Consider the following 46,637-nt stretch of genomic DNA (forward strand, 5'->3'; position numbering starts at 1 on the left):
CCGCGCTCTGCCTTGACCTGGTCGAGCACCCGCGTGACGTACAGCGCCGGGATCGAGGTGTCGACTGCGATCTGCACGGCCTCTTTGCTGCAGTCGTCCACGACCGTCAGCGTCTTCACGCGTCGGCCGCCGGCCAGTTCATCGAACACGAAGTCCATGCTCCACACCTCGTTGGGTTGCATCGGACGCACGAGCGGCTGGCGCTCGGGCACCGGCAGCTTCTTGCGTCGGCGCTTGCGCACCATCAGGCCTTCCTCACGGTAGACCCGGTACGTGCGCTTGACGTTGATCATCCAGCCGTCGATACGCAGCCGGCTGTGCAGCATTCGGTAGCCGTGGCGGCGATGCTGGCCCGCGAGCTCGTTCAGGCGCTCTCGCAGGCCGGCGTTGCCGTCGCCGCAAGGGCGGTAGCGCAGGGTGCTGGGGCTCATGCCCATCAGCTTCAGTGCCTGGCGCTCGCTCAGGCCCAACCCCTGCAACTGCCGCACGACCTCGCGTCGTGCCGCCACGGCCACTATTTTCCCTTCAGCACCTCGCGCATCGCGTCGACTTCGAGCATCGAGTTGGCCAGCAGGCGTTTGAGCTTGCCGTTCTCAGCCTCGAGCGCCTTCAGTCGCTGTGCGTCCGAGACGTTCATGCCGCCGAACTTGGCCTTCCAGCCGTAGTAGCTCGCCTCGCTGAAGCCATGCTTCCTGCAAAGCTCCTTGATGGGCAATCCCGCGTCCGCCTCGCGAAGGAAGCCAATGATCTGTTCCTCGGTGTATCGCTTCTTCATCGGTCCGATCTCCGTTTCGGGTTGATCGAACTCTAAATCGCGGTGCTACGGTTCTCCGGGGGCAGCGCAGCCTTATCGCCTGGCTTTGCGTTCTTGATCGCGGAGTCGTTGAGCAGCATGTTTCCCTTTGCTTGAATGGTCAGAAAACCATTTTGGGGGCAACACAAAGGGGGGGGGCAATTTTTTGCCCCCGAAGTTGCCCCCAAATACGCTGGATGCTGTCGGATGACGTTGGACAACGTCAGGCAAAGAAAAAGCCCTTAAGCGTTGATTCTTAAGGGCTTTTTCGTTGTTGCCAAACTACGTTGGCATAAAAAATGGGTGTGAAACCGATCTAAAGACGATCTGCAGGCCGCATGAATATTAGCTTCTGCCAGTTCGGAAAAACTTCCGTACCCCCTTTTGTACCCCCTCTTCCGACCTCTTCTAATGTGTTGCCTTTCCGCCTCATTGTTGGGGATTGGCGATCAGGTTGCCCAAATTTGCTCCTGGAAGCGGATCGGGAACTAGGGCATGGCTCGACGTATGGTGGCGTACTTTGACGGCGTCCGCTACAACCCTCCGCACGCAATCTCGAATCTTCTCACGGCAGGCCGCAGTGATCCATTGGTCGTGCTGACCGAGCCAAGGAAAAGGACCAACCGCTTCTCGGACGGTCAACAGATGAACGTGGCTACTCGGGCTGAAAGGTCACGAAGGTGACGTCACCCACGGTCCACTTCGCTCTGCCTTCAGGTTGATGCTCGTAGGTCGATTGAAGCTGCGGGATCTCCCGCAATCTATCAATTAGAGTACTGAGTCCGCAGCACGTCGGCTCTCGTGAAGCCATCTCAGCTGCGAGAAAAAGTTGAGGCCAACTCGCGTAGAGCGCATCTTGACGTGAAGCCAGATCCTTCAATTGATGGGCAAAGTGCCTGGCAATCACTGCCCGGTGAACTTGAAGCGGAGGAAATTCATTGGGAAGGCGTAGTGCGTTTCGCAGTCCATGGGTGCCAATCTGCTCGATCCACTCATCCACGGCCATCAGCCACTCCTGCGCCTGCCTTACCAAGCGTCCCCCACGAATGTGCTCTGCATGAAGGTTGAATCCATAGAGCTCTTGGTGCTTCAACTGGCAGAGCAGCACGACACCTGTCGCCTTCTCGACTACGACCAGATCGACATCAGTCAACATCTTTCCCGCAGCCTTGGCCTTCAGATTCTCGTAAAACTCGAGATCTTTGAATGCATTGCCGAGGATCCGCTTGGCGGCTCGCTGAAACGCGCTTTCCCTGCAGGCTTGGTTTCGGTCATATTCCTGCGGGAAGTGATACCGGAGCGCCTCCAAAAGAAACCGCACCGGCTCGCTTTTTGCCCCCATAAGACAACGAATGAACCCTTGATCCGAGCATTGAATGATCAAAGGTATCGGAGAACCAGGCGCCGACACAAGCTGCAGGCTGTGCCTGCCACAGGAAAGAACGTTGAATACGACCCTTGCACCGTCGACACTAAGCTCCTCAAAATCCTCATACACCGTCCCGAAGTGGTTCACCGCCTCCCTGAGGTCTGCCACGAAGGCATCAACATCCGAAGTTATCGTAAGAACATTCTCCAGTGCGATCGATCTGTCCTTTCTGACAAGTGCCTCTGCAAATCTCTCGTGTCTCATGTAGTTCGACACTAGAAAAGTGAGCCCGAGAACATAGCTCTGATAGCGTACACCTCCGAACTTCAGGCCATAATGAAAGGTATCGAAGCCTTCCTGCAATTGAATCTTTTGATAGGCCAAGCCGAAAAAGTAGTCGTCAAGTAAAGGATCGGCGTCGTATCCAATGAAGTGAGTTGCCCAAGGGCGGACCAAGGCAGACAGCTTTTCCTCTACCTCGTTTCCCAGTTCTTGACCGATTTTTGTCTGCCACGCACTTTGAAAACGATGGCTGGATTCCAGTATGAAGCCATCAAGAACATCTCTCTCGTGGCCCGACTCATTAGTCAGCTTTTCCGGCAACTCCACCTTGAATTCACCTTGCGCACCACGAGAAATCTGCCCCACTCCCATGGCTACAGACTGAGCAACACGACGACCGTGTTGAATCATTCCCAGAGCCGAAGCGGTCTCGAGCACAGCCTTTGACAATTCCGGCCACCTTCGAAACGACACGTATGGGACATCAAACGTTGGGCGTCCGCTGAGTGCGAGGTAGATCAGCCGAGTCACCCCAAGCTGTAGGATGTAATGGTGTTCCTGATGCTCGAAGCTTTGCTCTTCGGCACGCTGAATGTTGTAGCAGATCAAATCGAGCTCGCTCAGCGCGCATCTAAGTTGCAATCCAAGGCGATCTTCCGCCAGTCGAGGAACGAACTTGGCCTCCTCTTCATTCAACGCTTCGAAGAACTCGCGGACGGTACTCATGGGTGCATGATTTGCCGCGAGGCAAGACGCCTCTCTCCGCCTCGCCCGATGGATGAGCTATGCATTTTTCGCTAAGCCTTCCGCACGACCTCTCTCAAGAACTTCGAGAAGAATCGCGCACTGCTTTTCGGTGGGAAGCTTCGCAGGGATCTGCATGGCTATCCTGAGAACTCCGGCCTCCTTTGGCGTTAGAAGCCCCTTTTCGATCAGCACCTGATGAAGACGAGCCCACTCACCCGCAGGAACAGCCAGCACATGCCGCTGAGCTTCGATGCCGTTGTCGACCTTCTGGGTCTGCTTGGCAGATCTGACCTCCGCCGCCTGATCGTCAATCGACAGAAGCTGATCGTAGAACTCGGGCGCGAGCAGCTTCTCGACATCTTCAATACGCGTCTGCATCCGCGTCCAACAGGCTTCCCTCTTGCACCATTCGGAGATATTCGAGATACCAGCCGGCGGCCTGATGATGTCTTCGTTCACGACTCTGGAAACGACCGCAATGGAGCCTTCAAGCATGGCGTTGACGCCCTGTGCATTCCATATATCCGGAAAGTCCACGCACGCCTTCCTTCGCTTCGCAAGTTCGCTGAGCATGGACAGCGTGTAGGCCACTATGTTGGCCCGGTATCCGCCGTTGTACCAAGGCTGTGCAGACACGATCCGCTCGGTGGCGCGGAAGATGAGCCCGCGAGCGACCGCTCGCTTGAAATAGAACTCATTGAAACCGTCGGATGATTTTTCCCACTCGCCGCCGATCCGGGTTGCATATCGCGCAAAGTTCTTCTGGGAACCCAGGTTGACCCACCTGGGATGGTCATCCCAGACATTCTCGAACTTCGCCAGATCGGTCTTCGTGAACATCTGAGGTTTTGGATGTTCCACCTTGAAGCGGCGCTGCTCGCCAAGCGTGAGCTTCGATTGAGCGTCCGCATACTGTCCACGCGCACGTTCGTAGAACCACTTCGTCTCACGCTGCGCCCCCTTCTGCGCTGGCGCCCATATGCGTCTTGAGAACCCTTCCATCCGAACATGGAAGGGATGGTTCGAGAAGAAGTCTGCAGCATTCACCCGATTCTGTGTGTTCGCATATTCGGATATACGCGGAACGACCGTTTCGCTCTGTTGGCTGTCGATGACGGACAGTTTCATCTGAACGAATATCTGTGACAGATCGGCTCGGTCACGCTTTCTCGTATGAAAGAGTGATGCAGTGGTCTGGCCACCGTTTACGATTTGAAGGTCGAGCATTCTTGTGATCGCAAGACCAGCATCTGTCGTCTTGGTTTCGATGCTCTGCGCAGTCGCCGTGACCCCATTGTTGTAGGCAAAGAACATCCCCGGCTCATTCAGGATCGTTGCCCTTATGCCCTGATTTACGTTTCCTCGTGCCTGAAGAAACGTTCGCACATTCTGTTCGAGCAGTCGGGCGCCGAATCTCTCGTACAGGGCCGCCAGCACTTCGGCCGGCATGACCATCAGATATGACTGGTAGGCCTCTGCACCGAGGTGAGCAGGAAGGCAGGAGATGCCCTTGCCGAACATCTGCTCGAAATCCAGGTCGAGCGGCTCCTTGTGACCGCGAGAGCTCCGCTGACGATGGAGGCGTGAAATGTCCCAGATGTGGTGGCTGGCAGGTACTCCCGCCACCTCCGTGTCGGGGACGGCCTGGATCTTTTCGCTCAGAGCGCGCTCGGAGAAGAGCACAAGATTGAGTTGGCGGATCGAGCCTTTCCGATCGGCAATCTGCCGAGCAAGCCCGTAGCCTGGCGACGTGACCTCAAGTTCCCCTGCCAATCCCTTGTTGGTGCTCGCCTCGAAGAAGTTGGTGACACGCTTGAACGTGGCCACCACATCCGTCCGAGTCAGGGATGCGAGCTCGCCGCGGGAATCGAAGTCCGCAATGAAAAGATCCAGGACCCCGTCATCATTGAACCAGTAGCCATCCACGCGCATTCCGCGCGGTGCCTTGAAGTCACAGAGTTCGAAGCCCTCGACGAATCCCGTCTCGATCAACTCATTCGCAACGGTTTCCATGAATTCGGACAGTTGAAAGCTGCCATTCGCTTCCGCACTGGCCAGCAGTTCCTGCCGGAAGTCATGGAAGAATTCCTCGCTGCTCTGCTCCATCAGTCCCCTCCAAAGACGGCTGCACCGTCGCATTCGTACGGTGTGAGGTTCTCCAACCTGATGTCGTAGGCCACCCTGGCGATCCCCGTCGACAGTTGCGACCGCATCAGACGCGGAAACCCATCCTGGACACGATAAGTGGTCACGCTGCCGATCACGAACCTCGGCTCGTCATAGTCAGGCAGCGGCGCGTAGCCATGCGCCACCAGCTTGCGATCGAATGCCTCGACGGCCTCCGCTTCGCCGAGTCGTGCCTGAACGTCAGCGACGGCTGCGTTGAGCGACCGGGCGCCTGCTGCATCCGGCAGATTGCTCAGCCGGTAGATGCGCAGGAACAATGCATCATTGAGAGATTCGAGCTGGTCCTCCGACGAGATGCGAACAGTACTGCGTTCGGCTCCCGAGAGCGACTTGATCTCCACGGCCGTGTTGCCGAAGATGAAGTCCTGATGGGACTTGTCCGGGCCGAGCCAGGCTTCGAGCGCTGCCACGGCTGGAACAGGCCGGTCCAACAGCTCCAGCAGGAAGGTGATCTCGGCAAAGAGGCCTCGGACCTCCTCGGCAGACAGGTGCTGACCTCGCCCGGACAGAAAGGTCTTCCATCGACGGAGATGCGCCAGTGCAACGGCGAGCGAACTCACGGAATCGGTCGCGTGCTCCAGCGCGGAAGCGAGAGTACGGCAGAGCCCCTCGAAGAGATCTCGGTCGACCTCCTTCTCCAGGGCGAGAACCAGGCGCTGCCGACCTGCATCGCCGCCGCGAAGATCCACGTCGATGCCGTTCACAGTCACGGCATTCTTCCGATACTGCCCCGTGTGATCGCCCTGCAACTCGACGATAAAGAGGCAGGCACCGTTTCTGTCCCTTCCCCAGAAGCATGGCACGACCGTCTTGCCCATGACTTGGCGGACATTGAAGTCCGCCCCCGGAACGCCGATGCCATCCCACGGTGACGACTCAGGCATCGTAGTCCTCCTCTTCGTCGGGGTCGTCCGGTACACCCTGCATCCGCTCCAGCCATACCCGGTTTGCGACGACCTCGATCTCGGTCCCGTAGTGGCCGGGCGGGAAGCTGACGCCGAAGGCAGCGACAGGACCCTTGACCTTGTCATCGCCGTGCGGATCAAGGCTGTGAATCATGAGGAGGGGCTTCCTTCGAACCTCGCGGTAGTGGGTATCCGAGGCCGCAACCGGGCTGTCTCCTGACGCAGCTGCGGCCTCGGCCGCCGCTTTCTGTTCCTCGGCAAGGCCCAGCTTCTCGTCTCCGCGCGAGGCCACTCGATCCTTGTTCAGCCGCCAGGCGGAGCCTTGGCGATCGCCGACAACGCGGGACTGGCCGTTCAACGTATGCGGCTTGCCGTTCCCATTGCCCGGCGAGATCAGCAGCACATCGCCGACTGCATGCTGGTCGGCGAGAGTGCGCAGATAGGCGACGATATCCGCCTTGCGATCGGCGAACTGGCTGTGCGCCTGAAAGGCGATCAGGAAGTCCTCGATCCGCTCGGTGTCGACGTCGCGGAAGATCACCCCCTTGCCAGTGTCCATCGGCTCACGGCCGCCGAAGCCTTCACGCCAGGATTGCTCGATCAGGGCAAAGTTCGCCTCATTCACATCGCTGTCGGTGGAAACGATGTAGCTCTCCAGCATGCGGCCGCTGAAGTTCTGTCGGAATTTCACCTTCTCGCCGGCGCGCATCTTGTTGGCGGCAGTGATCAGTAGGCTGTCGGGGTGGGCTAGGACATAGAGCCCGAACTGGCGCGGACTGAGCCCATCGCGACGCATGCGCTTGACCTGCTGAGTCAGTTCTTCGGCCGCCAACGCGATGTGCGAATACCAATTGATGGAATCACGCGAAAGATTGACGCGGCAAAGATCCTCGAAGCCCGGTCGATAGCCAAACCAGCGGCCCATTTGCATGAGCGTGTCGTACATCTTCGTGTTGCGGTACATGTAGCTGACCGTCAACCCCTCGATGGTCAGGCCACGGGACAGACTCAAACCACCGACGGCGATGGCTGTGAGCCCGACTCCCTCCTTTTCATACTTTGTGAAGTCGAGCACCTCGTCGCTCTTGCTGTTGATGACGTAGAGGTGGAGATGTTCGAACACACCGTCGAGCGCGGTCTTGACCTGCTCCCAGGTGAACCCGGCATCGGCATACTCGTCGTCGAATGCCTGTCTCAGGCTCCGCATGTAGACGTTCGCGGAGGATGCGGACTCGGGCATCTTGTAGTTGGCCCGCACGGCCTCTCTTATCTTCTTCTCTCGCAGGCTGAGGAACTCCCGCACCGCCCGCTGCACGGGCACGAAACGCGAAACATTGACCATCATCGAGCAGTGCTTGCTCGCCTGCCCGCGCAGGTTCCGGATTGCGCGCGCCACGATGAATCCGTCCATGGCGCGATACAGGCTCGGAGGTAGTTCGGCGATCGGATGGTCCCTCTTGTGCGCATAGGGAATGAGGTCTTCGCAATCGTCGATCGGTCGCACGATCGACTGGCTGGACTCCTCGTTCAGGAACACCTTCTCTGCGCCAAAATAGGTCGTCGGCGCGTCGAGGCAATAGATGAAGTCGCGCGGAAACAGTTCATCCCGAACGTCATCATCGTAGGAATCGGGGTTGATGAAGATGTTCGCGAAAGGAGTGGCGGTATAGCCGACGTAGCAGGATTTCGCGAAGAGACCAAGAATGCGCCGGATCATGGCATTCGTGCGCGTCGGGTCGAGATCTTCCTTGTTCGTGTTGATGGACGCGTTGTCGGCTTCGTCGTCGATCAGCAACATCGGCACATCGGAGATCCGTCCGTCTCCAGAGGCGTTGAGCTCCTTGAGCCACTTGTGAAGCGCGGTCAGCGTGGTGACGTTCTTCTTGATGACAAGAATGATCGGCTTGCTGAAATCGTTGATCTTCCAGCCGCTCTTGGCGGCCGTGTTCTTGTTGAAGTCCTCGTTGATGTTCGTCAGGGTTGCCGGATGCGGGTAGCCGGGGTCCAACCCGACGCCGATCGTCTTGCGATCCTCAGGGTCGCTCGATCGGCCGATGAAGGCTTCGTCAACCCGCTCCTGCGTCTGCTTGCGCAGGTTGTTGTGAATGCCGGCGGTGACGATGATGAACTTGTAGCCGGCGTCGGCCGCCCTCGCAATCAGTCCGGTGTAGTTGGCGGTCTTGCCTGACTGCACGTGGCCGATGACAAGGCCACGACGATTCCAGTTCGTCCCCTCGCTCTTCGGATCCTGCAGGTGCCCAAGAATCCGACCCGTCACGTCGCTCAGCGATTGCACCATCCGAGGTGGCCATCCTTCCTCGCGCAGGAATTTCCCGTAGGCGTTCGCATAGGTCCAGGTGAGGTCCTCACGCTTGCGAACCCACTGGTCGTCATGCTTCGCGGCGGGATCGACCAGCGACACGCCGGCCCCCATGCGCGTGTCAACCGAGATCATCGCCTCGGTGATGATGTTCCGGAGATCGCCCGTATATCCGAAGAGTTCGGCGATCTGTTCCGCTTTTTTCTCGACCTGCTCGCGCGTCGGCGTCTCCTTCATGTTGGCGAGACCCGAGATGAGCGCATTCGCGATATTCCGTTCTTCGGTGATGACTGGTCCGCTCATGTGAAGGCCTCGTTGATAAATGTCTTGGCCGCCTCGATCTGGCCCTCGAACAGATGGGTGGATCGCACAATCTGAAGAAATGCGTCCGGGTCGCCTGGTCCGTCGCCGTAGAGCACCTGCTTGAGACTTCTCAGGCGGTCAATCGTGAGGTCGTGGTCGACTGCCGCTTGGCTCACCTCCCGGGGATGCGTCGAGTAGTCGGAGTAGATCATCTCGACGGGGAGGGAGGCTGCGATTGAGTCGAGCAGAACCCGCAGTGAATTCGCGTCCTCGGGCTTCAACTTTGTGCTCAACGAGAGGATGAGAGGGTGCTGCGCATTTATCGCAAACCGAATGCCCCCATGGTCCGCGTAACGCTCCCACAGCGGCGCATCGCTCTCCTGGAAGAGCTTCTTGCCGCGGCCGCGATGAACGGTCACGCTGCGGGCAGTGATTCTGGCAATGATCTGGCGCAACCTCTCCCGCACTGCGTGGGGCGGGCGGGCACGCGACTTTTTGATGTCGATGGTCCAGGCTTCGTCCAGACTGTTGGGAAAGTCGATCTGAACCCTGGCCAGCTTCGTAGCTTCCCCCTTCGGCACCAACCGGAACCAGTCACCCCACGCCATCAGACGGCCATTCCGGTAGATGTAGGCACCCTGATTCGAAATGAAGTCGCTGCGGCTCTGATAGAAGTCATACTCGCGCGCGGTCAGCCTGGTGTGATGCGGCAGGACGTACGGCTGCAGACGAACTTCGGCTTCACCGATGCGGACAACCTCCTCCGGAAGCAACTGAGTGGCCGGGTTCTTTCGGCAGAAGGGATCGAAAGCCTCGACCGCATGGCCATTGACCGCGATGGAAATCCTTGGATAGCCCTTGACGTCACCTGCGAGAAATCGATGAAAGACAAGCGATAGATGCCTGCCCAGGGCATCCAGCTTCTCGCTGATGATCTCCCCCCGACGGTCGCCAGCTTCGTCTTCAGAGAATCGATCGAGCTCGCGCCAGACAACAGCGGTACCGTGCCCGCCGATGCGATCGAGGTATGGCAGCGCACTGATATCCGCATCGTCCAGGATGGACAGGATCCATTCGTCGGCGGCATCGATGCGATCGAGGTTCCATTCTGCTCCGCAGAGCACTCCTTCCCTCGCGCTGACGACTGTCAACGACCGGCACTGCGAGAAGGATGCCGTCTTCAGCCCGAGACCAAAACGTCCCAGATCCCGTGGTGACCGCTGCTGCCTTGGGTTTGTCGTCCCGTGGCGCATCGCATCGAGGAGTTCTCGCTCTGTCATTCCTCTCCCGTTGTCCAGAATGGCCACCAAAGGCTGCGCCCCGGACAGGTCGCAAATGATGTCGATGGCAACTGCGCCTGCAGTAATGCTGTTGTCGATCAGATCGGCAATCGCCGTCTCAAGCGAGTACCCCAGATCGCGCATCGACGCTGAAAGGCATGCAGCACTTGGCGGATGATAGTGATCGCGCGCCATCAGTCTCCCCCTCGCGACTTCTCGTGGATTGGGCTCATGGCAGGCTTCCAACTGCAGCACCCGGCGCTGGCTTTTCCAGGAATGAATGTTGCGTTGTAAGCTTGCGATCGCCGCCGCAAACACCCATGCATAACGCACCCAAACCGATGCAGCGCCTTCCGACCACTCCTCAGCGCAGCCGCATGATGTCGAGCATTCGGGGGAAGAACACGTGGCCTGAACGGATGCTTCGCTCCCTTCTGTTCGCCAGGGGATTCCGGTACAGGCTTCATGTACGAAATCTGCCGGGCTCTCCGGATCTGGTGTTCCCGAAACACCGGGCAGTGATATTCGTTCATGGCTGTTTCTGGCACAGGCACGAAGGCTGTCGGTACACCACCACGCCAAAGGCGAACAGCGAATTCTGGAAGCAGAAATTCCAGGGAAATGTCGACCGGGACACGCGCCATGCAGCGGTGCTTCGCGACCTTGGATGGCGTGTGGCTGTCGTCTGGGAATGCTCCCTGAAGCAGTCGATCGATCACACCGCGCAGATCGTTGAGGAATGGCTGCATGGCAATGAGGCCTGCCTGATCGTCGGCTCTAGTTCGCTTCCGCAAGCAGCGGAATCTGAACCTGCCTCGCCGGCAGCTGACACGCGGTAGCCGTCCGACTCTTCCGCGGAGAGTCACCGATTTCTCTCCGCTTCTTTCTGTTCATCTGATTCAGCAGGCCACGCACTACCTTCGCCAATTTGTGGGCCAACAACGGCGGAACTGCATTCCCAACCTGGGTGTACTGCTCGGTGCGATTGCCCGCAAAGAAGTAGTTGTCGGGAAACGTCTGGAGGCGTGCGGCCTCCCTGACCGTCAGGCTTCTGCACTGAGCAGGGTCGTAGTGGATGTAGTAGTGGCCATCCTTGGCAATGTGCGCCACCACGGTGGCAGCCGGCTCATTCCTGCATTGAACCCGGAAGCGATCTTTGAATGGAATGGCCTCGGTTCCTCGTTCAACATGCACATTGATGTGATCGGGAAGCAGCTTGGGTGGAAAAACATCCAGTCGCGGCGAGTAACCCCAGGAATGCGCGAAGCAGGCCGAGAAGAGATATCGGGCAAGATCCGAGTCCATGTGGGATCGAGCCTCATGCTGACAGACCCCTCCAAGACTTCTGTCGTGGAGCCAGTCCTGCAGTTCAGTGGACTTCTTCGGCCGCCGGTAGTCTCGGGCAATGAATGCTCCCCCGGTCGTCGTAGTTGTCGCCGCGGCGGCAAACACTCGCATCGTTTCGATCATGCTGTTCTCGTTATCCGTTCGCCATCCCTTGACGTAGGCTGGTGCTGCCTGAACGGCCTTGCGCCATGCCTCGAGTGAGTCGCCACGGGACAGACGGCTTCGAATGCGCGGAAGGTCATCGATGGTCTGCCTGACCGTGACAGGCCTTGGGACCGGCGTCAGCAACTGGTGCCGAGGCAGTCCGGCGTCCTTCCTGACACCGAGGAGAATCACTCGATGCCTGTTCTGTGGAATCCCGTAGCGCTCCGAGGGGATGACGTAGTCGACGGGCTCCAGGCTCTCGCCGTCGCCGGCCTTGATGAAGGAGCGGATCTCGTACTCGAGCCCTTCGGCAGGCCTCGAGATATCTGCAATGATCCTTTCGAACATCGGATTGCCGGAGTGCTGCGAGGACAACAGTCCCTTCACGTTCTCCATCACGAAGACGGTGGGCCGGTGGACCCTGATGATCCTCAGGTATTCCTGGTAAAGAAAGTGCTTTTCGTCCTTGTGGAAGCTCTTGTCATTGGCACGTCTTGAGCGGCCTGCAAGAGAGTACGCCTGACAGGGTGGCCCGCCGATCAGCACCCAGGTTTCCTGCCCCTGCAACGCCGCTCGGATTTCGTTGTCGATCCCATTTTCGTCGGACTGCCCCAGTTCCAGGCATCTGGCCTCGGTTTCCGCATGCGCAAAGGCAGCGGCGACGGCAGGAACGCTGCGAAAGGCCATCTCGTCGATTTCGCCGCGTATGTAGCTGTAGTAGTGCTTCACATCCTTGGTTCCACGGAGACGCCTGAACACCGCACGCAGAGTCAGCGTTCGATGAGCGACAGGATTCTTCTCGATGGAGAGACCGATCTCGAAAAACGCCTTCCCGCCGTGCCCCTTGAGAGAGGCAAATCCTTCGCCAAGCCCCCCCGGTCCTGCAAAGAGATCAATTATGGGAATCGGCATGCTCTACCTTATTGGTGTTCAATTTGTGCGAGGAGTCGTTCAATGACGTCGCTGGCCTCGCGCTGGCGCAACGCCCTCGCCTCTCGCTGCTCAGGCTCATCGCCTTCGCCCAACTCAAACTTGGCCACCGCGACCGGACCGTCCTTGCGGTAACCCTCGGTCTCTCCAACCTGCGCAAATCGGGCACGCAACAGGTCCAGCGCGTTTTTCACAACATCGCTGTGCTTGCCTTCAAGCGCCTGGCGAAACGCCCGCGCCACCGCGTCGGTACCTTCGGAGGCATGCTCCAGGCAATAGATCAGGTCATGCGCATCCTTGCGCTCGAAACGCTGGTCGAACGCGAACGCCTTCAAGCAGGTGAAGCTGATCAGGTTGGCATGCTTGATCTTTTCGACAGCAATCCCGTCACCGCCCAGCAGCTCTGCCTCGATCTCGGTGACCTCATGCAGGTCGAAAACAATCGACGAGTGCGGGATGTTGATGGCCGAGATCGTCCCGTCGGTCGGCAAGGGTTGCACCCGGCCTCCGGCAATCTCGGGTGCGTCCGCCAGAAACTCGAGCACCATGAGCGCACCATGCTCGGTGCGGGTCTGCCAGCGCCAAGAGAGCTTTTGCTGCCTGTCGTTCTCGGCACGTTCGAAGCCCATCTTCTTCAAGTTCTCTTCGAGCGTGTGATACGCATCCGTGTTGGCCAGTATCTGCAGATCGATCACGATGTCGACATCCATCGTCCCTGCATGCGCCGGTACGACGGGAGGCCGAGCCTTCACCAGATAACGCGGCGTGAGCCCGCCGACCAGATAGACCGATTCCTTCCATGGCCCCAATCCGCGCAGCAGCGTCACGAGGACGCGTTCGCAGTCGAGCGTGTACTGGTCGCTGTAGCCGTCGAGCGTTGCGGGCTTGACCATTCAGAATCCGATCCTTTCCCGGCGCAGGTGCTCGGCCATCTCCTTGGCGCGACCTTCACCCCGCAACAGGTCGAGGTAGACCTGCACTGGGCTCGCCAGCCACACACCATCAACCTGCTCGCGGAACAGCAGCTCCCCCGCAGTCTTCGTCTCGATGATGACAAGGTTCGCCCCCTCGGTGACGACGCGCGCATCCAGTTCTGCCAGCGCGGACTCGCCCCCCGCTCCCGGCAACAGCCGAGTGCGCACCTGCGAGATGCCGGACAGGAACGGTGCATAGCGCTGCGCGGCAGCCTCGTAGCTCACCGCGTAGGCGGCCTGATGCACGTCGAGGACTTGGCCCAGGCGCTGGAGCAAGGCATCGGACTTCAGACCGGGGACGTAATGGCGGCGCAGTACTGGCGCAGGCGAGCCAGCGAGCTGCTGGGTCCAAGCATCCAGCAACTCGCCGGGTTCCCGCAGATGGCGCTCCTTGCCCGGACCCTGCCCACGGGATTCGAGCCAATCGAAGCGATCGAGCTCACTCAGCACATCGGAGGCGGTGGACGGTGCTACTTGCGCCCGCTCTGCCACCTCGGTGACGCCGAACCAGTCCTGATGGTGAATCAGGAGCGCATGCAGCACCTGCGCGCGGCGCCCGGAAAAAAGCGACCGCACCGATTTCTCAAGGGACTTCGGTGGCGGCCTGTCGATGTACACATAGGCCCCCGGAGCCGGCAGGAACAGACTGCCACCGCTGTCGTAGTAACCAACGCACTCCGACTTGAGCAAGTCCTTCGCGCCCGGTGAAAGGGACTCTGCAACCAGCAGATGTTGGACATCGGGCGGGTATGCCTGACGCAGCGCCTTGAATTGCCACAGCACTTGACGCACATCCCGGGGATACGCGGTCTTTTTCGCCTCGACCAATAGGACGATCGGCTTGCCAGCAACGTTAAGATGGATCTCGGCATCGACTCTGTAGGGGCCCTCCGGAGCCGCCTCCCGCACGCCCATCTCGGCGCGCACATCCGGCAGTTCCCGGAGTGCATCCAAGAATCGCTCGATCAGTGCGTGTTCGGCGGTGGTGGTTTCGGTCATGTCACGGGTTATTCTCTGCCCAGCGAATAATACTATTTTTACGAATATTCGGCAATAAGAGCATTTTCGCTGTTCAGCGAAAATGCTGGACCCGATCTGAACACATTGGGCGTTGGCAGCGTGACAGGGGTGAAACTGGACAAGACACAGTTTTCTTAAGCACCGCCTTCAGTTGCGGAGCTCTGCGGCATTCCGGTCCGATCAGGTCGCTGTGCAGCGTTGCCCCTGCTCTGCTTGAACCCCCTGTCCCGCGTCATGAACGCTTCGAGCATGTGCGGCACCAGCGCTGCGGCATCCACCCGCTCGCCGTAGGTCTGCGCATGCAGCGCCGCGTAGCGGTCCAACGTCGCCTTCAGCTCCGCCGACAGGGTGACGGTGAGCTTGACAGGCTCGCTCTTGGGCAGCGGCCCCAGCCGCAGCTTGGCTGTGCTCATTGCAATTAACCCCGCTGGAAAAACAAGGGCTGGTAGGGCCGCAGGATCAAGTCCTTGTTCACCATAACGCGCATCGGAAAGCCAGGCCGGATCGTGAGTGTCGGCTGGACGCTGAGGTTGCGCTTGGTGATCTCCTGCCCGATCTGGTTCACCGTGTCCTGCGCACTTTCACGGCCGGCGATGATCACGCGGTCGCCGGTACCGCCGCTGTTCGTGCGGGTCTCTGGAGCGGCCAGTTCGGCTCCGATACCCAACAGCGTGGACAGCGCGGCGCCCGCGAGGATGCGGTCCCAATGCCAATCGACGCCGTCCTCGAGTCCGGCATAGCCGGCGGGGTCGATGCCCGGTAGCCGATCCAGCGCTACTGATGACGTGTCCGGCAGGATCAGCCGCGTCCAAACCAGCAGCACGCGCCGCTGTCCGAAGGCTACCTGACTGTCGTAGCGGCCGATCAGGCGCGAGCCCTGCGGAATCAGCAGGTGACGGCCGGAGGCGGTGTCGTACACCGCCTCGGTCACAGTGGCGATCACCTGCCCCGGCAGGTCGGAGTTGATGCCCGTGACCAGCGCGGCCGGAATGATGGTGCCGGCCATGACCTGGTACGGCGAGGCCGGCAATTGCAGGCCGCCGGGGTTGCGCGTGGCCACGTCGGCTGCCTTGGCGACGAAAGCCTCCTTTTGGTCCTGACGGTTCTGCACCGCAGTGGGATCTGCCGGCTGCGCCGCTGCCGGCGCCGTGACACCGGTCAGCGCATCGAACGGTTGGGCCGTACGTGCCTCGCCGGAGGGCGCGGCCTGAGCAGGCTTGGCACCTGCGCTGCCACCCGTCGCGCGAAAAAACACCCCCGAGCGCGCTGCCTCTTCGGCCGCCAGCTGCGCCGCATGCGCCGGGTCGACACCGCCGCCCGGCACGCGCGTCTCCATCGGCTGCTGCGACTTCACGATGGCCGGTCCCAGGTCGCCCGGCAGCGGCTCGCCCAGTTGGGGTACGGCAGGCCGTGCCGGTAGCCCGGCGTAGTCCTTCGGCAATTGGTCCAGGCTCTCGGCCTTGGCCACGCGATCGACGTTGTACAGCTCGGCCGCTGCATTGCGCTCGCGCTTGTGCGGCTGCAGCGACCACAGCGTCGCGCCGAGCACCATGGCGGCCAGCGCGCCGGCGATGACCGCCAGCATGCGGCGATTCAGCCGAACCACCGGTCGCGGCGATGCGCGCAACGCCATCGTCTCGGGATCGGCCTTCGGCGGAACAGCGGCAGCTTCGCTCATGATCCGCTGCCCCCACCTGCGCGCACCACGCCGTCGCTGCGCTCGATGCGCACCACCTCGGCCTTGCCGCCCTTGTAGCCGCCCAGGCGCAGCTCAGCCGCGCCGAACAGGCGATCCACCACGTAGTACGGCGCCCGGAAGCGGTAGTTCACGAGTTGGCCATCGCCTTGCGGTCCGATGACGAACAGCGGCGGCAGCTCGCCCTGCGCGATGCCGCCAGGGAACTGGATGTAGACCTTCTGTCCATCGTCGAAGGCTCGCAGCGGCTTCCACGGCGGGCTGTCGCCGCCGATTGCATAGCGGAAGCGAATGTTTTCCAGCGACAGGCCCGCATCGACGGGCGCGGCCGCTTGCGCTTCGCGCGCCTGCTTCTGCAGCGCCAGCATGCGGTCCTTCGGGTAGTCCCAGGAAACCGAGGCCATCCAGGCCTGTGGCGTCGAGGTCAACTCGACCAGATAGGTGCGCCGGTTGGTCGTGATGACCATGTTGGTCTTCAGCCCCGTGCGCGTGGGCTTGACCATCACGTTCACGCGCTGGGCCGACCCGGTGCCGCTGGTCGTGTCGCCCACGATCCAGCGCACGGTGTCGCCGGCCGAGACCGTCACCAGTTCCTCGCCCTCCTGCAGCGCAACAACGGTGACCCGGCCAGGGCTCGTATAGACCTGGTACAGCGCGCCGTCGGTGAAGGGCCAGACCTGGATTGCGTTGACGTAGCCCTCGCGTGAAGGCGCGATGCGGGCTTCGTCGTTGGCCTTGGCCACGCGCAGCTTCTCGTCGACAGGCTCGGGCGCTGCCGGTGGGGCATCTGCAGCCGGCAGCGCCTTCATCTGCGCCGGCAGCGGCAAGGGCTTGGCGACCTCCACCACTTCGACCGGCGCGGGTGGATCGGGCAGACGCTGCGCCTGCACCGGTTCGTCCAGCGTGATCGTGGGCGGCGGCTTGCCCTGCGTCGCGCAGCCGGAGAAACCGGCGATCAGCATTGCCGGCAATACGTAAAGGCGCAAATGGGAGATCGGTTGGTTCATGGCTTCTTTACTCCTTCGTTGGCATCGAGTTCCCGGCTCCACGACAGCCCGTTGACGTAGATGCCCAGGGGGTTCTTGCGCAACCGTTCCTCGGTGCGCGGCGGCTGCAGCACGATGGACAGCACCGCGGTCCAGCGCTCGGTGGTGGCCGGTGCGCCGTTGACGTAGGCCCGCTCGATCCAGCGCACCTGGAACGACGAATCGCTGGCGCGCACGACACTGGTGACTTCCACCGCCACCGAGTTCTGGCCGATTCGCGAGAACGGATCGTTGGTGCGCGCGTAGTCGTTGAGCGTGGCGGCGCCCCGGTCGGTGGCGTAGTCGTAGGCTTCGAGCCAGTTGCGCCGCACGACGATGGAGTCGATGGAGAGGGACCGCACATCGTTGATGAAGCGCGCAAGGTGGTGCGCGATCTGCGCATCGCCCGGCCGGTACGGCGTGGCGGCCTCGCCGACTGTGCGCACCTGACCCGCCTGGTCGACCTCGATCACATAGGGGGTGACGATGGACTGCGCGGAGCGCCAGACGAGGCCGCCGGCCATCAACAGCGCCAGCGTGAGGCAGCCGAAGGCCATCAGGCGCCAGTTCTTCGCCTGCACGCGGGCAGAGCCGATTCGCTCGTCCCACGCCTGCGCGGCGGCCTGGTAGGGGGTGACGGGCGCCGGCGTATCTGCGTAGCGCACCAGGGGTCGTTTGAATCTCATGAAGGGTTCTCCTTGGCTGTCCTTAACCGTCATCCCGCAGACTGGGACTGGCACCGCTGCCACCGCTGTCGCCCGAGCGCAGCGTGTGGGCGGCAGCGGTCGCGCCGTGTGCGATGCGCTGGTGACGTTGGAGCCGCCGCGCCCAGGCGGGCGGCGCCGCGGATGCGGCTGGCGCACCGGCCGCTGCGGCACTGGCCGTGGCAGCGGCAGACGGAGGCGTGGCCGCCTCGGCAACGAAGTTCGCGGCGCGGTCGCGAACGGCCTTGGCGCCCGACGCAACGCGATCACCGACTGCTCCGGCGCCGCTGCGCGCGACGTTGGCCAAGCCCGCGCCGGCAGCGCGCAGGCCGCTGCCTCCCGAAACCGCAGCACCGGCTTCATAAGCCGAGCGAGCGCCACCGGCGAGCGTGCTGGCCGAGCGGCCTGCAGCCGCTGCGCCGCCGATCACGCCGCGCGCCGCCCCGGGCGCCATGCGCGCACCGGCCGCGACCGCCGCGCCTGCGCCCGCAACGGCGGCGCCACCAGCGACCGCCAGCCCTGCTCCGCCGACCAGCGTCCCGGCCGCCGCGCCGGCACTGAGTTGCGGTGCACCGGACACCAGTCCGGTGGCGATACCCGGCCCGAAGATGCCCAAGCCGAACAGCGCGAGCGAGGCGAGCATGATGGTGAGCGCGTGGTCGATGCTCGGCTCGGTGCCCGGCGGCGTCGTGAACTCGCCGAACAGACCCGTGCCGATGCCGACGATCACGGCCAGCACCAGCACCTTGATGCCCGACGAGACCACGTTGCCCAGCACCCGTTCGGCGAGGAACGACGTCTTGTTCCACAGCGCGAAGGGCACCAGGACGAAGCCGGCGAGCGTCGTCAGCTTGAACTCGATCAGCGTCACGAAGAGCTGGACCGAGAGCACGAAGAAACTCACGACGACCACGAGCCAAGCCAGACCCAGCACCGCGATCAGGTCGAGATTGGCGAACACCTCGGGGAAGCCCGTGAGGTCGCCGATCTGCGTCATGATCGGCCGCGCGGCATCGATCCCGACCTGCGCGAGCCGGCCCGGCTGCAGCAGCTGTGCCTGCGTCAGCGCAGAGCCCGAGGCGGTCAGGCCCAGGCTCGCAAACGAGCGGAAGACAATGCCTGCCAGGCTATTGAAGTTGCCGATGATGTAGGCGAAGGCTCCGACGTAGAGCACCTTCTTGATCGGCTTGGCGATCACCTCGTCTCCGCCACCGCCGCCGGTGTGGCTCATCGCCCAGAACAGGCCGGCAAGCGTCATGTCGATCAGCACCAGCGTGGCCGTCAGGAATGCGATCTCGCCGCCGAGCAGGCCGAAGCCCGAATCGATGTAGCGCGAGAAGACGTCCAGGAAGCGGTCGATGACGCCCACGTCGTTCATGACGTCATTCCTTGGGCGCCGACTGTGCGGCCGGAGGCGCTGGCGCCGCCACCGGATCGGCGGCATAGGGGGAGCGGCCGCCGTCAAGAAAGCGCCGCCGCGTGGCCTCGGCCACTGCATTGCACTGCGCATCGCCGACCTTGGCATGGTCCGCCTTGCAGGCCTCGCGTAAATCCCGCAGGCGCTCGGGGTTGACGACCAGGGATTCGACGCTCTCGATGGGCAGAGGCTTCTTCTCGCAGGCCGCCAACGCGACCGCGCACAGGCAGACGATCAGGATTCGTCGCATGGATCTGTTCCTTTCAGTTGCCGTAGAAGTTGACGTTGGTGGACGTGTACGGCGTTCCCTCGCCGTGGAAGCGCCGGCGCACCTCGCGGGCGCGCTCCTGCACCGCGACCTGGCGTGCCTGTTCCAGCGCGGCGGCACGGTCCTGGGTGATCTGCAGTTGCTGCGCCTGCATCGCCTGGCGCGACTGCAACGCGAGCAGCTGGTTCGTCGCCTGTGTTGCCTGCAGCGCGCCCACGGCCGACTGGCTGCGGTTCACGAGATCCGTCAGCGTGCGCTCGTCGGCGGCGAAGTTCTGCACCGCCTGCGACTGCACCCTGGTGGCAGTGCGCAGCGCTTCGAGGGAGTGGGACCACCGCTTGCGCGCATCCAGGGCCATCTGCATGCCCGAGGTCGCGGCGCCGTATGAGTCTGGGTAGAGGCTGCGGAACTCGGTCTCCATCTGCGAGACGTTGAAGGCGAGCCCCTGTGCCTGCTGAATCAGCTGGTTGGTCGCCGAGAGCGTTGCCCGCAGCTCGGACAGAGCGCTGAAGTCCAGGCTGGTCAGATTCTTTGCCTGGTTCATCAGCGACTGCGCCTGGTTCTGCAGCTGCTTGATCTGGTTGTTGATCTGCTCCAGCGTGTTGGCCGCCGTCAGGATGTTCTGCGCGAGGTTGGTCGGGTCGATCACCACCCATTGCGCGTGTGCGCCGGGTGCCAGCCCAGTGAGCAAGGCCGCAGCAGCGGCCAGCAAGATCTTCTTCATGGCTGAATCTCCTGAGGTGAAGGAAACGATGGAATGAGGTCGGCGGCCCAGTCCAGACCGCAGTGGCGAAGCCAATGGACCGCGAACTCCTGTGTGCCATGCGCGGCGAGCACGGCATCGATATCGCGCTGGTGCTCGGGAGTCGAAGCGCCAGCAAAAGCCAGGGCCACCGGCCCGAGGTCCAGGTCGAACACACGATTGCCGAGACGCGACTGGTAGTAGTAATCCTGTTTGGGCTGCGCCTGCGCGACGATCTCGATCTGCCGTGCGTTGAGCCCGAAGCTCTCGTAGATCGTGCGGATCTGCGGCTCCGCGGCCTGCGGGTTAGGCAGGAAGATGCGGCTTGCACAACTCTCTACGATCGCCGGCGCGATGGCCGAGCCCTGGATGTCCGCGAGGCTCTGCGTGGCGAATACGACGCTGACGTTCTTCTTGCGCAGCGTCTTGAGCCACTGGCGGATACGCGCGGCGAACACCGGGTCGTCCAGGAACAGCCAAGCCTCGTCGAGGATCAGCAGCGTGGGCGCGCCATCCAGCCGCTCCTCGAAACGCGCGAACAGGTAGCGCAGCACCGCCAGCGCGGCGGCCTTGCTGTGCATCAGCTCCTCCATCTCGAAGCCCTGCACGTCCGCACTGCCCAGCCGGTCGTGGTCGGCGTCCAGCAAGCTGCCGTGCGCACCCCCCAGCACATAGGGCGCGAGCGCCTGCCGCAGCGCGTTGGACTGCAGCAGCACCGACAGGCCGGTCAAGGTGCGCTGCTCCACCGGTGCGCTGGCCAGGCTACCGAGCGCGGACCAGACCGCTTCGCGTTCGTCCGGCCCGACGGCCATACCCTCCTGGATCAGCCGACCCTCGATCCACTCGGCAGCCCAGGTGCGGTAGCCTTGGCGGTCGATACGGGCCAGAGGCTGGAAGGCGATGGCGTTCTCGCCACTCGACTCGTCGGCCCGGCCCAGGTCGTAGTGCTCACCGCCCAGGCCCAGGACGGTCGCGCGGATCGACCGCCCCCAGTCGAACGCGAAGATGCGAGAATCCGGGTAGCGGCGGAATTGCAGCGCCATCGTCGCCAGCAGCACCGACTTGCCCATGCCGATCGGGCCCACGACCAGCGTGTTGCCCACGTCGCCAATATGCGTCACGAGCCGGAACGGCGTCGCACCATCGGTGCGCGTCACGATCAGCGCCGGACCCTCCAGGTGCGCATTGCGCTCCTGCCCCGCCCAGACGGCGGACACAGGCATCATGTGCGCCAATCCCAACGTGGAGACGATCGGCTGCCGCACGTTTGCATAGGCGTTGCCCGGGATGGAGGACAGCCAGGCCTCGACGGCATTCAGCGTCTCCGGGATGGTCACGAAGCCTCGCCCTTGGATCGCCCGCTCTACTTGCCGCAGCTTCTCATCGGCGGCGGCAGCATCGGCGTCCATCACCACCACCGTGGCGGTGAGATAGCCGAAGGCAACGTGGTCGCTGCCCAGTTCCTGCAGCGCCGCATCCGCATCCGCCGCCTTGTTGCTGGCGTCCGTGTCGACCAGGACGCTCTCCTGCTGGAAGATCGTCTCACGCAGCAGCGCCACGATGTTCTTGCGCTTGGCGAACCACTGACGGCGCAGGCGGATGAGTTCCTTCTCCGCCTCTGCCTTGTCCATGCACAGGAAGCGCGTGGACCAGCGGTAGGCGAAGCCCAGGCGGTTCAGGTCGTCCAGGATGCCCGGCCAGGTCGAGGTTGGGAAGCCACGCACGGTCAGCACGCGCAGGTGCTGATCGCCCAGCATGGGCGCGAGGCCGCCTACGAGCGGCGCATCGGCCAGCAGCGCATCCAGATGGATGGACACTTCCGGCACGGCCACCGGATGGCGGCGGGTGGACACCGTGGCATGGAGGTATGTCAGCGTCTGTGCGTCGTCCAGCCGGGCGATCTCTGGCATCACGCCGTCGAGAAGATCGAGCACCCGGTCGGTCTCGGCGACGAAGGCGGTCAGGCGATCCCGCCAGTCCACCCCTTCGCTCGCCCGGTTCTCATAGAGCATTCCTGCCGCGCGCGCACGGGACTCCTCGGGCGGCAGGTACTGCAGCGTCAGGTGGTAGCGGCTCTCGAAGTGGCTGGAGGATTGTTCGAACGCGGCGCGACGTTCCTCCTCCACCAGCCAGGACAGCGGCTCGGGGAAGTTAGAGCGGGGATAGCCGGCAGCCGGTAGGCGCTCCGCCTCGATGAACAGGGCCCAGCCCGAGCCCAGCCGGCGCAGCGCGTTGTTGAGGCGTGCGGTGATGGACACCAGTTCACCCTGCGTCGCACTGTCCAGGTCGGGGCCCCGGAAGCGCGCCGTGCGCTGGAAAGAGCCGTCCTTGTTCAGCACCACACCCGGCGCGACGAGCGCGGCCCAGGGCAGCCAATCGGCAAGCAGCGCGGGACGCTTTCGGTATTCAGCGAGATTCAGCACGGCATGCCCCCTACACGTCCAGCAGCGATCGCTGCTTCATGTGCCGCGCGAAAACCTGCATGAATTGCGGATCCGCGCGCGCACCCCACACCGCGAGCGAGTGGCCGACGAGCCATAGCAGGAGCCCGGGAATCCAGAGCTGGAGCCCGAGCCCGACGGCGGCTGCAAGAGTGCCGTTGGCGATCGCCACGGTGCGCGGTGCGCCGCCCATCAGGATGGGCTCCGTCAACGAACGGTGCAGCGGCACCTCGAAGCCTGGTGCGTCATTCACGTTCATGCCAGCACCGCCCCGCCGGCGAACGAGAAGAACGACAGGAAGAAACTCGACGCGGCGAACGCGATCGACAGGCCGAAGACGATCTGCACCAGCTTCCGGAAGCCGCCGCTCGTGTCGCCGAAGGCAAGTGTCAAGCCCGTGGCGATGATGATGATCACCGCGACGATGCGCGCCACTGGCCCCTGGATCGACTCGAGGATGGACTGCAGCGGTGCCTCCCAGGGCATGTTCGAGCCGGCCGCCTGGGCGGGCAGCGCGAAGGCCAGCATCAGCGCGGCCAGCAGCACGATTCGCAGCGCCAGACGAAAGCGTCCGGTGTGCAGAGACGGGTTTACGGAAATGCGCGAAGTCGTCATGACGGTTCTCCTGGAAGTGACGGCAGTGAGGGAAGCGAAGGCAATGGCGCGGGCGCCAGTTCGTGGTTGAGCTGGTAGCCGTTCGCGCCGAGGCCGACGACGCGCGCGATGGCCTCCACACGGCGCGTGCGGCCACGCCCGGAGATGAAGACGATGACGTTGATGGTCTCGGCGATCAATGCGCGCGGCACATTCATCGACACCTCCTGCACGAGCTGTTCGAGACGCGTGAGCGCGCCCATCGCGGAGCCCGCATGCAAGGTGGCAATGCCGCCCGGGTGGCCTGTACCCCAGGCCTTGAGCAGGTCCAGCGCCTCGGGACCGCGTACCTCGCCGACGACAATTCGATCAGGGCGCAGGCGCAGCGTGGAGCGCACAAGTTCGGTCATGCTGACCACGCCGGGCCGCGTGCGCAGCGGCACGTGGTCGTCTGCCATGCACTGCAGCTCCACCGTGTCTTCCAGCACGATCACGCGATCGCCGGTGGCAGCCACCTCGTCGAGCAATGCGTTGGCGAGCGTGGTCTTGCCCGTGCTGGTACCACCTGCGATCAGGATGTTCTGGCGGTCGCGCACGGCCGCGCGCAGGAATGACGCTTGATCAGCGGTGAGGATCCCGTCAACCACGTAGTCATCCAGGCGTATCACCGCGACGGCGCGCTTGCGCAGCGCGAACACCGGTCCTGGTGTGACCGGCGGCAGCGCGCCCTCGCAGCGCTCGCCGGTCTCGGGCAGTTCGGCGGTCAGCAGGGGCTTGTCCGCGTGCACCTCAGCGCGCACGTGTGCGGCGATCAACCGGATGATGCGTTCGCCGTCGGCAGGCGACAGCGTGACGCCCATCGGCGCACGGCCGCTGCCGAGGCGATCCAGCCACAATGAGCCATCCGGGTTGAGCAGCACTTCGACCACATCGGGGTCGGCCAGCGCCTGCGCGATCTCCGGTCCCATCGCTGTGCGCAGCATGCGGATGCGACGGTCCAGGGCCAGCGAGGCCGGCGCGGCAGATTTGTTCGGCTCACGCGGCTCGCCGGTCAAGAAGCCCCCTCCTGTTTGCTGTCGGTCGGGGTCGCCGGCCGATCATCTCCGCGGGTCTTCCCCACAGGATCACTCAATCCGAAGAACTGGCTGTCCTCGGGCTGGATCTCCTCGTACACGTCCTTGACCAGGCTGCGCCCGCGCAGCAGGTGGCGCCCAAGCTGTTCGATGAACTGCTCAAAGCGAAGGCGCCCCTGCGCGCGGGCCGCCTCCTGATGCGCCTCGGGCACTGGCGTGCTGACGGTCAGGAAGTAGCGCACGTACAGCGCCACCGTCTCGATCAGGATGTTCTGGTCGCGTTCGAGTTTGTCGTACTGGCGCGAAAGGCGATCCAGCCGCTTGCCGATGGCGGCCTCACGCTGGTCGCCACTGTCGGGGGAGAGGAACGAGGACAGCGCGGCGGCGATGATCGAAGACTTGGACAGGCCCTTCATTGCGGCCAGCTCGTCCAGCCGGCGCGCGTGGTCGGGCTCGAGGAAGATGTTCAGGCGCGCGCGGCTCACAGGGCGATCCCGTCGTCAGGGTCCAGCGCGGCCAGCCGCGCGGCGCGCTGCAGTCGCGGATCGGGCTGTGTCGGCAGGGGCAGCGGAGAATCATCGTCATCGAGCAGGCCAAGGTCGTCAGCGCCGTGCTCGGGCTGCGGGGTAAACGCCACCTCGCCCAGTTCGGGCTGGTGCTGGCGACCACCGTCATCGACGCCGCCAGCCTGCCCCGCCAGCGCCATGTTCAGAATCGGCGCGGCCAGCGGCAAAAGACCACTCCAGTCATCGAGGCGCGGCGCCGGGGTGTCTGCATAGCGGCTGCCGGACGTGACCGGTGGCGCGGGTTTGACGCGCACCGTGAAGTTGCGGTCAAGGTAGTAGCGGATCTTGCGCGCCTTGATCGGCGGATGGCCCGAGACCATCACCACCGCTTCATCGGGCGGCAGTTGCATCACCTCTCCAGGCGTCAGCAGTGGGCGAGCAGTCTCTTGGCGCGAGACCATCAGGTGCCCGAGCCAAGGTGCCAACCGATGGCCGGCGTAGTTCCGCTGTGCACGCAGCTCGGTTGCCGTGCCCAGCGCGTCGGAGATGCGCTTGGCGGTGCGCTCGTCGTTGGTCGCAAACGCGATGCGTACGTGGCAGTTGTCCAGGATCGAATGGTTCTGGCCGTAGGCCTTGTCGATCTGGTTGAGCGACTGCGCAATCAGGAAGGAACGCAGGCCGTAGCCCGCCATGAAGGCCAGCGCCGATTCGAAGAAGTCCAGGCGCCCGAGCGCCGGAAACTCGTCGAGCATCAGCAGCAGCTTGTGCCTGCGCTCGATGCCATCCGATCCGTCGAGCGATTCGGTCAGGCGCCGACCGACCTGGTTGAGGATCAACCGGATCAGCGGCTTGGTCCGGCTGATGTCCGAAGGCGGTACCACGAGGTACAGCGACACCGGATGTTTTGCCGAGATCAGGTCAGCGATGCGCCAGTCGCAGCGCGAGGTGACCTTGGCGACTGTCGGATCGCGATACAGGCCGAGGAAACTCATCGCCGTGGAGAGCACGCCCGAGCGTTCGTTCTCGCTCTTGTTGAGGACTTCGCGTGCGGCTGACGCGACCACGGGATGCGGTGCCCTACCCTCACCGTTCTCCAGATGCTTGGTGGTCATCATGCGATGCAGCGTGACCTCGAAGGGGCAAGCCGGGTCGGACAGAAAGTTGGCGACGCCGCGCAGTGTCTTGTCCTCGCCCGCATAGAGCACGTGCAGGATGGCACCGACCAGCAGCGCGTGGCTGGTCTTCTCCCAGTGGTTGCGCCGTTCCAGCGCACCCTCGGGATCGACGAGGATGTCGGCGATGTTCTGCACATCGCGCACCTCGTGCACGCCGCGTCGCACCTCCAGCAGCGGGTTGTAGGCCGCCGACTTGGCATCGGTCGGATTGAACAGCAGGCAGTGCGAGAAGCGTGAGCGCCAGCCGGCGGTGAGTGCCCAGTTCTCGCCCTTGATGTCGTGGATCACGGCGGAGCCGGGCCACGACAGAAGTGTCGGCACAACCAAGCCCACACCCTTGCCTGAGCGCGTAGGCGCGAAGGCCATCACGTGCTCGGGTCCGTCATGGCGCAGGTAGCTATCGTCCATGCGACCGAGGAAAACACCGGCCCCGCTGGTCAGCTCTGCCTTGCGGACATCCTCCGCCTCGGCCCATCTTGCGGAGCCGTACGTGGTGACGCGACGGGCCAGCCGCGAGCGCCATACCGCCATGCCGATAGCCACACCCGCAGCAAGCAGGCCGCTGGACGCGGCGATGGCGCCCCCGCGCACGAACACGTCCGGCGCATAGACGTCATACCAGTACCACCACTCGAACAGCTTCCAAGGCTCGTACACTCGCAAGCCCGCCACGTCTGCCCACGCCGGTCCCAGCCGTTGCTGATAACCGAGCATATGGGCGGTCCACTGCGTGGCCGCCCACACCCCAGTCAGGGCCACGCTCACAACAACTGCGAGTTGGCCATACAGAATGCCTGTTTGGACGCCTGGCGAGAAGCGCTCCCGCGTTTCGAATCGAAATGCCATCTCTGCCGTTCCCCTGGCGCTCCACTGCGCCCCATACCTGCGCACCCCCGTGGCGCGCAAAGCACTAGTCTGGAATCGATAGGCTGAGAGATAAACCCAATCGGGCGTAGCTCAGCGAAGGCTGGCAGATACGTCGCGAAAGACGTAGTTGGCTGGCGGGATTTCGTCGCCGACACCTAGGAGCAACGAGCGCTCGCGACGGAATGCTCGTCTGCTCTCCAGGCCGAATGTAGTCCGTGCGAGCAAGGACGATATGTATGCACGCGCTACGCGGTGCGACGAAATTGGAGTCTTCGGTGGCAAAGCTTCGTAGGGGGCCGCAGCTCTACTGCTCGCCTTTTCCCCGTCGCCTTTTCCTCCATGGTCCGAGCGGTAGCTTTATTGCGACTCCTTTCCTCTCTCGATTTCTGAGTACAAGTCATTCTTCGAGAGCTTTCCTACGGATGTTTTGGGAAGCTCTCTGCGGAATTCCACTTCAGAAGGTAGTTCATGTTTTCCCAGCTTTCCCTGCAGGAACGATCGCAAGACCTCGATGGTGAACGGCTCTGCCTCCGGCTTAAGCTTGATAAAAGCCTTGGGCGACTGGCCACGATAATTGTCGGCGACGCCGATGACCATGACCTCCTCGACCGCGGGGTGCCGGTAGATTGCCTCTTCTATAACGCGCGGATAAACGTTGAACCCGCCACAGATCAGCATGTCTTTCAGTCGGTCAACCAAGATCAAATCGCCCTCCTTTGACATGTATCCCAAATCGCCCGTGCGCAGGAAGCCGTCTGCACTGAATGCCTCTGCGGTCGCGGCATCAGCATTCCAGTACCCCCTCATCACATTGGGACCGCGAACCCACAGCTCGCCCGGCGCATCGCCAGAGGTCAGGCAACCTGTCTCCGGGTCCACAAACTTCAGTTCCAGCCCCGCCACTGGCCTGCCGGGCGACCCTATAAGACGAGCCCGACGCAGCGGAGACAGCGTGCCGACACCGCAAGTCTCAGTCATGCCCCATCCCTCATGAAGCTCACATCCAGCACGTTGCGTGAATGCTCGATATGTTTGCGCCGCGATTGGAGCGCCTCCGGAGTTGCACAACCGAAGTGATGAGAGCCCAAGGGAAGCCTCATCCCCGAATGTGCTCAAGGCAACGAACATGGTCGGCACGCCCAGGAACACGCTCACATCGCTGTCGCGGATCTCTCGAACAACCTCGGAGGCATCAAATCGCTCGTGGAGGATCAGCTCGGCGCCGATCGAGAGACCTAACAGCATGTTCACCACCATGGAGTAGACGTGGAACAATGGCAGCGCCACCAGGAACCGCTCCTGTCCTTGCCGCAGCAGCCCGCCCTCTACCCAGAGCGCTGCAAGTTGCGATACCGCTGAGGAGCAATTGCCGTGGGATAGCATGGCGGCCTTTGGCCTGCCCGTTGTGCCACCTGTGTACTGCAAGACAGCGAGCTCCTGCGGCGAGGTAGTCTGCGTGCCGGTAATGCAGAAGTCATCATGCGTCATCAGTTCGGCAAGGGGCTTGTACCGTCCTGAGGGGCAAGCGAGGGCAAGAAGGCCTTCGGTCGGCTCAGGCTCGAAATCGCCCGCGCCGCCGACCAGCACGTGCCGCAACGAGCCTTTCTGCGCGATTTCGTCCACGGCCCCTAGCAAATCGGGGGCGTCCGATGTGATGAGCAGTTCGGTTCGGCTATCTACGATCTTTGACAGCAATGCCTCAGAAGCATCTAAAGGCGAGTAGTTCACCACGACTGCACCGGCCTTCATGATGGCGAGAAAGGCCACGACATAGTGCGCCGAGTTCTGCAGGTACAGGCCGACATGTGTTCCGTCCAGCACTCCAATCCGTCTCAGCCCGTTCGCCATGCGATCGCTCAACTGGTCCAGATCGTGATAACTCATGGCAAGGCGGCGAAAGCGCAAGGCGGGGCGCTGCGGCCACCGGGCTACCGCGGCACGGAAGAGTCGAGTCACTTCGTTGCAAGGAAGCTCCCTTGCGGAATAAGTTGAGTTGCTCATAGTCGGAGTTGGTTGAAGTGAATAGCTGGCTCGCAGGCAGCGCCGATAGAATCGAAGCCCGTTTCTCGCAACCAAAGAAGAAAGGATTCTGGATGTACAGGAAGCCGATGCTCACCACCTTGAAGGAGTTGCATCCGCTCGATGAGCCCTTGCTTCTGATGAACTACGCGTTGCGCGGGCTCGTTGTCGAAGCCGATAAATATCTCGCGTCCCACGGACTTTCTAGAGTGCATCACCGCATCCTTTACGTGCTTGCCAGAGCTGATGACATGTCTGTGGGCGATCTGCTGACAATGCTAGGAATCAGCAAACAGGCGCTGCATCAGCCCATGAAGTTCCTTCAAGAAAATGGATACATCACAGCTGTGCGTTCTAAGTCGGAGCACCGTGTCAAATTGCTCAACCTGACGCCCAAGGGTCGACAACTGGAGCTGTCGGCTACTGACTTCGAGCGCAGCGCCATGCAAACTGCATTCGACTTGGTATCAAAGGACGGCTGCAATGCCTGGCTTAAGATCATGGTTTCCCTAGCAAACCGCATCGAGTGAGCCGAGCGGGGCTGGCGCCTTCACCGCGATAGAACCGGGCACTCCGTCGCCACGAGTGAAAACGCAGGTGCCGCGGTCAGGGTGTGTTCAGCGTCAGCGGCCGTAGACCTTGCCGAACAACACCCAGGTCCTGCCGTCGAAGCGCGACAGTTGCTGGCGTTCGATCGGGAAGAAATCGTCCGCTGAGGTTTTGACGTTGACACCGGGTAGCAGCATCGGCAGCGTGATGTCTAGGCTAGCGGCCTGCTTCATAATGTTCTCGCGCGTCAGATTGTCGCCTGCCTGTTTCAGCACCTGCTCCAGCCCCTGCGCAACGGTATAGGCGTAGACGTTGTAGCTGTCGTTGATGTTGGCGCTGGCGTTGTACTTCTTGAACCAGGCCAGGAAGTCGTCCCACTCCTTGCCTTTCTGGAACTGCCGGTCGGTCGGGTCCTTGATGTACTGCGCGGTGATCAGGCCGTTGCTGTTGTCCAGGCCGGCGGGCGTGAGCACTGAACCGACCGAGGCCGACACGTTGTTCAGGTAGTGCGTCGGCTTCCAACCGATCTCGGCCGCCTTCTTGATCGCCTGCGCCGCAAACTTCGGCGTGGTGATGTTGAAGAACACGTCGGCGCCGGAGCCTTTAAGTGTGACCATCTGGCTGTCCACTGTCGGGTCCGTTACCTCGTAGCTCAGCTTGCTGACGATCATCGTCTTGGCCTTGTCGCCCAGGCCGTCTTCGAAGCCCTTCAGGTAGTCCTTGCCGTAGTCGTCGTTTTGGTAGAGCACCGCGATCCTCGCGTTCGGCTTGGTCTCAAGGATGTGCTGCGCAAAGACCCCGGCTTCGGACTGATAGCTGGGCTGCCAGCCTATGGTCCAAGGAAAGTTCTTCGGGTCGGCCCACTTGGTAGCGCCGCTGGAGACGAACAGGTGCGGCACCTTCTTGTCGTTCATGTACTTGTGAATCGCCGTGTTCGCCGGCGTACCCAGCGTGTTGAACAGCAGTAGCACCTCTTCCTGCTCAACCAGCTTGCGGGTCTGCTCCACGGTCTTTGCCGGGTTATAGCCGTCGTCCAGGCTGATGAACCTGATCTTGCGGCCGTGGATGCCGCCTTCGGCATTGACCTTCTCGAAATAGGCGCTGATGGACTTGCCGACCGTTCCGAAGGCCGAAGCGGGCCCGGAATAGGGGCTGATGCCGCCGATTACGAGCTCCTTGTCGCTCGCACCAGGATCATATTTTTTTTGGGCCAGCGCGGAGCCGGTGACGCTTAGCGCGGCCGCTGCGGACGCGATAAAGGCAATGCTCTTCAGGTTCATGTGCAATATCTCCTTTGAGTGGTGAGGAACGGAGCCAGGGCTTTCAGCTTGCAGACTTGGCGCGTAATTTCGCCCAGAGGCGGTGCACTCCCCCCATCACGCCGGCGGGCATCAGGTACATCAGCCCGATCAACAGCACGCCGTAGATGGCGGCTGGGGCGGACTTCGAGATCTCGTCGGCGATGTTCGGCACGAACTGGATGAAGATGCCACCGAAGATCGCACCCGGGATCGACGCTAGCCCGCCGACGACCACGCCGACCAGTAGGAAGATCGAGAGCGTGACCGTGAAGCTGTCGGGCGACACGAAGGCGACGACGATCGCGCCCAGCGCGCCGGCGAGTCCGGTGAAGCCGGCTGAGGTGCCGAAGGTCAGCGACTTGAACATCGGCAGGTTGATACCCATAGCGGTGGCGGCAATCGGATGGTCGCGAATCGCCACCAGCGCGCGGCCCACACGGCCTCGCAGCAGGTTCCAGGCGAGGAGGAACATCAGCGCCGCGACGGACAGCGTGAAGAAGTACAGCCAGCGGTCGGCCGACAGCGGCTGGCCGAACAGCGTGAACGTGAACGGTGGCTCCGGCTTGTTGAGCACGATCCCCTGTACCCCGCCGGTGAAGTACTCGATCTGCTTGTACTTCAGCAGCTGCGGAACGGCCAGCGCGAGAGCGAAGGTGGCCAATGCCAGAAAGTGACCGGCTAGGCGCAGCGCTGGGAAGCCGACGAGGAAGCCGAAGACAAAACAGAACACGAAGGCGGCCGGCAGCGTGGCCCAATAGGGCACCTGGTACAGCGACATCAGTATTGCGGCGGTGTAGGCGCCCAAGGCGTAGAAAGCGCCGTGCCCGAGCGAGAACTGGCCGTTGAAGCCAGTGAGGATATTCAGACCCAGGATCGCCACCGCATACACCAGCACCAGGTTGAACTGAAACACGCGGTAGTTCTTGAACAGGAAGGGCAGTATCAGCAGCGCGACGGCGGCGACGACGCCGATCCACACCCATTTGTGATCGACTTTGCCGCTCATACGCGCACCACCACATTCTTGCCGAACAGGCCGGCGGGCTTGAGCGTCAACGTGGCTACGATCAGCACCAGCGCCACGGTGAGCTTCAGCTCGGTGCCGATGACGTAGGCGCCGAGCAGGTTCTCGAGTACGCCGACGATGAAGCCGCCGATTACCGCGCCCAGCGGGTTGTCGATGCCGCCAAGTAGTGCCCCGGCAAAGCCGTACAGCAGGATGCCGGTCATCAGGTTCGGGTCGAGGAAGACGACGGGCGCGACCATCATGCCGGCGATGGCCCCGATGCCCGCGGCCAAGCCCCAGCCCAGGCCCAGCATCCACGAAACGCGGATGCCCACCAGCCGCGCCGAGTCGGGGTTCTGCGCCGCGGCGCGCATCGCCAGCCCGATGGGCGTGAATTTGAAGAAGGCGAACAGCCCGAGCAGCACCAGCAGCAGCACGCCGGCCGAACCGACCTGGTGCGCCGAGAAGTACTTGGTGGTCAGGAACGAATCCTTGGAGAAGGGGCTGTCGAAGGACTTGATGGTGTGGTCAAAGAACCAGCCCGAGAGGGCATTGAAGATCAGCAGCAGGCCGATGAAGACGATGACGTTGGTCAGCACCGGCGCCTTCTCAATCGGCCGCACGATGATGCGCTGCACCAGCAGCCCGCCGGCAAAGGACACGCCCACGGTGAAGAAGAACGCGCCCCAGTAGGGCCAGCCGCTCTGGATCAGCCACCAGGCGATGAAGGTGCTGAAGGTGGCCATCTCCCCCTGGGCGAAGTTGATGTGGTGCGTGGCCTGGTAGATCATCACCAGGGCCAGCGCCATCGATCCGTAGATGATGCCGTTGGCCAGGCCCGAGAAAATTTGGTGCAACAGGGCTTCCATGAGTGCTTGGTCTTCAGTAGCCGAGGTAGGCGCGGCGCACCGACTCGTCGTTTTTGATGGTCTCGCTCGGGCCGGACAGCGCGACGCGGCCGGTTTCCAGCAGGTAGGCATGGTCCGCCACGTCCAGCGCCAGGCTAGCGTTCTGCTCGACCAGCAGCATGCTCACGCCGTCTTCCTTGTTGATGTTGCGCATGATGCGGAAGATCTCCGCGACGATCAGCGGCGCCAGGCCAAAGGACGGTTCGTCCAGCAGCAGAAGCTTGGGCCGCAGCATCAGCGCGCGGCTGATGGCTAGCATCTGCTGCTCGCCTCCGGATAGCGTGCCGGCCTGCTGGTGGCGCCTTGTTTTGAGGATCGGGAATCGCGTGAACATGCGCTCCATGTCCTCGGACATTTCGGCCTTGTTGCCTCGCATGTAGGCGCCCAGTCGCAAGTTCTCCTCGACCGACAGGCCGGTGAAAGTGCCGCGGCCGTCGGGCACGTGGGCTACGCCCATGCGCACTACCGCTTCGGTGGATTTGCCCACCAGCTGTTCGCCATCGAACTGGATGCTGCCGCTGGTCGTAGCCACTTGGCACAGTGCGCGCAGGGTGGTCGTCTTGCCGGCGCCATTGGCGCCGAGGATGGCAGTGATGTGGCCGGCCCCGAGCGTGAAGCCCACGTCGTACAGCACCTGGGTCGCGCCGTAGAACGCGCACAGCTTGTTGACTTCCAGGAGCTTAGACATGCGCGGGCGCTCCCAGGTAAGCCTTGATCACGTCCGGCTGCTTCTGGATGTACTCCGGGTTGCCTTCGGCGATCTTGCGGCCGAAGTTCAGCGCGACGATGTGGTCCGACACGCTCATCACCAGACTCATGTGGTGTTCGACCAGCAGCACGGTGATGCCCAAGCGGTCGCGTGCATCGCGGATCAGCTGCGCCAGCTCCGACAGCTCTTCGTGGTTCAGGCCCGCAGCCGGCTCGTCCAGCAGCAGTAGCTTGGGCTCTGCGGCCAGCGCGCGCGCGAATTCCACGCGCTTCTGGATGCCGAAAGGCAGGTCGCCCACCGCGCGGTGCTGGAACGGCGTGAGCGCCAGGTCTCGGATAATCCTGCCGGCCCGCTCGCGCACGCTGGCTTCTTCGGCCGACACGCGCGGCAGGCGCAGCGCGTTGGACAGGAAGCCGGACGACGAGCGGCAGTGCGCGCCAACCATTACGTTGTCGAGTACCGGCATGGTGCGGAACATCGCTAGGTTCTGGAATGTACGGCCTATGCCTAGCCCGGCGATCTGGTGCGTGGGCGTGTTGGTGATCGACTTCCCCTCGAACAGGATGTCGCCGACCTGGTACTGGTACAGCCGGCTCAGGCAGTTGAACAAGGTGGTCTTGCCGGCGCCGTTGGGGCCGATAAGACCGCAGATGTCGCCGCGCTTGACATCGAAGCTGACGCCGTCCAGTGCGACGATGCCGCCAAAGCGTATCGACATGTCTTGAACGCGCAGCAACGGGAGGGCCGAAGTTCGCTCAAGCGCATGCGAGCCCAAGGGCAGCGCCTTGGCGCCGAGAGGGCCGCCGGTCGGCGGGGCCGCGGCGACGTAGGGTACGGAAATCATCCGGCGGTTCGCTGTAATGGGTCGAATCGGGAGTGGGGTGCCCTCAGGCGGTCGGCAACTGGATCGACTTGTATTCGAAGAACTCGTCCAGGCCGTAGCGCCCGAGTTCGCGGCCGAGGCCGGAGCGCTTGACACCGCCAAAGGGCGCCATTGGATTGAACGGGGCGCCATTGATGTCTACTTGCCCTGTGCGGATGCGTTGGGCGACAGCGCGTGCGTGCGCGACATCGCCCGACCAGACGCCGCCTCCAAGGCCATAGTCGCTGTCATTGGCCATTTCAATGGCGTCCTCTTCGTCGCGGTACGTCATGATGGACAAGACTGGCCCGAAAATTTCTTCGCGACCGATCCGCATCAGATTCGTGACGTTGGCGAAAACCGTCGGTTTGACGAAGAAGCCCTTGGAGGTATGGGCCGGCGCTTCGGCTCCGCCGGTCACCATCCGGGCGCCTTCGGCGATTCCTTGCTGGATGTAGGCCCGCACCCTTTCCCGCTGCACACTAGTGATCAACGGGCCTAACGCCACCGAAGGATCCAGAGGGTCACCGACCGTCATGTCCTCGCAAAGGGCAACAACACGCTCAATGAGTTCGGCAGAACGTCGCTGCGATACAAGCATTCGGGTCTGCGCAACGCAGGTCTGCCCGTTGTTCATGAAAGTTGAGGCCAGCGCGCCTTTCGCGGCCTGTGAGAAGTCGGCGTCGTCCAGGAGGACCACTGCGGACTTTCCACCCAGTTCGAGGGTCACACGCTTGACATCGCGCGCCGCGAGTTCGGCCACACGGACGCCAGCCCTCGTGGAGCCGGTAAAAGAAACAAGGTCGACCTGTGGGTGACTTACCAGCGCCTCCCCGACCGTTGGGCCAAGACCTGGGACCAGATTGAACACGCCCGCGGGAAACTCGAGCTCGTGCAGGACTTCTGCCAACAAGAAAGCGCTGAGGGGGGCAACTTCCGACGGTTTGAGCACGACTGTGCAGCCAGCCGCCAATGCGTTGGCAACCTTTGAGGCCACCTGGTTGAGTGGAAAATTCCATGGCGTTATGCAAGCGACTACGCCGACCGGTTCGCGGCTGATTTCGGAATTGCCCACGCGTTCTGGTTCCCGATCAAAAGTTCGGGCGAGCTTCGCCGCGTTGGCGAACGTGAGGGCCGGGAGTCCTGCCTGTGCGTAGCGAGAAAATTCAATGGGAGTTCCCACTTCGCGCGTGATGGTTTCGCCGATTTCATCGCATCGCGCCGCCAGTGCATTGGACACACGATCCAGCCATTGGGCTCGCTCCTCCGGCGGTAGACGGGACCAGCGCGGAAATGCGGCCCTTGCGGCTTCGACGGCGCGGGCAACATCCGCAGCCTCCGCCAATGGAATCCGCCCGATTACCTCTTCAGTGGCTGCCTCCGCGACCACGCCTCGCTCGTCTGACGAAGGAGCAGTCCACTGGCCGCCGATGTAGATGTGCTTGAAGTCTTTCACGTTGCTCTCTTTCAAATGGGCATAAGGGTCTATGGCAGATGTGGCTCGTCTCAAGTGACCCGCTCTCGCACCATCACCACTTTTCCAGGGTGGTGATCAAGCGCATCAGGCGCCTCCTCGCACGAGACGATGCGGGTCAACGCAAGGGGATCGCACTGGCCGCCGCGCACCAGGTCGATCACCTTGGGCATGTGGGGCCGCACGCCGCACAGCCCTACCGAGAAAGTGACATCCCGCAGATACATCTGAAACAGAGGAATCTTCGGGTCGTCGAAGATGATGCCGATGCATGAGCAGTGCCCGCCCGGTGCAAGCGCGAGCAAGCCCGTCCGGAAGGTTTCGTGGTCGCGAGTGGCGGCAACCACTACGTCAAACTGCTCGTGCAGATCCTCCGCCTTCCCATCAAAGATGTGAGCCTGCGAGTGCCCCGCGAGCCGTTGCCGAGACTCACTCGTGTCAAAGTAGGTCACGGAGCGCGCTCCGGCAACCTTGGCCATTTGCGTTGCCATCAGACCGAGGCTTTCAGTCCCGCCGACGACCAGCACGTTTGCGTTGGTCCGATGCGCCAGAGGCTTGCTGATAGCTACCCAGGCATCGGTCAGGTTGTCGCTAACCGACGCCACGGATGCCGGATCAACATCCTGGGGCACGGACACAAGCATTGCGTCGGCGAAAGGAACGCTCACGAGCTCAGAGAACAAGCCGCCCCACAAGCCGCCGGCGGGCGTGCCGTAGCCCGCGTACTTTGGGACTGCCGCACAGGCAATCGACCTCCCGAATAAGCAGGGTCCGCATTCGCCGCAGGCGATCTTCCAGGGAATCGCGACCACATCACCGGGCCGGACGGTGCGGACTGCGCTGCCGACTTCCAGCACCTCTGCGACTGCCTCGTGGCCGATCGGAAAGCGCGGCAGGAATGGCGTCCCGCCTTGGCGGATGCGACGGTCGAGGTCACAAAATGCTGAGGCGATAGGTCTGACGATGGCTTCTTTTGGCGACTTCAGCTTGGGGTCTGGCGCTTGCGCCCAATTGAGCCGCCCGGGGCTTTCGTAGACGAGTTCAAGCATCGCGGCACTCCTTGGCCCGCGAGCTGACCATGAAGCTAGCTGACGCGATCGCATAGCACTTTCCGGCGGCGTCAACAATCCGTGCGGTGCACACGCCGAGACGCTTCGTACGCTCGACCAAATGCCCGACAGCCGTGTAGTGCTCGCCTTCCGCCAGCGGCCGGATGTACTTGACTCCCAAATCGATCGTCGCGTAGCTATCGCCCGCCCCGAGACCGGAATAAAGCGCCAAGGCCGCGGCGCTGTCTAGGCAGGTCGCCGCGAATCCACCGTGGATTCCGCGTGCCGGATTGTGGTGGCGTGCATCCGGCGCGACTCTCAGATGAACTTCGCCGACGGCGACGTATGTGATTACCATAGGGATCGTGGAACCCATGCTTGATCCAGGCATGGCGCCGCTACGGACCGCTTCGAGGATACATAGCGGCTCCGTGACGACTGGATCGGGCCCGCTGAGGGACGTGATGCTGGGGCTAATTGGCTTCATTGGAGGCGCAACTCAAGTGGGAGAATTCAATCTACAAGTCAATCACATTGACGTTAAGGGGGCATTTTTCCCTTTGACCGTTCGCTTCAAGCTGGCGATGGCGTTCCTTCGACTAAGTACACGACGTAGTCCGCACCTTGTTGCCGCTTCTTTTTGGCCTCCTGATATGCGGGGCTCCCGTACCAGGCTTTCGCGGCCCTCAACGTCGAAAACTCCAATACGGCGAAGCCTTCCACCTGCGGTCCTTCAAGGGCTTCAGTGTGCTCGTAGAAGACTTTGATGCCCGGTGGGTGATCGCCACGTGCTCGACGAGCGAGCGCGCGATAGGCGTCCAATGCGTCAGCATCGCGTGTTGCTTTGCGGATCATGATCACGTAGGCAGTCATCTTCTTTCCTTCTCGAGTGGATGTTTCAATCGGTCATCTGTCGCGCAAGTGATTGTCACAATGGGTGCATTACGACAAGTTGAGCTGCTGTATCGGGATACTCCCGAAAGTACTGAATCAAGCCATCTTTAAGGCGAAATAGGTGAGCCCAGTTGTTGATGTAAGAAAGCCCAGTCGCACGGGAAGTGCATTTCGCTACGCCAAGGACCACTACGCTTTGGGACCTCTCGTCAACAAGGTATTCATTTGCCTGAAAGGAGTCAAAGACCAAGTGCTGATCCAATTCGCGCCAGAGTTCACTGATGCCATCGTGACCTTGGTGAGAACGCGCCCATGGCATATGCTCAACGATTCCGGGCACTTCGAACGTGCATTCCGGGCTCGACAACCGGGTGATGGCATTGAGGTCCCGTACCGCAAACGCGGCGTAGCACCCTTGCACGGCGGCTTGCAGTGCAGAACGATCAAGATTGGAAGTGGACACGTGCGCCTTTCTAAAAAGGGGGAAAAATTGCAAAAGAAACAGTCCTTCTTAAGTCAACATTATTGACCTTAGAGTTGTTTTGCACGTATTGGTGATTACCCGTACCCATGCAATGGCTGGAATACGGCTGACGCATAGATCAAACGCACGGCGGGCGGGGTAGAGCGTACCCTGCAACCCGATCGTGCCAAGGCAACAGAGAACCCGCGCGGCCGAGAGGAAGCGCGATCCGCTAGGAGCAATTACACAGGCGAACGGATCATTAGGTTCAGCAGGCCGACGTTGGCATGAGCGCGGCGGACTTGTGCCTCCGAGTGATGTCGAGCAAGCCAGCCTCGCCAGATGGGCAGGCACGTTTTGTTTGCATTTGGCATGGACGGGAATCCCGGCAGTCAGAGAAATATCATCCGGGTGATGGCCCATGCTGCGGTCCAACAACCCACGAAATTTCAGCTCTGCGGATCTCTGCGATGAGGTAGTGCCCCAACCGCCGTTCGATCACTGGTTTCCACGGCACGAGGCTGAAGCCCAGTTCGTTTTCGAGCACGGCGAAGCGCCCGCTGGCCAGCAGCACGTTGCAGCGGTAGACGCCGAAAACTCGCTCGCCGTCTTCCCCTGGCCGGTGCGGCAGTCCGGTCTCGTCTGCGATGGTTCGTGCAGCCACATCGAGGTCGTGCTGGCGCAGCGTGCTCAGCAGGTTGCGCGCAAGCACTACCCCCTGCGCACGCCGCTCAGCCAGACCGTGTTCAGCGAGGAAGTCGATGCGCTGGCGCAGCGCATCGCGCAGTTCGCCGCCGAAGCCCTTGTCGGCGACGCCGACCGCGCCGCAGATCAACTGTCGGTCCAGCCATGTCGCGCCAATCGCGCGCGCCTGCCGCTCTATGGGCAGGTGCGAATGCAGCGTCACGCTGCCGCCGGCCAGGCGCTTCGCGTCGTGGTGGCGCGCCCGCTCGGGCAGGTCGGCCGGCACGCGCCAGGCTCCTTCCGCGATGCGTTCGACCAGCCCCGCGCGGCGCAGCGCTTCCAGGCGGCGCACGTGTGCACGAATCGTTTCCTCTGGATCAGCACCGGGCGCGGGACGCGCCAGCAGTACTGAAAGATGTCGATCCGTGCGGTAGAGCCCACCCTCGGCAAGGCCGCCGATAGTCCTGTCGACAGAACGCTCCTTGAGCGCGCTCCGAGCTTCGACCACGGCGCCAGTCGGAAACTGCTTCAGCTCCATGCCGGCCGGCAGCGTGACATAGTGCGCCCGCCCGTCGACGCCGTCGAGCACTAAGTAGCCGCGCTCCTGAAGCTCGTCCGCCATTCCTTTGCCAACGACCCTGCCTACAACTTGTCGGGCTGCGTCACCCGGATCGAATACGGCGAGTTCGCGTTGCGTCGATCCGAGCGCTCTCTGCATTCTGCGCACGATGTCGCCGCGCTCACCCATCGCCTGAAGTGTGGCTTCCATGCCTGAGCGCAGGTGCCAGCGGTTCCCACAAAGCGACTGGGCCAACCCCATTTCGGTCAGCCGATGCAGCCGGCCGATAAGCAATGCGCGCGGCGGACGTCCCGCGTCGTGGCTGGTCGCGAGATCCACAAAACCGTCGCGCGACTGTCGTGCCTGCTGCTGCAAGCTGCGGTCGAGACTGGTCCAGCGTTCCTGTTCCACCTCGCGCAGCAGGTCCTCGCGAATCTCGCGTTCCGTACGCGGCCCGAGCCATTCGGTCGTCAGCTCGCAGGCGCGCTGGCGCATGCCGTTGGCGATGTAATCGCGCGCGATGATGAGGTCTTGGCCAGTTTCGTCGCGGCCGCGCAGCACGATGTGCGTGTGCGGATTGTCGGTGTTCCAGTGATCGACTGCCACCCAGTCGAGCGAGGTGCCCAGGTCGCCCTCCATGCGCGTCATCAGGTGGCGCGTGAAGCCACGCAGGTCTTCGAGTTGCTGTGCGTCCTGGGGCGAGACGATGAAGCGGAACTGATGCCGGTCGCCACGCCCGCGCTCCTCGAAATCGGCCAGATCCGCGTGGTCCGTCGTGGGCCCATAGGCGTGGCCCTTGCCGCCATCGCGATCCACCCCCTCGCGCTCGATGTAGCGCAGGTGCGTTTCCACCGAGCGAGCGCCGGCCTGCTTGAGCACCACGTAGCGGGCCTTGATGACCACGCGGCGCGCGCCGGGGCCGAGCCGTCGGCCGGCGGTTTGCGCCGCGACGTGACCGCGTCCGAGTTTGGCGGAGCTGCGCCCGCCAGTTCGCGCGGTCTGCGAAGGCTTCGCTCCGGACTTGCTCGCCTCGCGCAGCACGCGGCTGACGAAGCGCTGGCCACCGCTTGGCTGGCCCGTTCGTGGTGACTTCGGAGGCCCAGGCCGGACGCTGAAGCGGTCGTCGTCTCGTGGTGTCATCGCACATGCTCCAGCGCAGCGAGGCGCACTGCAGCGCCGACAGCACGCGAGAACGCCAGCATCGGCGCGCACTTGCTGCCGCTTGCGGCACGCGGCCGGCCGAAGGCCGTGCCGCGCCAACCCCCGTGCAGACAAGGCCCGAGGCACCCGCGCGTGCCGTGCCCTTCTATCTTGCCCTCCGCCCGTCTCCCGATTCCTGCCAATCGCTGGTGCGACCGTCCCCGACGGTCGGGTGGCGATCGTCTGCACGAACGAGGCGCGCCGGGTGCGGGCGGCGCGGCAACGCGCGTGCATGCCGCCCGCACGTGGATCGACAGCGCCGATGCACGGATGGCGGCAGTCATGGCGCGCCCCAGGTCCACATCGGCTGCGCGCGGCCGAGCACGGACACCGCGTCGATGGGACCGAAATAGCGGCTGTCGAATGATGCCGGGTTCGTCGTGCTGAGGAGGAACAGCTCGCCGGCGCGCAGCGTGCGGCAGTGCAACCACAGCGGCAGGCCACGGCCCAGGCCATCGGCCTCGCGCGCGAGCGCCACCGGCACGTCATCGACGTAGACGGTGCGCTGCGCGACGCACACCCGCTGGGGCGCCATCGCGCCAATGCGCTTGAGCAGCGGAATGCGCTCGGGCAGGTAGCCGCGCTGCGCCGCGAGCGCGGCTACCTCGCCCGGCAGGCGGACCAGCACGATGTCGTCGACGTGCAGCGCATCGGCCACCGTTCCCGCCGATTCGATGCGATACCAGCCGCGTGGCACGCTGTCGCTGGGGTTGTAGACCCAGCGCGCAGCGGGCGCGTGCAGCGCCGGTGCGGCGAGCGCAGCGATGCCGAGGGCCGCGCACGGCGCGAGCAACAGGCGAGGCGCGCGCGTGCTCACCGCAAGTCCTCCCCGCGCAACCAGGCCGCATGCCGCTCGGTGCCGTAGGCCGGCATCGGTTGGTGTGCCGCGAGGCGGTTGCCGAGCGTGCGCCAATATGCGGGCGCAGCCCGCGCCGGGTCGATGGCGAGCGCTTCGATGGCGTCGATCCTCTGCAGGACGGCCTGCACCGCGGTTTCCCCTTCGGCGCACAGCAGCAGCTGCGCGCCGGGACGAACGCCGGCGATGCGCTGCATGCGCTCGCCCGGGGTGCGAGCCTGCAGCACCATTAGCTGCCAGCGCGTCGTGCCGTAGTCGTTGGATTCCCATCGCACACGGCAGAAGACCGCGCCGGGCGCGAAGCTCGCACAGCGCCGCCAGCGGTCCAGGCGCAGTTCACGCAGCGGCTGGCCGAAGCGCAGGTACAGGTTGATCCGATGTTCGACGTAGGCGAGCGAGACGCGCGTGAGCGGCGGATCGCCCGCGTCAGCGGCCAATGTCACCGACAGGCGCAGCGGCGAGTCCATCGGCGTGTCCACAGACACGTCCGATGGCACGATCGCTGGCGAGGCGTCGGTTGGCCGAATGGTCGATGGCAACGCATTCATGGCCGTTGCTCCGGGAACTCACGCTCCAGCAGCGCGCGCAGCATGTCGGCCACCGTGATGCCGCGAGTGAACGCCGCGACCTTGATGCGCCCGCGCAGCGCAGGCGTAACGTCCAGCGTCAGGCGGGCGGTATAGACCTCGCCTCGCGCGAGTGCGTCGAGATCGTTGGCTTCACCGACAAGCACCCAGGCTTCGGCCTGCGGGTTGGTCGGCGGCCGTGCGCCAATAGGTACGCGCTGCACGCGCTTGCCGTTCTTCATGGCGGACCGCTCCGCAACACTTCGGCGGACAGCGCGGCGATCTCGCGCGCGGCCGGACCGTCGTCGTCCAGCTCGCGCACGAGCCGACCAGCGGTCACGCTGTCGGCGAAGGCGATGCGCTGACGCACCTCAGACGACAGCGCGGGCAGCGGCTGATCGGCGAGCGCGCCGCGCGCTTCACGACCGATCACGGTGGTGCTGACGCGCCGGTTGATGACGAAGGCCGCGCGAAGCGCGGGCCGGAACACCTGCGCTTCGCGTATCAAGGCGACCATCTCCGCGCTGGCCCACACGTCGTAGGGGCTGGGCTGCACCGGGATCAGCACAAGGTCGGCGGCGAGCAGCGCCGAACGCGCAAGGGCCGCAATGCGTGGCGGTCCGTCGATGACGACGTGATCGGTGCGGCGCGCAAGTGCTGGCGCTTCCTGGTGCAGCGTCTCGCGCGCCAGGCCGACGGCGCCGAACAGGCGCGGCAGGCCGCTCTGGCTGCGCCGCTGCGTCCAGTCCAGTGCCGAGCCCTGGGGGTCGGCATCGAGCAGCAGGACGTTCTTGCCAAGCAGGGCCAGCTCGCCGGCCAGATGCGTGGCGAGCGTCGTCTTGCCGACCCCGCCCTTCTGGTTGAGCAGCGCGATGATCACGGCGCGCTCCTCGCAAGCATATTGGCGGGCCTCTCTTGTGCCTTCTCCCTTGCGAGCCTTGCGGCGTCCTTCGCGCGTTGCGTGCCGGCTGCGTGCCGTGCGTCACCGCGGCTTTTCCACAGCGCGCGGCCCTCTCTTATCGTTAGGTTTCTATTGAATACGTTAGATACGTTAGGGGGCGCGCAAGCAGTTGTCGCACAAGGATTTCTGGACCATTGGCACGCTTGATAGCACGAGCGCGCTGCGCCCGATAGCACGAGTGCGCGCACGCCTGATAGCACGAGCCCGTTCACTGGCTGTCCACAGGCCATGCACCGCTGCCGAAGCTGCCGCCGGGGCGCAGCGGTGCCGTGGACGGCACGGGACGGAAGGCCAGCACTTCCGGACCGCGGCGCGAGCGCAGGATGGCGAGCGCGTAGCCGGGCAGCGGCTGGTGCGCGACGATGCGCCGCAGGTCGCAGGCGAAGTCCGCGAAGCGAGCCAGACTGCCGGACTTGCGGTGCAGGTGCATGAAGTCGAAGCGCCAGCCCTCCGGTTGCCAGCCTGCATGCTTGCGCACCAGCCGATACAACCAGCGCTCGATGCCGCCGGACAGACGGAAGTAGTTCGCGTCGATTGTCAGCACCAGGCTGTTGTCCATCACGCCCCCATAGAACCAGTCGGGCAGGATCAGCTCGATGCCCAGCGGCCTGCCCTGCCCGTCCGCGCGCTCCTTCCACTCGTTGATCCACGAGAAGCGGTGCAGCCGCCGCGCGTTGGCCTGGCGGATGGAGGTGGCCACGCTGGTGGACTGCAGGCGGTCGAGCGCGGCCTTCAGGCGCTGGTAGTCGCGCACCGACGTGCCGCGTCCCACGAAGCGCAGGATCTCGTGCGGCGTCGCAGCCATCAGTCGCGAGCTGCGCAGGCCTGCGTCGCGGGCCTCGACGATCTGGCTGGCGGCCCAGATCAGGATGTCGGCATCCCAGATCGTCGCGATGCCGTGTTCGGCCGTGCCCTCCACGCGTACCGTCACCGCCCCCGCGCGGAAGTCGATCGGAACCGTGCGCCGGCTCTTGGCGAGCGAGAAGAACGGGTAGGCCATCAGGTCCTGCACGTCGCGCGCGGGCATCTCGCCCGGCATGGCATGGAACAGTTCGAGCTGCTCGCGCTGCGGATCGCGCGGCGACGTCATCGGCTGCGGTGTCCATGATGGTCAACGCCCGCCGTCGCGGCGCAGAGAGAGGCGTTCGGTGCGCAGCTCGACGTACTCCGGGTCGCAGGTGGCCTCGAAGCTGCGGGCGTCGGCCCAGGCTTCGAGATCGGACAGCGCGTACATCACGCGCCGGCCGAACTTTCGAAAGCGCGGCCCGCCACCGATCACGCGCTGCTTCTCGAGCGTGCGCGGCGACAGCCGGAGAAAGGCCGCCGCCTCGTCGTTGGTGAGATAGCGCGACTGCGCTGAGGTCGTCGCTGTGGTCGGGTGGGTCGACACCGGCTGGGGCGTCGATGAAGGTGCGGCTTGTGGCCGCAGCGCAGCGTGTCTCATGAAAGTGGCCTCCGTCGGTGCTGGTCGCCGACGGGCGAATCGCCGCCGGATGGAAGCAGTCTCAGGAAAGCCAGGCGTCCTGAGGACGGACGTTAAGGGGTCAGCCGGAACGTCCGTCCCGGGAAGGTTCAGTCTGGAGCAGGCGCCGGTAGCCGCCGTCCACGAGCGCCCGGCCGCGACGCGCGAGCCGGCGCACTTGGGCGCGCATCTCGCCCAGGTCGTGCCACCGCTCTGCCACCGCCTCTGCGCCGAACAATGCCTGAGCGATCTCTCGCTGTGTGGCGCCAGCGCCCAGGCCGTCGAGCGTCTGCAAGCTGCGCATGTGCAGCAGCGCAATGCGGTCGGGCCGGCCATGCGCGTGCGCATGGGCGCCCGGCAACGCGGCGTCGCGACCGTAGTAGCCGTTGAGGCGCTCCATCGTGGCGGTCGCCGCGCGCCAGCGCTCGCGCAGCCGCGCCCCGGCCATCAAGCCGTAGGCGTAGGCCGTGCCATGCTCGAGCGCGGGTGAGAATGCCGCGCGCAACGCGCCCTCTGGGCGGTACGCGGTCAGCAGCAGGCGCTTGCCGTCATGCGCGAGTTGCTTGCGTCCCGGCATACGCCATAGCGCGAAGACCGGCGCATCCGCCACCGCCGCCGCGTCCGGATGGAGCTGCGGCAGGCCATCAGGGTCGGGCAGCCAGGCAGGCTGCGCGTGGCGCGCATCGCGCGCTGGGTCTTCGAGCAGGCGCAGGCCCCAGCAGGCCGCATGGTCGGCTTCGTCATCGCTGCCGTCCATGAGCAAGCCATAGTGGGCTCGGTAGTTCGGATTGCGCCGCAGATACTCCCAAGCCAGCGCTGGCCCGTCCAGCGTCAGGACGTAGAGATATGCGGCCGACGGATGCCATTCGTGAGTGCGTGCGCCCATGACGAAACCTCCTTGCTTGAAAGGGGGCGCCTCGGGCAGCGGTCCGGCGATGCCTCCACGGCTTCGCAGGAGGGGTCCATCAATACGGCAGTGTCGTTGTCTCGATGTTGGATGTAGGTGGGGTATGGCAGGCGATGCCGCGTGCGGCCGCCCTTGCGCCGCTGCACCCATGATACGAGTGAGCCCGACCTCGGCGGGCGGCAGCCATGCCGCGACGGGACCGCCTACTTCAATCGTTGATCGAGCCGTCGGCCTCGGCGCGACGCACATATTCAGACAGCGGACGCTGGGGCACGAAGTGCGTATCGCGCAGCACCGGCAGATCGCGCGGGCCACGGATGCGCTGCAGGTCGGACAGACGCACGTGGTCCAACCGGGGCATGCCCATTCCAAGGTCGCACAAGCCGTAGGCCGTGTCTTCGTCGCGCGGATCGAGCTGCACCAGCAGCCAGGTGGCGTGTGCATCCGGCGTGAACAGCTTGACCACCGGCCAGGGATCGGTGTGCACGCCGCCGGCAGCGGCTAAGCCGTTGTCGAGCAACTGGCGGCGTTGATCTTCCGTGATGAGCGAGGTCACTGACACACGCTCCGGGCGGATCGCCCGCCCGGAAGCGGTGAGGAGAAGGCCGGTCGCTGCGCAAGCGCGGCGACCGCCAGAAAGGGGGCGGTGCGGGCCATCATGAAAGGATCCAAGGGTCAGCATAAAGCGGGCCAACGGGAGCGCAACCGGGGGCAACCCGCAAAATGAATCCTATAGATTGTAGCCCTATAGGTGTCTATGCGATGTCATCTTGGACTTGTCCCAAGTCCATTGATGATTCCGAAGAACTCATTTCCTGCTGCTCTCAGATCCCTCCGAAAATCGCGCGGCTTGAGCCAGGAAGCATTCTCGGACGTGTCGAGCCGCACGTACATGAGTTCGCTCGAACGGGGTCTGAAGAACCCGACGCTCAGCAAGGTGGACGAACTGTGCGAGGTCATGGAGGTGCATCCGCTCACCTTACTGGCCTTGGCCTATGGGCTCGACGCAAAAGGCGCTGACATGTTGGCGCCGACCGGAAACTGAGCCAGTTTTGTAGGTAGTGCCGAAGTAAAAGTGAGCCAGGTGTTCAACCTACCC

General features: G+C 63.3%; 44 protein-coding genes and 3 pseudogenes. 3 read left to right on the forward strand and 44 right to left on the reverse strand.

The window, feature by feature from the left end; all coding sequences use genetic code 11:
• Positions 1 to 68: 68 nt before the first annotated feature.
• The 8 genes and pseudogenes from AC3A6R_RS26360 to AC3A6R_RS26395 form a co-directional block, all read right to left on the reverse strand.
• Positions 69 to 281: pseudogene (locus tag AC3A6R_RS26360) on the reverse strand (IS3 family transposase); the annotation flags it as partial.
• Positions 282 to 437, reverse strand: a pseudogene (locus AC3A6R_RS26365) (hypothetical protein); the annotation flags it as partial.
• A gap of 33 nt (positions 438 to 470) precedes the next feature.
• A pseudogene (locus tag AC3A6R_RS26370) lies at positions 471 to 775 on the reverse strand (transposase); the annotation flags it as partial.
• 673 nt (positions 776 to 1,448) lie between these two features.
• Positions 1,449 to 3,170, reverse strand: a complete 1,722-nt coding sequence (locus AC3A6R_RS26375) for a hypothetical protein (protein WP_487866060.1) — start codon at positions 3,168 to 3,170, stop codon at positions 1,449 to 1,451.
• Positions 3,171 to 3,227: 57 nt separating this feature from the next.
• Positions 3,228 to 5,297 (reverse strand): AIPR family protein, encoded by a 2,070-nt coding sequence (locus AC3A6R_RS26380; RefSeq protein WP_487866061.1) that lies wholly within the window; start codon positions 5,295 to 5,297, stop codon positions 3,228 to 3,230.
• Positions 5,297 to 6,262 carry a PD-(D/E)XK motif protein gene (locus tag AC3A6R_RS26385; RefSeq protein WP_487866062.1) on the reverse strand — a complete coding sequence of 322 codons (966 nt, stop codon included), beginning with the start codon at positions 6,260 to 6,262 and terminating at the stop codon, positions 5,297 to 5,299. The genes AC3A6R_RS26380 and AC3A6R_RS26385 overlap by 1 nt, the downstream gene beginning before the upstream one ends.
• On the reverse strand, positions 6,255 to 8,906 hold the full coding sequence (locus AC3A6R_RS26390) for a Z1 domain-containing protein (protein ID WP_487866063.1): 2,652 nt from the start codon (positions 8,904 to 8,906) through the stop codon (positions 6,255 to 6,257). The genes AC3A6R_RS26385 and AC3A6R_RS26390 overlap by 8 nt, the downstream gene beginning before the upstream one ends.
• Complete coding sequence (locus tag AC3A6R_RS26395) at positions 8,903 to 10,519, reverse strand: ATP-binding protein (RefSeq protein ID WP_487866064.1); 1,617 nt, start codon at positions 10,517 to 10,519, stop codon at positions 8,903 to 8,905. The genes AC3A6R_RS26390 and AC3A6R_RS26395 overlap by 4 nt, the downstream gene beginning before the upstream one ends.
• Before the next feature lie 8 nt (positions 10,520 to 10,527).
• On the opposite strand from AC3A6R_RS26395, the gene AC3A6R_RS26400 reads away from it, so the two are divergent.
• Entirely contained in the window at positions 10,528 to 11,025 is a 498-nt protein-coding gene (locus AC3A6R_RS26400; RefSeq protein WP_487866100.1) for a very short patch repair endonuclease, read from the forward strand.
• On the opposite strand, the gene AC3A6R_RS26405 is transcribed toward AC3A6R_RS26400, so the two are convergent.
• The 17 genes from AC3A6R_RS26405 to AC3A6R_RS26485 all read right to left on the reverse strand — a co-directional run bounded on the left by AC3A6R_RS26405 (position 10,964) and on the right by AC3A6R_RS26485 (position 29,110).
• A complete protein-coding gene (locus AC3A6R_RS26405) occupies positions 10,964 to 12,589 on the reverse strand; it encodes a DNA cytosine methyltransferase (protein ID WP_487866065.1) in 1,626 nt (541 codons plus the stop codon). The genes AC3A6R_RS26400 and AC3A6R_RS26405 overlap by 62 nt on opposite strands.
• Before the next feature lie 8 nt (positions 12,590 to 12,597).
• Positions 12,598 to 13,500 (reverse strand): antitoxin, encoded by a 903-nt coding sequence (locus AC3A6R_RS26410; RefSeq protein WP_487866066.1) that lies wholly within the window; start codon positions 13,498 to 13,500, stop codon positions 12,598 to 12,600.
• Complete coding sequence (locus AC3A6R_RS26415; protein ID WP_487866067.1) at positions 13,501 to 14,580, reverse strand: hypothetical protein; 1,080 nt, start codon at positions 14,578 to 14,580, stop codon at positions 13,501 to 13,503.
• 155 nt (positions 14,581 to 14,735) lie between these two features.
• Positions 14,736 to 15,014 carry a DUF2274 domain-containing protein gene (locus AC3A6R_RS26420; RefSeq protein ID WP_487866068.1) on the reverse strand — a complete coding sequence of 93 codons (279 nt, stop codon included), beginning with the start codon at positions 15,012 to 15,014 and terminating at the stop codon, positions 14,736 to 14,738.
• Positions 15,015 to 15,019: 5 nt separating this feature from the next.
• Positions 15,020 to 16,279 (reverse strand): TraB/TrbI/VirB10 family type IV secretion system protein, encoded by a 1,260-nt coding sequence (locus AC3A6R_RS26425; RefSeq protein WP_487866069.1) that lies wholly within the window; start codon positions 16,277 to 16,279, stop codon positions 15,020 to 15,022.
• The gene (gene trbG, locus AC3A6R_RS26430; protein WP_487866070.1) at positions 16,276 to 17,304 is read right to left on the reverse strand and encodes a P-type conjugative transfer protein TrbG; all 1,029 of its coding nucleotides are present in this window, start codon (positions 17,302 to 17,304) and stop codon (positions 16,276 to 16,278) included. Before trbG ends, AC3A6R_RS26425 begins: the two co-directional genes overlap by 4 nt.
• The gene (trbF, locus tag AC3A6R_RS26435; protein ID WP_487866071.1) at positions 17,301 to 18,008 is read right to left on the reverse strand and encodes a conjugal transfer protein TrbF; all 708 of its coding nucleotides are present in this window, start codon (positions 18,006 to 18,008) and stop codon (positions 17,301 to 17,303) included. The genes trbG and trbF overlap by 4 nt, the downstream gene beginning before the upstream one ends.
• Positions 18,009 to 18,030: 22 nt before the next feature.
• On the reverse strand, positions 18,031 to 19,404 hold the full coding sequence (trbL, locus tag AC3A6R_RS26440; RefSeq protein ID WP_487866072.1) for a P-type conjugative transfer protein TrbL: 1,374 nt from the start codon (positions 19,402 to 19,404) through the stop codon (positions 18,031 to 18,033).
• Between the two features lie 4 nt (positions 19,405 to 19,408).
• Positions 19,409 to 19,693 (reverse strand): EexN family lipoprotein, encoded by a 285-nt coding sequence (locus AC3A6R_RS26445; protein WP_487866073.1) that lies wholly within the window; start codon positions 19,691 to 19,693, stop codon positions 19,409 to 19,411.
• A 13-nt stretch (positions 19,694 to 19,706) separates the two neighbouring features.
• Positions 19,707 to 20,435 carry a P-type conjugative transfer protein TrbJ gene (gene trbJ / locus AC3A6R_RS26450; RefSeq protein WP_487866074.1) on the reverse strand — a complete coding sequence of 243 codons (729 nt, stop codon included), beginning with the start codon at positions 20,433 to 20,435 and terminating at the stop codon, positions 19,707 to 19,709.
• A complete protein-coding gene (gene trbE, locus AC3A6R_RS26455; protein WP_487866075.1) occupies positions 20,432 to 22,876 on the reverse strand; it encodes a conjugal transfer protein TrbE in 2,445 nt (814 codons plus the stop codon). The genes trbJ and trbE overlap by 4 nt, the downstream gene beginning before the upstream one ends.
• Before the next feature lie 10 nt (positions 22,877 to 22,886).
• Complete coding sequence (locus AC3A6R_RS26460) at positions 22,887 to 23,147, reverse strand: VirB3 family type IV secretion system protein (RefSeq protein WP_487866076.1); 261 nt, start codon at positions 23,145 to 23,147, stop codon at positions 22,887 to 22,889.
• A 2-nt stretch (positions 23,148 to 23,149) separates the two neighbouring features.
• On the reverse strand, positions 23,150 to 23,509 hold the full coding sequence (locus AC3A6R_RS26465; RefSeq protein ID WP_487866077.1) for a TrbC/VirB2 family type IV secretion system protein: 360 nt from the start codon (positions 23,507 to 23,509) through the stop codon (positions 23,150 to 23,152).
• Positions 23,506 to 24,471: a P-type conjugative transfer ATPase TrbB gene (gene trbB, locus AC3A6R_RS26470; RefSeq protein ID WP_487866101.1), complete on the reverse strand. Its 966-nt coding sequence runs from the start codon at positions 24,469 to 24,471 to the stop codon at positions 23,506 to 23,508. The genes AC3A6R_RS26465 and trbB overlap by 4 nt, the downstream gene beginning before the upstream one ends.
• A gap of 68 nt (positions 24,472 to 24,539) precedes the next feature.
• Positions 24,540 to 25,046: a ribbon-helix-helix domain-containing protein gene (locus AC3A6R_RS26475; RefSeq protein WP_487866078.1), complete on the reverse strand. Its 507-nt coding sequence runs from the start codon at positions 25,044 to 25,046 to the stop codon at positions 24,540 to 24,542.
• Positions 25,043 to 27,088 (reverse strand): conjugal transfer protein TraG, encoded by a 2,046-nt coding sequence (locus AC3A6R_RS26480; RefSeq protein ID WP_487866079.1) that lies wholly within the window; start codon positions 27,086 to 27,088, stop codon positions 25,043 to 25,045. The genes AC3A6R_RS26475 and AC3A6R_RS26480 overlap by 4 nt, the downstream gene beginning before the upstream one ends.
• 378 nt (positions 27,089 to 27,466) lie before the next feature.
• Positions 27,467 to 29,110, reverse strand: coding sequence for an AMP-binding protein (locus AC3A6R_RS26485; protein ID WP_487866080.1), 1,644 nt, complete (start codon positions 29,108 to 29,110; stop codon positions 27,467 to 27,469).
• Positions 29,111 to 29,127: 17 nt separating this feature from the next.
• On the opposite strand from AC3A6R_RS26485, the gene AC3A6R_RS26490 reads away from it, so the two are divergent.
• Positions 29,128 to 29,658 carry a MarR family winged helix-turn-helix transcriptional regulator gene (locus tag AC3A6R_RS26490; RefSeq protein ID WP_487866081.1) on the forward strand — a complete coding sequence of 177 codons (531 nt, stop codon included), beginning with the start codon at positions 29,128 to 29,130 and terminating at the stop codon, positions 29,656 to 29,658.
• 93 nt (positions 29,659 to 29,751) lie between these two features.
• Here the strand turns inward: AC3A6R_RS26490 and AC3A6R_RS26495 are convergent, their stop codons facing one another.
• The 19 genes from AC3A6R_RS26495 to AC3A6R_RS26585 form a co-directional block, all read right to left on the reverse strand.
• The gene (locus AC3A6R_RS26495) at positions 29,752 to 30,957 is read right to left on the reverse strand and encodes an ABC transporter substrate-binding protein (RefSeq protein WP_487866082.1); all 1,206 of its coding nucleotides are present in this window, start codon (positions 30,955 to 30,957) and stop codon (positions 29,752 to 29,754) included.
• 43 nt (positions 30,958 to 31,000) lie between these two features.
• Positions 31,001 to 31,984, reverse strand: a complete 984-nt coding sequence (locus tag AC3A6R_RS26500; protein WP_487866083.1) for a branched-chain amino acid ABC transporter permease — start codon at positions 31,982 to 31,984, stop codon at positions 31,001 to 31,003.
• The gene (locus AC3A6R_RS26505; RefSeq protein ID WP_487866084.1) at positions 31,981 to 32,853 is read right to left on the reverse strand and encodes a branched-chain amino acid ABC transporter permease; all 873 of its coding nucleotides are present in this window, start codon (positions 32,851 to 32,853) and stop codon (positions 31,981 to 31,983) included. The genes AC3A6R_RS26500 and AC3A6R_RS26505 overlap by 4 nt, the downstream gene beginning before the upstream one ends.
• 13 nt (positions 32,854 to 32,866) lie before the next feature.
• A complete protein-coding gene (locus AC3A6R_RS26510) occupies positions 32,867 to 33,580 on the reverse strand; it encodes an ABC transporter ATP-binding protein (RefSeq protein WP_487866085.1) in 714 nt (237 codons plus the stop codon).
• Positions 33,573 to 34,319, reverse strand: coding sequence for an ABC transporter ATP-binding protein (locus AC3A6R_RS26515; RefSeq protein WP_487866102.1), 747 nt, complete (start codon positions 34,317 to 34,319; stop codon positions 33,573 to 33,575). The genes AC3A6R_RS26510 and AC3A6R_RS26515 overlap by 8 nt, the downstream gene beginning before the upstream one ends.
• A 169-nt stretch (positions 34,320 to 34,488) precedes the next feature.
• On the reverse strand, positions 34,489 to 35,919 hold the full coding sequence (locus AC3A6R_RS26520) for an aldehyde dehydrogenase family protein (RefSeq protein WP_487866086.1): 1,431 nt from the start codon (positions 35,917 to 35,919) through the stop codon (positions 34,489 to 34,491).
• A gap of 50 nt (positions 35,920 to 35,969) precedes the next feature.
• The gene (locus tag AC3A6R_RS26525; protein WP_487866087.1) at positions 35,970 to 36,986 is read right to left on the reverse strand and encodes a zinc-dependent alcohol dehydrogenase; all 1,017 of its coding nucleotides are present in this window, start codon (positions 36,984 to 36,986) and stop codon (positions 35,970 to 35,972) included.
• Positions 36,979 to 37,362 (reverse strand): PaaI family thioesterase, encoded by a 384-nt coding sequence (locus tag AC3A6R_RS26530; RefSeq protein ID WP_487866088.1) that lies wholly within the window; start codon positions 37,360 to 37,362, stop codon positions 36,979 to 36,981. The genes AC3A6R_RS26525 and AC3A6R_RS26530 overlap by 8 nt, the downstream gene beginning before the upstream one ends.
• Before the next feature lie 197 nt (positions 37,363 to 37,559).
• Positions 37,560 to 37,859: a DUF1330 domain-containing protein gene (locus tag AC3A6R_RS26535; RefSeq protein WP_487866089.1), complete on the reverse strand. Its 300-nt coding sequence runs from the start codon at positions 37,857 to 37,859 to the stop codon at positions 37,560 to 37,562.
• 55 nt (positions 37,860 to 37,914) lie between these two features.
• Positions 37,915 to 38,343, reverse strand: coding sequence for a nuclear transport factor 2 family protein (locus AC3A6R_RS26540; protein ID WP_487866090.1), 429 nt, complete (start codon positions 38,341 to 38,343; stop codon positions 37,915 to 37,917).
• Positions 38,344 to 38,746: 403 nt separating this feature from the next.
• Positions 38,747 to 40,726 (reverse strand): DUF3363 domain-containing protein, encoded by a 1,980-nt coding sequence (locus tag AC3A6R_RS26545; RefSeq protein ID WP_487866091.1) that lies wholly within the window; start codon positions 40,724 to 40,726, stop codon positions 38,747 to 38,749.
• Positions 40,727 to 41,066: 340 nt separating this feature from the next.
• Positions 41,067 to 41,603: a S26 family signal peptidase gene (locus AC3A6R_RS26550; protein WP_487866092.1), complete on the reverse strand. Its 537-nt coding sequence runs from the start codon at positions 41,601 to 41,603 to the stop codon at positions 41,067 to 41,069.
• A complete protein-coding gene (locus AC3A6R_RS26555) occupies positions 41,600 to 42,109 on the reverse strand; it encodes a DUF2840 domain-containing protein (RefSeq protein ID WP_487866103.1) in 510 nt (169 codons plus the stop codon). Before AC3A6R_RS26555 ends, AC3A6R_RS26550 begins: the two co-directional genes overlap by 4 nt.
• A 77-nt stretch (positions 42,110 to 42,186) precedes the next feature.
• Positions 42,187 to 42,450: a chromosome partitioning protein ParB gene (locus AC3A6R_RS26560; protein WP_487866093.1), complete on the reverse strand. Its 264-nt coding sequence runs from the start codon at positions 42,448 to 42,450 to the stop codon at positions 42,187 to 42,189.
• Positions 42,447 to 43,088 (reverse strand): ParA family partition ATPase, encoded by a 642-nt coding sequence (parA, locus tag AC3A6R_RS26565; protein ID WP_487866094.1) that lies wholly within the window; start codon positions 43,086 to 43,088, stop codon positions 42,447 to 42,449. The genes AC3A6R_RS26560 and parA overlap by 4 nt, the downstream gene beginning before the upstream one ends.
• Before the next feature lie 289 nt (positions 43,089 to 43,377).
• Positions 43,378 to 44,259 (reverse strand): replication initiator protein A, encoded by an 882-nt coding sequence (locus AC3A6R_RS26570; RefSeq protein WP_487866095.1) that lies wholly within the window; start codon positions 44,257 to 44,259, stop codon positions 43,378 to 43,380.
• 21 nt (positions 44,260 to 44,280) lie between these two features.
• The gene (locus tag AC3A6R_RS26575) at positions 44,281 to 44,613 is read right to left on the reverse strand and encodes a helix-turn-helix transcriptional regulator (protein ID WP_487866096.1); all 333 of its coding nucleotides are present in this window, start codon (positions 44,611 to 44,613) and stop codon (positions 44,281 to 44,283) included.
• Positions 44,614 to 44,713: 100 nt separating this feature from the next.
• Positions 44,714 to 45,517, reverse strand: a complete 804-nt coding sequence (locus AC3A6R_RS26580; protein ID WP_487866097.1) for a DNA -binding domain-containing protein — start codon at positions 45,515 to 45,517, stop codon at positions 44,714 to 44,716.
• A gap of 229 nt (positions 45,518 to 45,746) precedes the next feature.
• A complete protein-coding gene (locus AC3A6R_RS26585; RefSeq protein ID WP_487866098.1) occupies positions 45,747 to 46,094 on the reverse strand; it encodes a DUF2958 domain-containing protein in 348 nt (115 codons plus the stop codon).
• Between the two features lie 237 nt (positions 46,095 to 46,331).
• Between AC3A6R_RS26585 and AC3A6R_RS26590 the strand changes: the two genes are divergently transcribed.
• A complete protein-coding gene (locus AC3A6R_RS26590) occupies positions 46,332 to 46,583 on the forward strand; it encodes a helix-turn-helix domain-containing protein (RefSeq protein WP_487866099.1) in 252 nt (83 codons plus the stop codon).
• Positions 46,584 to 46,637 lie beyond the last annotated feature (54 nt).

It is taken from the genome of Variovorax sp. Soil_C_19, from assembly GCF_057657255.1.

What these genes read in the sequence shown, in the direction of transcription:
- AC3A6R_RS26390 (WP_487866063.1), bottom strand. Translation starts at nt 8,906, where the DNA reads ATGAGCGGACCAGTCATCACCGAAGAACGGAATATCGCGAATGCGCTC.
- AC3A6R_RS26535 (WP_487866089.1), bottom strand. Translation starts at nt 37,859, where the DNA reads ATGACTGCCTACGTGATCATGATCCGCAAAGCAACACGCGATGCTGAC.
- AC3A6R_RS26445 (WP_487866073.1), bottom strand. Translation starts at nt 19,693, where the DNA reads ATGCGACGAATCCTGATCGTCTGCCTGTGCGCGGTCGCGTTGGCGGCC.
- AC3A6R_RS26575 (WP_487866096.1), bottom strand. Translation starts at nt 44,613, where the DNA reads ATGAGACACGCTGCGCTGCGGCCACAAGCCGCACCTTCATCGACGCCC.
- AC3A6R_RS26410 (WP_487866066.1), bottom strand. Translation starts at nt 13,500, where the DNA reads ATGGTCAAGCCCGCAACGCTCGACGGCTACAGCGACCAGTACACGCTC.
- trbF (WP_487866071.1), bottom strand. Translation starts at nt 18,008, where the DNA reads ATGAGATTCAAACGACCCCTGGTGCGCTACGCAGATACGCCGGCGCCC.
- AC3A6R_RS26405 (WP_487866065.1), bottom strand. Translation starts at nt 12,589, where the DNA reads ATGCCGATTCCCATAATTGATCTCTTTGCAGGACCGGGGGGGCTTGGC.
- AC3A6R_RS26555 (WP_487866103.1), bottom strand. Translation starts at nt 42,109, where the DNA reads ATGGACTCGCCGCTGCGCCTGTCGGTGACATTGGCCGCTGACGCGGGC.
- trbB (WP_487866101.1), bottom strand. Translation starts at nt 24,471, where the DNA reads ATGCTGCGCACAGCGATGGGACCGGAGATCGCGCAGGCGCTGGCCGAC.
- AC3A6R_RS26545 (WP_487866091.1), bottom strand. Translation starts at nt 40,726, where the DNA reads ATGACACCACGAGACGACGACCGCTTCAGCGTCCGGCCTGGGCCTCCG.
- AC3A6R_RS26570 (WP_487866095.1), bottom strand. Translation starts at nt 44,259, where the DNA reads ATGACGTCGCCGCGCGATCCGCAGCGCGAGCAGCTCGAACTGTTCCAT.
- AC3A6R_RS26425 (WP_487866069.1), bottom strand. Translation starts at nt 16,279, where the DNA reads ATGAGCGAAGCTGCCGCTGTTCCGCCGAAGGCCGATCCCGAGACGATG.
- AC3A6R_RS26560 (WP_487866093.1), bottom strand. Translation starts at nt 42,450, where the DNA reads ATGAAGAACGGCAAGCGCGTGCAGCGCGTACCTATTGGCGCACGGCCG.
- AC3A6R_RS26525 (WP_487866087.1), bottom strand. Translation starts at nt 36,986, where the DNA reads ATGCTTGAACTCGTCTACGAAAGCCCCGGGCGGCTCAATTGGGCGCAA.
- AC3A6R_RS26465 (WP_487866077.1), bottom strand. Translation starts at nt 23,509, where the DNA reads ATGACGACTTCGCGCATTTCCGTAAACCCGTCTCTGCACACCGGACGC.
- AC3A6R_RS26485 (WP_487866080.1), bottom strand. Translation starts at nt 29,110, where the DNA reads ATGAGCAACTCAACTTATTCCGCAAGGGAGCTTCCTTGCAACGAAGTG.
- AC3A6R_RS26580 (WP_487866097.1), bottom strand. Translation starts at nt 45,517, where the DNA reads ATGGGCGCACGCACTCACGAATGGCATCCGTCGGCCGCATATCTCTAC.
- AC3A6R_RS26495 (WP_487866082.1), bottom strand. Translation starts at nt 30,957, where the DNA reads ATGAACCTGAAGAGCATTGCCTTTATCGCGTCCGCAGCGGCCGCGCTA.
- AC3A6R_RS26400 (WP_487866100.1), top strand. Translation starts at nt 10,528, where the DNA reads ATGCAGCGCCTTCCGACCACTCCTCAGCGCAGCCGCATGATGTCGAGC.
- AC3A6R_RS26415 (WP_487866067.1), bottom strand. Translation starts at nt 14,580, where the DNA reads ATGACCGAAACCACCACCGCCGAACACGCACTGATCGAGCGATTCTTG.
- trbJ (WP_487866074.1), bottom strand. Translation starts at nt 20,435, where the DNA reads ATGAAGAAGATCTTGCTGGCCGCTGCTGCGGCCTTGCTCACTGGGCTG.
- AC3A6R_RS26385 (WP_487866062.1), bottom strand. Translation starts at nt 6,262, where the DNA reads ATGCCTGAGTCGTCACCGTGGGATGGCATCGGCGTTCCGGGGGCGGAC.
- AC3A6R_RS26515 (WP_487866102.1), bottom strand. Translation starts at nt 34,319, where the DNA reads ATGTCGATACGCTTTGGCGGCATCGTCGCACTGGACGGCGTCAGCTTC.
- AC3A6R_RS26420 (WP_487866068.1), bottom strand. Translation starts at nt 15,014, where the DNA reads ATGAGCACAGCCAAGCTGCGGCTGGGGCCGCTGCCCAAGAGCGAGCCT.
- AC3A6R_RS26380 (WP_487866061.1), bottom strand. Translation starts at nt 5,297, where the DNA reads ATGGAGCAGAGCAGCGAGGAATTCTTCCATGACTTCCGGCAGGAACTG.
- trbG (WP_487866070.1), bottom strand. Translation starts at nt 17,304, where the DNA reads ATGAACCAACCGATCTCCCATTTGCGCCTTTACGTATTGCCGGCAATG.
- AC3A6R_RS26505 (WP_487866084.1), bottom strand. Translation starts at nt 32,853, where the DNA reads ATGGAAGCCCTGTTGCACCAAATTTTCTCGGGCCTGGCCAACGGCATC.
- AC3A6R_RS26375 (WP_487866060.1), bottom strand. Translation starts at nt 3,170, where the DNA reads ATGAGTACCGTCCGCGAGTTCTTCGAAGCGTTGAATGAAGAGGAGGCC.
- AC3A6R_RS26530 (WP_487866088.1), bottom strand. Translation starts at nt 37,362, where the DNA reads ATGGGTTCCACGATCCCTATGGTAATCACATACGTCGCCGTCGGCGAA.
- trbL (WP_487866072.1), bottom strand. Translation starts at nt 19,404, where the DNA reads ATGAACGACGTGGGCGTCATCGACCGCTTCCTGGACGTCTTCTCGCGC.
- AC3A6R_RS26510 (WP_487866085.1), bottom strand. Translation starts at nt 33,580, where the DNA reads ATGTCTAAGCTCCTGGAAGTCAACAAGCTGTGCGCGTTCTACGGCGCG.
- AC3A6R_RS26590 (WP_487866099.1), top strand. Translation starts at nt 46,332, where the DNA reads ATGATTCCGAAGAACTCATTTCCTGCTGCTCTCAGATCCCTCCGAAAA.
- AC3A6R_RS26480 (WP_487866079.1), bottom strand. Translation starts at nt 27,088, where the DNA reads ATGGCATTTCGATTCGAAACGCGGGAGCGCTTCTCGCCAGGCGTCCAA.
- AC3A6R_RS26500 (WP_487866083.1), bottom strand. Translation starts at nt 31,984, where the DNA reads ATGAGCGGCAAAGTCGATCACAAATGGGTGTGGATCGGCGTCGTCGCC.